Consider the following 52,278-nt stretch of genomic DNA (forward strand, 5'->3'; position numbering starts at 1 on the left):
CTATCACAGAGGTCGCGGGGTAGGTCTGTCCACGGAAAGGGGAGGTCCCACGATCAACCGATTTGTGCAACAGAGCCGCGCGCATTGATCAATGCCTGAATGCGCGCTATGCAAAGCCATCCAAGCAGATGGAGAGGCCGAATGGCAATTGAACTTGACCACCTGTCGCTTAAAGAGCTTAAAGATCTTCAAGCGCAGGTTGCGCGCGCCATTGCGAGCTTTGTCGATCGCAAAAAGAAAGATGCTCTGGCAGAGTTGGAAAACAAGGCCCGCGAACTCGGCTTTTCGCTGGCCGAATTGACCGGCGTTGCGCCCGCACCGCGCAAACGCACCGCCGCCGGGGCGAAATATGCCAACCCGGCCAATTCCGCCGATACCTGGTCGGGCCGCGGCCGCAAGCCGCGCTGGTTTGCCGAGGCGCTGGCTTCGGGCAAGACCCCGGATGATCTGCTGATCTGACCGTCAGATCGCCGATTTCAGCCATTTCATGAAAATGCGCAACTCGGGCCGCACCGGCCCGGGTTTGCGGACCATGTAATAGGCCAGGCTTTCATCCTGAATGCTGGCCAGCACCACCAGATAGCCCTCTTCCACGTCCTGCTCGACTAGGGTTGCCGCCTCGACATGCAGGCCCAATCCTTCGCGCGCAGCGGCAAGGGCCAGCTCTTCATTCGGCATCAGGGTGATTTGCAGCGCGTCGGGCCGCAGCCCGTTGCCTTTCAGCCATTCCAGCGCCTCGGGCCAGTCCTGCTCGATGACCCAAGGCATGGCCGACATTTCCGCTGCCGTCAGATCCTTGCGGCCTTGCACCAGATCGGGCGCCCCCACGATCACATAGCGCGCCGTGGTCAGAAGTTCGGCTTCGACTCCCGGCCATTTGCCCGAGCCAAAGCGGATGCCCAGATCAAGCCCGTCGCGGCGCAGGTCCATCGTGCGCTGTTCAGGATGCAACAGCAGCGGCACATCGGGGTGCTTCGCCCAGAACTCTCCCAGACGCGGCATCAGCCATTGCGTCGCAAAGGCGGGCGTCATGGTGATGCGCAGCGGGCTGCCCTCATCGCCCGACCGCAGCTCGGACAGCGCCTGTTCGATGGTCTGGAACCCGTCGGCCAGTGCCTGCGCCAGACGCACCCCCTTGGCGGTAAGCTTCAACCCCCGCCCCTCGCGGTAGATCAGCTCCAGCCCCAGACGCTCTTCCAGACTGCGGACCTGCTGGGCTACCGCAGCGTGGGTGACATTCAGCGCCCGCGCCGCCTGTGAAAAGCCCTGCAACCGCGCGGCAGCTTCAAACGCGCGCAGCGCGGTCAGCGAGGGGAAGCCCATCCAATCGACAGCCATATGATAGCCTGCCTAACAGTCAGGAAAAATCTCTGACTCGGCTTACAGGTGTGAAAGCGTTATTTGCAAGCCACGAAACGCAAGTCTTAGGAGACAACCATGATAAATCTGATTGCAGATGCCCTGCTGATCGCCGTTGGCGGCTATAACCCGCAGCCCCGCGCCCGCCGCGCCGACAAGGCCGCTAAAGCGTGAGTTCGGCCAGCAACGCCGCATGTCTTGACACATAGTCCGCCCGCACCACTGCGGGCGGTCTCAGTTTGATCTCCAGCCCTTTCATCAGCACATCGCCCGGTCGCCCGAACAGCTTGTTCGCCTCGGCCTCGGAAAATCCCGCGATCTGCACCGCCTCAAGCCAGGCCGAAACCTTGTCCGCCGCCTTGATCGCCTTCTTGATCGGCGCGGGCAGCACGGCAGGCAGGCCAAAGCGGATATGAACCGCTGCCGCAATCCGCGCATCCATCTCGCCATAACCCGGGCCGACCGCCGCCTTGACCGGACTGATCATGTCACCGATCACATATTCCGGGGCGTCATGCAGCAGTGCGGCGAGCTTCCAGCGGGCATCACCCTTGGGATTGGTGCGGCAGAAAATCTCTTCCACCAGCAAGGAATGTTCGGCCACCGAATAGGGCCAGTCGCCCCGGGTCTGGCCGTTCCAGCGCGCCACGAAGGCCAGACCATGCGCGATATCCTCGACCTCGATATCCACCGGGGTCGGGTCCAGCAGGTCAAGCCGCCGCCCCGACAGCATCCTTTGCCATGCCCGCGCCGTCATGCTGCACCTGCCACCAGCTTCACCTCCCATTCGTCGCGGAACCGGCCCAGTTGCGCCATCAGCCGCTTGCGCATCCGGTGTTGGTCCAGCATGTGCCGCGCCATCATGTCAACCGGCATCAGGCGCAGCCCGGCGGGCGGCACCGTCAGCGGCGCTTCGATCCCGGTGCGTTGAAAGAACGCGGCATAGGCGGCGACGAACCGGGCGTCGTGGCGGCCTGTCGGATCGGACCATGGCTTGGTCCCGCCGATGAAATGGCGCAGCCGGGGCGGATAGCTGCGGGTCAACAGCGGAAAACGCTGATTGCACATCCAGTTCCAGACCGGAGAAAGCTCGGCGAACTGCCCCCTCAGAACGCCGTTCAGCAGCGATTGGTCATGCAGCCGCATCACCGCGGGCACCCGGGCCACCAGATCCAGCCCGCGCGCCAGAACGGCCTCGTGCCGCCAGCCGGGAATGTCGATCAGCAGCAGGCCCGCGTTGAAATAGGGCAAGGCGCCAAGGCCCTGCGCGCGAAACTCACTGGCATGAAAGCCGGGTTGCAAGAGCGGGTCCACATCCTGCACCGCGGCCAGTACATGCGGACCAAGGTCCAGCCGCAGCAGCCGGTCCAGACCGCCGTTTTCCAGAAAGAAGTCGCTGTCCAGATAAAGCAGCCGCCGATAGCGTCCGGCCAACACGTCTGGCAGCGCCAGCCGCAGATAGGTCGCGCTGGGCAGGCGGTGGGTGGGCAGCGCGGACAGCGCGGCGTCTTCTGTGACGACAAGATTGCCAATCCCGGCCCGCTCGGCCCAGCCGGGCAGCGCAAGCGGTTGCGCCGAAGCAATGTGAATGTCGAAATCCCGCCCCGGATGGGCCAGAACGACCTGATGCGCCAGATGCAGCGAATAGGGCAGATAGGCAGCGTCGCAGCACAACACCAGCGCGCAATCCGTTTCGCCCGGCGCTGAAAAGTCGAACATTGCTACCTGCAGGATGGGTCGGGGCGCAGACATTGTCCGCAAGGTCCAAGAATGCTATCTGCGCCTGAACTCAGGATCAAGGAGCGCCCGCATGGCTGCGGATTACATCGTCAAGGACATCGCACTGGCCGAATATGGCCGCAAGGAACTGACCATCGCCGAAACCGAAATGCCGGGCCTGATGGCCTGCCGCGAAGAATTCGGCCCGTCGCAGCCGCTGAAGGGCGCGCGGATCGCGGGCAGCCTGCATATGACGATCCAGACCGGCGTTCTGATCGAAACGCTCAAGGCGCTGGGCGCCGATGTGCGCTGGGCCTCGTGCAACATCTTCTCGACGCAAGACCACGCCGCGGCGGCGATTGCCGCCAGCGGCACCCCGGTTTTCGCCATCAAGGGCGAGACGCTGGAAGAATACTGGGAATATACCGACAAGATTTTCCAGTTCGCCGAAGGCACCTGCAACATGATCCTGGATGATGGCGGCGATGCCACGCTGTATATCCTTCTGGGTGCCCGCGTCGAAGCTGGCGAGACGGACCTGATCGCAGTGCCGACCAGCGATGAAGAGGTTTGCCTCTTCAACCAGATCAAAAAGCGTCTGGCAGCGTCGCCCGGTTGGTTCACTCAACAGCGCGCAGCAATCAAGGGCGTGTCGGAAGAAACCACCACCGGCGTGCATCGTCTGTATGAGCTGCACAAGAAGGGCCAGCTTCCCTTCCCGGCGATTAACGTCAATGACTCGGTCACCAAATCGAAGTTCGACAACAAGTATGGCTGCAAGGAATCGCTGGTCGATGGCATCCGCCGCGCCACCGATACGATGATGGCCGGCAAGGTGGCCGTGGTCTGCGGTTATGGCGACGTTGGCAAAGGCTCGGCCGCCTCGCTGCAAGGTGCTGGTGCGCGGGTGAAGGTGACCGAGGTTGACCCGATCTGCGCGCTGCAAGCCGCGATGGACGGGTTCGAGGTTGTCGTGCTTGAGGATGTGGTGGACAGCGCCGACATCTTCATCACCACCACCGGCAACAAGGACGTGATCCGCATCGAGCATATCCGCGAGATGAAGGACATGGCCATCGTCGGCAACATTGGCCATTTCGACAACGAAATTCAGGTCGCCGCCCTGCGCAACCACAAATGGACCAACATCAAGGATCAGGTGGATATGATCGAGATGCCCAATGGGCACCGGATCATCCTGTTGTCCGAAGGGCGTTTGCTGAACCTTGGCAATGCCACGGGCCACCCCAGCTTTGTGATGTCGGCCAGCTTCACCAACCAGACGCTGGCGCAGATCGAGCTTTGGACCAAGGGTGCCGAATACGCCCCCGGCGTCTATATCCTGCCCAAGGCGCTGGATGAAAAGGTTGCCCGCCTGCATCTGAAGAAGATCGGCGTGAAACTGACCGAGCTGCGCAAGGAGCAGGCCGACTACATTGGCGTCAAGGTCGAAGGCCCGTTCAAGAGCGACCATTACCGCTATTGATCCGCGCGGCGCGGCTTTGCCCAAGGGGGAAGCCGCGCCGATATTTCCCTTTGTCTGTTTGCCCACTTCCCCTAGTCTTGCCCGACGCTGATGAATGCGCGACAGAATTTTGGGGAAAGCAATGGGCAAGAGAGACGAACTGATCGCCGGCTATGCCGAAGACCTGAAAACCAAATGCGGGATCACCCCTGATCTGGCGCTGTTGACCAAGGTGACCATCGGCTGCGGCCCTGCCATTTATGACAATGACGCGCAGACCGTTGCCGCCAGCGATGCCGCCGAGATCGAGCGGGTGAAGGCGAATTTCCTGATCAAGAAGCTGGGTCTGTCTGATGGCCCCGCCCTGGCCGAGGGGATCAATGCCGCGATCGAGACCTATGGCCGGTCCGAGCGTAACAAGTATCGCGCGGTGTTCTACTATCTTCTGGTCAAGCATTTCGGCAAGGAAGCCGTCTACAAGTAACGCCTTTTCGGGCGGGCAAGGCCCTGCGACAGACATTGCCATTTCCCGATAGCCGGGCAATGGTGCCCCGGCGCACAGGCCCGAGGTTTCAATGACTGTCCAGTCCCAGCCCGCCCACTCCGTCGAATCGACGGTGGTTCCCGTCATTCTGGCCGTTTCACTGGGCCATCTTCTGAATGACCTGATGCAGTCGCTGATCCCGGCGTCCTATCCCTTGCTCAAGTCGAACCTTGGGCTGAACTTCACGCAGATCGGCCTGATCACCTTCGTCTTTCAGGGCACCGCCTCGATCCTGCAACCGCTGGTCGGGCTTTACACCGATAAACGCCCCATGCCCTATGCGCTGGCCGCCGGCATGGCCTCGACCGGGGTCGGGCTTGTGTTGCTGGCCCATGCTGCCACCTTGGCGATGGTGCTTCTGTCGGTCTCACTGATCGGCCTCGGCTCGTCGATCTTCCACCCCGAGGCGTCGCGGATTGCGCGGCTTGCGGCGGGGATGCGGCCCGGCTTTGCGCAATCGGTGTTTCAGGTGGGCGGCAATGCCGGATCGGCGCTTGGCCCGCTCGCCGCGGCCTGGATCGTGCTGGAGCGGGGCCAGATCTCCATCGAATGGTTCGCCGGGGTTGCCATGATTGGCATGGTGCTGTTGGCCATGGTCGGCCGTTGGTATGTGACTACGGGTGCCGCCCGCGCCCTTGCCCGCAAATCGCGTGCCCGCGCTGCCACCGCGCTGCCCCGCGCAGTCGTGCGCTTTGGCATGTTCATGCTGATCTTGCTGATCTTCTCGAAATTCCTCTATTCGGTCAGCTTTTCAAGCTATTACGCCTTCTATCTGATCGAGCGGTTCCAGTTAACCGACCAGCAGGCGCTGAACTGCCTGTTCATTTTCCTTGCGGCGGTGGCGGCGGGCACCATCATTGGCGGCCCGATTGGCGACCGGATCGGACGGCGCAAGGTGATCCTGTGGTCAATCCTCGGCATCCTGCCGCTGACCGTCGCGCTGCCTTGGCTGCCGCTGATCCCCAATGTCGCGGTTGCGGCGCTGGCCGGGCTGATCCTCGCCTCGGCCTTTCCGGCGATGGTGGTATATGCGCAGGATCTGATGCCGCAGCATACCGGCATGGTGGCGGGTCTGCTTTTCGGTCTGGCCTTTGGCATTGCGGCCTTTGGCGCGGCGGGCTTGGGCATTATGGCCGACGCTTGGGGCATCGTTACGGTCTATCAGATTTGCGCCTTCCTGCCACTGCTGGGGCTTGCCGCGTTCTTCCTGCCCGAGCCGCGGGGCTGACCGGGGGCATTTGCCTCAAATGCCAAAGAAGCCTTGATTGAACCCAAGCCCGATTCGGGGCTAGGTTCACGTCAGGACAGCATGTCCGGGCCCTTATTTCAGAACACGCGTGGTGCCAGGGGAGCGCGTGGGGTGGATGGGGGGCCCGTAGGGGTGCGGGCCCTCCGTTTCCCGGATCAGGGTGCAACGCCGCCCAATCGGCAGATGATCTGCCATTCCTCGGGCGTCACCGGCTGCACAGAAAGGCGGCTGTTGTTGACCAGAACCATCTGTTCCAACCCCGGCTCAACCTTGCAGGTGTCCAGCGTCACCGGGCGGGCAAATGGCCGGACCGCGCGGATATGCACGCAGTCCCAGCGCGGATCGTCTGTGGTGCTGTCGGGCGCGCTTTCGGCGCTGACCTCAACAATCCCCACCACTTCCTTGCCGATGTTCGAGTGGTAAAAGAACCCCAGATCGCCGACCTTCATCGCCCGCATGTTGTTGCGCGCCTGATAGTTGCGCACACCATGCCATTCCTCGCCCGCCGCGCCCTTGGCAACCTGCTGATCCCAGCTCCAGGTGTCCGGCTCGGATTTGAAGAGCCAGTAATTCATCCGATCACCTTCTTCCATTCGCTGATGCTGATGCTTTCGAACAGCCCGGCCTTGGCATAGGGGTCATTCGCAGCCCAGTCCTCGGCCTGCGCCAGCGTTTCAACTTCCAGCACCACAAGGCTGCCGGTCATCTGCCCTTCGGGGCTCAGGAACGGCCCCGCCATCTCGACCACGCCCGAGACGCGGATATGCTCCAGATGCGCCGCGCGATTGTCGAGACGGGTTTGCAGGTGGCCGGGCTTGTCCCGGCAGATCAAGGCAACGCGCATGGCTTACTCCTGTTTGAGGGGGCGCGACAGCAGGGCCTGAATGGCCTGCGGCAGAGAAATTTCCCGGTCGATCAATGCCGCGACCATCGCGGTGATCGGCATGTCGATGTTCAGCTTTCGCGCCATGTTGCTGACGGCTTTGGCCGTCGCGGCACCCTCGACCGTCACCGCAGGGTCAAAACCCTGACCTGATCCAAGCGCCTGCCCATAGCGAAAGTTGCGCGACTGCGCCGAGGTGCAGGTCAGCACAAGGTCACCGAAACCCGAAAGCCCCGCCAGCGTTTCGGCCCGCGCCCCCAGCGCCAGCGCCAGCCGCAGCATTTCGGCATAGCCACGGGTCATCAGCGCGGCCCGGGCGGAATCGCCCAATCCGGCGCCAATCACCACACCGGCGGCAATCGCCACGACATTCTTGAGCGCCCCGCCAAGCTCTGCCCCCGTCACATCGTCGGATCGGTAAAGACGCAGGCTGGGCGTCGAAAGCAGGCGTTGCAGGGCCTCATCGCCGCCCGCCAGCGTCAGGGCCGTGGGCAGGCCGCGGGCGATATCGGCGGCAAAGCTTGGTCCGGTCAGAACGGCCGCCTCCAGATCGGGCCGCGCCCGGCGCAGCAGTTCGGCGGGGCCTTTCAGTGTCCGCAGGTCCACGCCCTTGCAGCAGGCCACCAGCCACCGGCTGCGCAACTCTGTCCCAAAGGCATCCAGAAACCCACCCAGCGCCTGCATCGGCAGCGACAAAAGCACGGCATGGGCGCCAGACAAAGCGGCCCGATCCGCCGTAACAGTGACCGTTTCGGGCAGGGCGATACCCGGAAGTCGTGCCATGTTGCTGCGTCCGCGCTGCATGGCCTCTGCCTGTGCGGCGTCGCGCGCCCACAGCACCACCTCCCGCCCCTCGCGGCCAAGAGCAACCGCAAGCGCGGTTCCGAAAGCGCCCGCACCAATGACCCCGATCATGCCTTTGCCCCCTTCTTGCCCGAACCGATCAGCGCCGGGGCGGTTTGGTCCAGCGGCCAGCGCGGGCGTGCCGACAGGTCCATCCCGTCGTGCAGGCCCAGCCGGAACCGCTCGATCCCGGCCCAGGCGATCATCGCGGCATTGTCGGTGCAAAGCCGCAGCGGCGGGGCAAGGAACTGCACCCCGGCCTCGGCAGAAATCGTCTCTAACCGCGCGCGCAGAGCCTTGTTTGCGGCCACGCCGCCCGCCACGGCAAGGGCGGGATGGCTGGGCGCAAGGTCATGATACATCTGCAGGGCGCGGCGGGTTTTTTCGGCCAGAACATCGGCCACCGCAGCCTGAAATCCCGCGCAAAGGTCGCGGCGATCCTGCACGGTCAGCCCGCCCTTTTCCGCGACCAGCGCATCGCGGGCCCGCAGAAGCGCGGTCTTCAGCCCCGAGAAGGACAGATCACACCCGGGCCGGTCCAGCAGCGGCCGGGGAAAGGCAAAGCGGCGGGCATCGCCAAGGGCCGCCTCGGCCTCAACCGCCGGGCCGCCGGGTTGGGCCAGACCCAGAAGCTTGGCCGTCTTGTCGAAAGCTTCGCCGGGGGCATCGTCGATCGTGCCGCCAAGGCGGGTGAACGACTCTGGCCCCTTGGCGATCAGGAATTGGCAATGCCCACCGGAAACCAGCAGCATCAGATAGGGAAAGGCCAGCCCATCGGTCAGCCGCGGGGTCAGCGCATGACCCGCCAGATGGTTCACCCCCACCAGAGGCAGGCCGGTGGCCGTCGCCAACCCCTTGGCCAGCATCACGCCAGACAACACGCCACCGATCAGCCCCGGCCCCGCCGTCACGGCAATCCCGTCCAGCGCGGCCAGATCAAGCCCGGCATCCGCCAGCGCCCGTTCAACGCAATGGTCCAGCCGTTCGGCATGGGCGCGGGCGGCGATTTCGGGCACCACGCCGCCAAAGGCTGCATGCAGTGCCGTCTGCCCTTCGACCACCGAAGACAGGATTTCGGGCGCCTGTCCCGGCACATGGCGCAGCACGGCGGCGGCGGTATCGTCGCAGCTTGATTCGATGCCAAGAAAGATCAGGGGCGCGGTCATGCTGCCTGCGTGTTGCGAGAGGGGCTTGTCGCAGGTAACACCATGACCATGGTCAGACAATCCCGTGCCAGCGGCCAAAGGCCGACGATCCTTCTGACGCGGCCCCTGCCGCAAAGCCGGCGCTTTGCCCGGGCGCTGGCCGATATCTGCGATCTGCCGGTGGTGATTTCCCCCCTGATGGCGGTTGAGGCTCTGCCGACAACGCTGCCCAATGGGCCGTTTAGTGCCATAATCCTGACCTCGGAAACCGCGGTTTCTATCGCAGCCGGTCTTTCTGGCCTGCCCTTGCGGGCCTATTGCGTGGGCGACCGAACCGCCGAAGCGGCGCGCAAGGCGGGGTTTCAGCCTGCTTCGGCGCAGGGCGATGCCAAGGCTCTGCTGGCGTTGATCCGCAACGCGGGTGAGGCTGGCCCGCTGCTGCATCTGCGGGGCGAAGAAAGCCGGGGAAATCTGGCTGAAATCCTGACAAAGGGCGGAATAGTGACAGAAGAAGTGGTGATCTACGCCCAGCGACCCCAACCTTTGACGGCGCAAGCGCGGGCGCTGCTCGCCGGGGATCAGCCGTTGATCGTGCCTTTGTTCTCCCCCCGCTCGGCCCGGTTGTTTCTGCAGGAGGCGGGGCCTTTGCGCAATCCGCTCTGGCTTGCCGCCCTGAGCCCGGCTGTTGCAGCGGAACTGGCCGGTCTGGCCCCCGATGGGCTGGAAATCGCCGAACGGCCCGATGCCGCGGCAATGTTGGTGGCTGTCCAGAGGCTTATTGCCTCAGCCTGCGGCTTCACCCCCGACCATCCTTGAAGCGGCAGGGGGTCAGGCATTAGCTTGGCAGCACGGAAATCGCGGAGGGCGGGCTATGGCCGAAACGGATACAGTCAAGCCGGATGAGGACGAAGCCCCGGTCAAGCCGGTGATTCTGGCCGAACCGGAAGCGGCCGTGCCGCCGCCTCCGCCCACTCCGGCCAAACGGCGCGGCGGCTTTGCCGGGCCGGTTCTGGGTGGGGTAATCGCGGCGGGTCTGGGTTTCGGGCTGGCGCAATATGTGCCGCAGCTTTGGCCGCAGACCCAGACCGCAGCGCCCGATCCTGCCATCGCCGCCCAAGCGGCAGAGATTACCAACCTCAAGGCCGAACTTGCCCGGCTTTCCGCGCAACCGGCGCCGGATGCCGGTCTGGCCGAGCGTGTCGCGGCGCTTGAGGCGGCTCCGGTCGCAACGACCGATCTTGGCCCGCTGACCGGACGGATTGCCGCGCTGGAAGAGCGTCTTTCGGCGATCGAAGCCATCCCGACTGACGGGGCCGCAGCATCGCCCGCCGCGATGGCCGCACAGGCGCAGGCCCTGAAGGCGCTGCAGGATGAGGTGGCGGCGCTGAAATCCGGCGCCGACACCGGCCTGTCCGGGCTGGCCCAACAGGCCGAGGCACGGCTGAAAGAGGCCACCGCAGAGGCAGAGGCGCTGAAGGCCGAAACCCAGGCGCTGGCCATAGCGACGCGGGCGCAAACCGCGCTGGGGCTGGTGATGGCGGCCATGGAAAGCGGCGCCCCCTTTGCCAGCGTGCTGCCCGATCTGGGCGAGGTGCCCGAGGCGCTGTCCAGTCAGGCCGCCGCCGGCGTGCCCACGCTTCAGATGTTGCGCGACAGCTTCCCCGAGGCGGCGCGGCAGGCGCTTGAGGCTTCGCTGCGGGCCGATATGGGCGCCACCTGGGCCGAGCGGATCGGCAGTTTCCTGAAAAGCCAGACTGGCGCGCGTTCGCTGACGGCGCGCGAGGGCAGCGACCCGGACGCAGTGCTGTCGCGGGCCGAGGCGGCGCTGGGAAAGGGTGATCTGGCGGCGGCGCTGGCCGAGCTGGATGCCCTGCCCGAAGCAGGCAAGGCAGCGCTGACCGATTGGCGCGCGCGGGCTGCGGCGCGTCAGGCCGCACAGGCGGCGCTGGCCGAGCTTGCCGCGCGGATTGCGGGTTGAGGGGGCGGAAATGATCTGGTCGCTGCTCAAGATCGTGGTCTTTGTCGTGCTGGTCGCGGCGCTGACCCTTGGCGCAGGGGTTCTTCTGGACCTGCGCGACGGCATCCGCCTGCAACTTGCCGGGTGGGAGTTTACCCTGTCGCCGCTGACGGCGGTGATCGGCGCGCTGGTGCTGGTGGCACTGGTCTGGCTTTTGATGAAGCTGGTCGGCTTTCTGGTGGCGACCTTGCGTTTTCTCAACGGCGATGAAACCGCCATCTCGCGTTATTTCGACCGCAACCGCGAACGTAAGGGCTATCAGGCGATGTCCGAAGCGTTTCTGGCGCTGGCCTCGGGTGAGGGGCGGCTGGCCCTGATGCGGGCGCAGCGGGCCGAACGGTATCTGGGCCGGCCCGAACTGACCAATCTTCTGGTGGCGCAGGCGGCCGAAGTGGCGGGCGATGGCGCGCGGGCAACGGCGGCCTACAAGGCGCTTCTGGCGAATGACGACACGCGCTTTGTCGGCATTCAGGGCCTGATGAAGCAGAAACTGGCCGAAGGGGATACGGAAACCGCGCTGGCTTTGGCGGAAAAGGCGTTTGCGTTGAAACCCCGTCACGCGGCGACGCAGGATCTGCTGTTACAGTTGCAATCCGAGAAATCCGACTGGAAGGGCGCCCGCGCCACTTTGGGCGCCAAGATGAAATCGGGCGCTCTGCCCAAGGATGTGTTCCGCCGCCGCGATGCCGTTCTGGCGCTGCAAGAGGCGCGCGGAGTGATGGCCGAAGACAGCACCATCGAAGCGCGCGAAGCGGCGATCGAGGCGAACCGCAAATCGCCCGACCTGATCCCCGCCGCCGCGATGGCTGCCCGCTCGCTGGCGCTGAAGGGCGATCACAAGGCGGCAACCCGGGTGATCCGCAAGGCATGGGAGGCGCAGCCGCACCCCGATCTTGCCGCTGCCTTTGCCGAGATTGAGCCGGAGGAAACCCCGGCTGAACGGCTGAAACGCTTTCGCATCCTGACCGCGTTGCACCCTGACCATGACGAAACCCGGCTTCTGCTGGCCGAACTGAACATCGCGGCCGAGGATTTTCCGCAGGCCCGCCGCGCGCTGGGCGATCTGGTCGCGCGGCATCCGACGCAGCGTGCCCTTGCGGTGATGGCCGCGATTGAGCGGGGCGAAGGCTCGGAAGAGGCGGTGGTGCGCGGCTGGCTGGCCAAGGCGCTGACCGCGCCGCGCGGGCCGCAATGGTGCTGCGACAAATGTCAGGCGATCCACTCCGAATGGCAGCCGGTCTGCAGCAACTGCGGCGGGTTCGACACGCTTTCTTGGCGTGAGCCGGTCGAGGTTTCGGGGCGCTCTGCCACCGGGGCAGAGCTTTTGCCGCTGATGGTCAACCCGCCCGCACCGCCGCCGCAACCGGCCGAAACCGCCGAGCCGGTGACAATTGACCTAGCTGCGGTGGCGCGCAACGCGAGCTAGCGGATTTTCCGGGGTGACCGTGGAAGCGTGGTGCCGCTGAAGGGACTCGAACCCCCGACCCCATCATTACGAATGACGTGGGGAAGCCCATACCGAATTGATTTTGTTTGGTTTTCTCTAGGCCGTCTGCTGATTTGCAAGGATGTTGCAAGACTGACGCAGTGGGATGATGGTGCCGCTGAAGAGACTTGAACTCCCGACCCACGCATTACGAATGCGTTGCTCTACCAGCTGAGCTACAGCGGCCAACCGTCAGTGCGTTTAAACGACAGGGCACTGGCGCGCAAGGCAGAATCAGTGTCTCGCGGTCGGTCAGGCAAATCGGCGCAGTGGCCCGAATGCCAGGGTAAGCATGGTCTTGATTTGGGGGATGTCCGCGTCACTGACCTCCCGAGCGGCAATCGCCAAGGCGTGAGCCGGGTTGGCGGGCAAAGCTGCTGTTGCCGTGACTGGATCATCGAACAAACACAGGAGCCGCTCGCCCTGGTCGTCGAAAATAGTCCGAACCTTCTCGGCCTTACACTCTATCACGCCCTCGGCCGTGCGAGGCTTATGGTAGTTTGCGGCAAGGGCATCGGCTTGAGCCCTGAGTGCTTCCGGTGACAGATGCGCGGGCCGGACGAGCGAGACGCCCTTTTTGCGAATGTCTGTTGGCGACCACAGTCCTGACTTGACGGTGCCGTCAGCCTTGATGTGCTGCGGGTTGAAGAGGATGCGCGCAACCACTTCTTCCGGACCGATCAAGCCAAGTTCGCTCAGGGCGACCGACTCGCAGCTACAGCAGAGATGAGGTTGGGCTTCATCCGTCAAAGCTGCCGCAGGCTCTCGATAAGCGGGGCCGGGATCTTGTCGACTAACCTGAAAGCATCCTTCACGCTGCCCGCATCAGTCAGCGCGAAGTAGGCAGCCTTCCTATCTGCGTAGAAGGTAACGGTTGCCGCTTTGTTGCCCTTACGCCAGTACCAATCGACTGTACCGTCATTGGCCGCAGATGCTTCCGGCGGAGCGACGTCCGAAGGCAACAGAGCGAGAAACGCCAGCGCGGCGTTCACGCTGTCATTCGCAATCTGCTTGCTACCTTCCCCATCCCAGCCATCGTTGAACGTCTTGAGGGAGAGCATCTCGCGGTAGGGCTCAGCGAATACCTGCGGCAGTTCTCGTGGATGAGCATGGATGAAGCTGTAGGTCGGTTCGTTCTTAACCGAATCTTTGTTCGGCTGGGCTTGGGCTATCTTTTCGGGCGCAGAAATCCCGCGGACAGCGGAACCGCCTACTGCTAGGAAGACTGTCAAACCTGCGGCAGCCATTGTGGTCGGCGAAGGTGCCGCGCTAGCCAAGCTTACTAAGCCAACGATTTCAAGCATAGATAGGCCCCATTTCCTGAATGGCTTCTGCTGTCAGGCAGGCAAAGAACTTCTGCTTGTTTGCCTGTCGGAGGTGCTGAAGGCCGGGCTCCAGGCTCTTTTCAAATGATGCGAAGTCAACGGGCGCAAGCTCACGGATTGAGTCGATATCCACGATGGTTCCGAATATAACCTGACCGTCGGCGAGGTTGGCCTGCGCCCCGACTACCACCGAAAGAATGTGAATGATCCCATCCTCCTTGTGGTGCACCTGAACATTCGCGTGGTCGTCGCTGACCTTCACGTCGCCCAAACAGATAGACATATTGATCTTCGACACCTGTTCCGCAATGGTCGGCGCCTGGATCAAGTTGACGTACTTGAGCGAATACCGTTCGACGTTGCCGGCCACGCCAAGCTTCGCGATCCTCGCCACAATATCGAGTATCGCTGCCTTGAACTGCTTCCACTTTGGATATGGCAGTTTGCAGTTGATCAGGACGCTGCGGTCCCCCACCGATACCAAATACTTCTCGAGTTCGACGCGAACAACCGGCGCATACCGAAGGCTTGGGTCGCTTGCCCGCATGTCTGGAGGAAGCTCTGCCACCGGGAGACGAGTGATCTTTGTCTTCGGACCATTTTCTTGAAAGAGGACGCCTGGCAGAATGTCCGCAATCGGAGAAGTATCGCGGAAGCGCACCTCAAAGAGGGCGTCAACCAGAGGCTCGCGCTCCAGAATTTCAGGTAGCTTCGCCATCTTCCCTCCACGTCGAATCACAGTGTAACCCGCGCGCGAATCGGGGACAAGCGCGCAGGACTCCAAACCGTCCCAGAGTCAATACCTCAGGCATCTTTCTGAGGCGTTGGACCACCGCGCGGTAACACGCCAGCAACGAGGAGCCAATGATTCTGCTTGTCGCGGGCTGCGGTTACCTGGCAGGCAAGCCCCTGTCAGCGGTTCCCGAAGTGGTTCTGGGCGAAGATGACCCCGACGTCGAACATGGGCGAGACCCACGGGCCACCGTATAGCCGACCCTCGCCCTTGCGCACCCCGTAGGACCGGCAGGTGTGCCGCATCTTCTTCGGCAGCCTGTGCCGCTTGCGAACGCGTTCCCACGCCTCTGGACCCAGCTCCTTCTCATAGAAGTGGAAGCGGTCCTCGATCATTATGGGGCCGACTTCCCGGTAGCCGAACAGGAAGACGCGCCCGTCTTCCTCGGTCACGTTGCCCTTGTGGCGGTCATGGAAGTTGCGGGTCCGGTAGTACTTGGGCATCCTCAGAACGGCTCTTCGCCTTTGAAACGCGCGGGCACTTGAGGGTTCGGCTCAGGCAGCAGTCCGTGGGAGGCTAGAACTCGCCTGTTAACGTCCATGCCCAGGGCGAGCGCTTCCAGGACGACCTTCTTCTCTTTCGCCTTCGTGGCGTCCGTGACCACAGAGCCAGGCCCTAGGAGACTGCCGACGCCGACCCGCCTTCCGGCTTGGAACAGCTTCTTCTCCAGGCGCGCCCGCTTCTTTCGCAGCTCGATCTCTTCCATCCTCGCCTTGTCTAGTTCCGTCAAGGTCTTGTCGGTCATGGGTGCCCCTCCTGTTGGTCCACCATGACATTGCACTTGGCTGCGGCAGGAGTGTGGCGAGGCGGTGTCTCAAACAAACAACAGGAGCACCCTAACGCTGTGGTTGATCGCCGCCAGGAACTCCGTCCAGATGAATGAAGGTCAGAAGCACTGACGCATCAACGGAGTGACACCATGACCGACACCAAGAAGATCACCGCCACCAAGCCCGCCAAGGGCAAGACTGCGAAAGCCCCCAAGGCCGCGCCCAAGACCAGCCGCAGGCCCGGTGCCGATGTGATCCTGTTCTTGCCCGCAGACGCCCAGAAAGAGCCGCGCCCCGGCACGAAGCGCGCTGCCATCATCGACATGCTGCGCAAGCCCGCTGGCACCACGGTTGAAGAAATCGCGGCGGTCACCGGCTGGTCCCGTGCGGTCGCCCAGAGCGGCCTCTATGTCGATGTGAAAGGTAGCGGCTGGGGCGTGGAAAGACGCGAAGGGCGGCTGCACCTGCTGCCCGAAGGGGCGAAGTGATGATGGGGCGGCGGCCTGCGCCGCCCGCCCGACCCTTCCCGCTGGTGCTAAGGCGCGAATGGCGGTGCGACATTCCAAACCCTCGGCTTGGCCGGAAGCGCGCCCTCGCCCTCCTAGCGGTGGCGCAGCCGACGGCCCGACCGAAGCCGTGGAGGGTGCTGAATGATGCCCGTGGATGATGCCGCCGATGGCGTGATCCTCCGGTGGCCCAAGGCGCATCAGGTCGCGGCGCAGCCCAAGGGGCGAACGATACGCCAGCGCCTCGGCTGGCTCGCCTTCCCGATCTGGCTGGTTCGGCTGATCGTCGAGATGATCGGATGGTTGGCGATCCTGGGCATGACGACCATGTGGTTCTGAAACAGACGGGCGGTCCCGCGAGGGGCCGCCCTTTCACCTACTTCTGGGCGCGCGGCGGCTTCTCGTCCTTCAACTCCGGGATCGCCAGGACCGGGTTGTCGCTCGGCTTCGGGAAGACCAGCTTCTCCTGGATCGCGAGCAAACCGCCACGGTCAGGATCGACGGGCTCGTCTGGGTCGGGTTCCTCATCCTCAATCGGTGGCGGAGCGATGCGCAACTCGATGGTCATGCCGCGCTCTACCTTCGCCAGAATGGACTCGAGCGCCCAGGTGAGCTGGGTCGTCAACTCGCCCTTTCGTCTTGCCGGAGCCTGCCCGTCCGCCAGAACTTCCTCTACCTTTCTTGCGACCGCTGTCTCTATCTCGGTCTTGATCTTCGAGTCGAAGAAGTCCTCGACCTCCTTCGGCGTGAACGATTGCAACTGGGCCGTCTGCGCCCGAAGGTTTCGGATCTTCTCGACCGAGTACCAGACGCCCAAGGCCCAGACGACAGCCCCAGCGATATACTTCGCCACAGGCTCGGCCATCGCGAGGAAGATCAGCGGATCGGTGGTCGATATGCTCCCAACTTCGGCGGGGTCATACTGGCCAATGGCGGCTTCCGAGAAGAACTTCGTGATCCGTTCAATCTCGCGCAATTCCTTGATGAAGCCCGGCAGGTTGTTCTCGAACAAGTCGCGCGGGATTTGAAACCCGACTTCCGCCTTGCCGTCTTCGGGCTCGACGTAACCGAAGTCGAAGTATTCCAGAGAGCCGCGCAGCTCTTTCAGCCGGTTGAAAACCTCCTTCCGCTTCGACAGGACTTTCTGAGCCATTTCCGAAACGACGTTCGGGGTCATCGCGTTTTCTAGGACCGCCTGCTCGATCTCGTGCGGAATGGTCGGGGAAAAGGCGTCTTCGGACAGCTCTATCACGCGCAGGTAGTCGCGCGGGGAGAAGGCGTGCTCGAAACTCTGCATGCTCGATGCGAACTTCTTGAGGGCCTGCGACAGGGTCGTCTGGTAATCCGCGTTCTGCGGCTGGCTGACCAGGTTGTTCAGGGCGTTGACGAGGTTGCTCAGGTTTCCCTGCGTGTCGATCTTGCTTTCTGCCTCGTGGATGCGGTCGACCAATTCTCGCAACTTGTCGGTGTTCAATAGCGCCTCCCGTTCAAACCTGCTGACTCGAGCCTAGCTGCTTTGCCCGCATAGCGGTAGTCGTCGTGGTTTTGGCCCGGACCTGATTTGACTGGCGTTTCCGCCTGTGCATCATGGGTCGAATGACACTCAGAGACGTTGGCGAATTGTTCGGAGGCGTGTGGGCATCGGTCGCCGATGGCTTCCACATTGCCACAACTGAGGCTTTCTGGGACTGGCCGCTGTGGCTGTCTATCCCCGTCGGTATCGGCGTGCCATGGTTCTTGATCTGGATGATGACAAACCACGTTCGCGAGATGCGGACCCAAGTGGCCAGTTTCTGGGGCACTTTGGGTTTCGGTGTCGGATCGGCTCTCTGCGCATATGTGACCTATGACGTCTGGTTCCAGATGAGTATCTTCGATGGAGGCGAACGCGCATTGCCGTTCATGCGTTTCGGCTACCCGATTATGACTACCATCTTTGGGTTCGCGTTCATCTTCGGCGTTCTGTCCCGTATCGGCGGGAAGAGACCCAAAGACTCAGATTGACTCACCTGAACATCCCGGCCAGGGCAAAGCGGGCGGCAGCGTCGGGATGGCTGGGCCTGTGCGCTGTCAGCGGTGCGCTGAACCCCGCTACCCCAAGAGCTGACAGGCTCTCTGGGGCTCTCTGACGGTTCGACGCGTCTAGAAGTACCACATGACGACCGCCGCCAAGACGATCCCGGCCAAGATGGCCGTTTCCAGATCGTTCAACGCCAGCCAACGAGTTTCTGCTGCACCGGCATCATGCCCAAGTCCAAGTGGGTGACAGACAGGTAGGCCAGGGCAAGCGCCACGGCCCGGTCGGCATGGTGGCCTTTCCCACCGCCTTGCAGCACTAGGTTCCCAGCGGAGGTGGAAGCCAGTTCAAAGCTGGCTACCTCGTTGAGCAAGTCCTGCTTGCCCGGCAGGTCATGCGCGATGGTCAGGGCATGGGTTTCTAGGCCGACCGCCAGGTTTTCCAGGAGCAGGGTCTTCGCCACGGTGACGTCGCGGCCCTTGCGGGAGAGTGATGCGCCTGCGGTCATCGTGACGGCGAAGTGCTCGATGCCTGCAAGGTCCAGGGTGGACGAGAACGGCCCGCCAAGGCCCGACGCGTCGATTGCCAAGGTCCAGTTCGGAATCTTGCTGAGGCGGCGCGCGACGTGATCGGCGAGGTCAGTGTAGGAGTAGAGCTGGATCGACTCCTGGAACACGACGGTGCAGCGCCGGTCGCCAAGCTGCTGCTCGAACCCCCGGCCCGTGAATTCCGGGTGCGCTTCCAACTCGGTCTGGGTCTGTCGCACGATGGGTGGGCAGCAGGGATCGCTGTTCTTGAATTCCAGGATGCGCCGGAAAAGCTCGGTCGATTGCCGGAGGGAGGGGGCGGTCAAGATGACCGTTTTGCCCTTGGCAAAGTCATCATAGGCGAGGCAGCCGCAGGTCGTGCTCTTGCCAGATTGCCGCCCGCATAACGCGAGGACCATGCGGTCGTCGGGCCTGCCATGCTCCCCGACGTTTAAACGGTGATCCGTTCGCAGCAGGACCTTCTGCCACTCGTCCGGCTCGCCCACGGCCAGCCGGAACCGTTCGATGGGATCCAGGCTGACCGCAAGGCCGCGCATGTAGTCGAGAAGGGCGCGGTCCTCGATCATTCCCACGGGCACCCCTTGGGTGCGGCGTCAGGCCCGACGTGGCGCAGGTCCTCGACGGGGATGAAGTGCCGGGCAAGCTGCGTCTCGTGCCGCTCGGGAACGTGAGTCCACCGGACATAGACCACCGACGGGTTGACGTTGTGGGTCGGGGAATAGACCCCGATCACGGACAGCCCTGCCTCGCGCAACTGCGCGGCGCTTTGCGGGAGATCGCGCCAGGTCATGCGGGCACCCTCGCGTCGATGACTTGCAAGACGCGCATTTGTTCCAGGAAGTCCTCTTTCGCGTCGGGATGGCGACCGAGGACATCCAGGATGATCGACCGGAGTTTCACGAATTGCGGGGATTCAGAAAGGTTCAAGTGGATGTCCATCTTCTTGTTCAACCGGCCATGAAGTTCGGCGAGCGCCATGAGGCTCTGGCGCAGTTCCTTGAGGGTCCCGAGTTTCAACACCTTGTCGTCGTCGCCGCTGGCGCTTTCGAGAAGTGCTTTCAACTCGCGCAGGACCCATTTCAGGTCCCGGTCCGTGTCCTCGCCGAACTCGTCCACGATGGCCGCATTGGTCAGGGCCGAGCGAACCTTCGCGTCGTGGAAATGCTGTGCCACGATGGCGAGCCGTTCATCATCCGGGATGGTGGTGATGAAGCGCGCAACGGACATGCCAGACACGCCCAATTCCCGGCCCGCCTGTTCCATCGACATGCGGCCAAGGATGATCTCGGTCGTGTAGTGCTGGCGCTGTGCGTCGGGCAACAGCGCCATCTTGTGCAACCGGCCCGTGCCGAAACCCTGCCCGGCGATTGAGACGGGCTTGGGCTTCGGGCCGGGTTTCTTGGGCGCGGCGGCCATGGGCTCAATCCTGGACGATTTCCAGGGGGACGCCCTGCTCGGCGGCGAGGGCTTTCGCCTTCTTGTAAAGGGCGACGTCGCGGGCATCGGCGCGCGAGATTTTCAGGGGTTCACCGGCCTTGCGGAAATCGACCAGGCCCTTGTCGTTCTTGGGCACGGCGCGTTCCAGGAGGGCTTTGGTCTGCGCCATCAGGTCGTCACCGGCCTTGATCTGGGCCGCGATCTCGTCGTCTTTCTTGAGGTTGGCGAGCTTGTCCAAGAGTTCGTCGTTCTTGGTCTTGATGCCCTTAACCTGCTCTTCGACCTTGGCGGCAAGCTGGGGGATGATCGCCTCGGCGATCAGGGGCGCGAGAGCCGCAACCAGAGCCTTCGCTTGGGCATCGTTCGAGGTATCGTTGGGGGTCGTCATTGCAGTTCTCCAAATGGTTGAGGCGAGGGCCGCCCAGCGCCTCGCCTCTCCCATCAAACCAGAAGGAAACTGCGCGGGCCTAGCCTTTGCCGTGAGGTGACATTCGCGCCTATGCGGCGGACTGCTCAACCACGGGATCAGGTAGCGACTTCGCTGTTTGAGGTAGCGCTAGACGCCACAGATCGCCGTCGCGCTCGAAGTCGGGATTCTGGTTCAGGTAGGCGGTCACCGACCGCGCCGAGATCGCGTTGCCCATCGCGTCGGACAGTTCGCGCGACGTCGCGGGGCCGTGCTTCAACATCCGTCTGAGGGTATCCAGGATGTCCGCGCGGATGTTGGGTTCCGGCTCGGACGGCTTGACCGGCGCGCGCGGTACGCGGGTCGTTGGGGCGACCAGAGGCTCTTTTGCTGCCCACAGAGCGCGGGCCACCGCGATGGTTTCGGCGTTGTGCTTCCCTCCCTCGAAGAAGTCGGTCGAACGGCGGCCTTCGAGCATCTCGATGGTGTTCTTCCGCAGGGTCGAACCGTCGAGCCCAGCCAGTTCGCAAAGCTCGTCCCGGTACTTCGCGTGGGCACCGCTGGGGGCGGTCAGAAAGGCGAGCGCTTGGCGGCGGATGAGAGTTTTATCCTCCCCGCTTGCAACGAAGGGCGAGCCGAACAGGTCCTGAACGGCCTGCGCGATGATCGCACGGACGAGCCGGAGTTCAGGTGCGAGCGCCCCCAGGCGCTCTTGGGTCGGGACCAGGGACTCATCCATGGGTCAGAGGGTGCCGTTGCCCAGGATGGGGACGATGTTCTGGATGCCCGGTGATTCCGTCTCGATCAGGTCTTGCTCTTCCTCAAGGGAGCGGTTCGGGTCGATCAGTTCGCCGCGCTTGAGGTTCATCAGCAGGGAGTCATGCGACAACGCACCGGACTGCCAGGCCTTGACCAAGGCGGTCAGCAAGGTTGCATCCATCTGGGCCGATACGAAGTCGCGGTGCAGGCGCAGAACCACCTGATCGGCGGTGCCGGGCTGCGTCCATTCGGCAGCGATGCGCAGCAGCTTTGTCAGCGCCGCCTCGACCATCGCGACCGTCGATGCCAGGAGGCTCAACTCGTCACGGGTCCGCAGTTTGGCCGTGTCCGTGGTCTCGTTGCGCCCTTTGCCGGAGTTGACCATGCGCGCGCCAAGGCTTGCCATCTGGGAAACTTTGTCGTCCATGGCCGCCTTGATCGCCGCGATGCCGGTGCCCTGGAATTCCAACATGCCCCAGGTCGAACCTTCGGGAAGCAGCCAGAAAGCGCCGCTGCCGATGGTGGTCGGCTTGTTCTTCTCGTTGATCGCACCGGCCACCACCGGCGTCGGCTGCGCCGTCAGGAACAGACTACGCTCGTAGTCCGCGCTGTTGCGCCAGTGCCCGAGATTGACGTTGCACAGGTCCAGGAAGGGCGGCTTCTCGACCGTGGGTTTCAGGTTGTAGGGGCTGACGATGCAGATGGGGATTTCCCACAGCGGCGCGCCGTTCACCATCGGGACCAGATCGTCTCCGATCTGGACTTCCTGCGTCTCTGTCATTCCAGGGACGCCGACGTTACCCCGCTTCGTTGAAACGTGGTACCGTCGGACGGTGTAGGCCGGTTCAAGCGACAGAACGAGGTGCTGCTCGACGCCTTCTTCCAGATCGTCGGCATCTTCGTTCAGCCGGATCATGGTCAGGGTCTGCCGACCGTTCACGATGCCCTCCTGCCAATCCAGGATGGCTTCCGCCCGGAACGTCGAGATGAAGGGCGCTTGCCCAGGCCGCGCTCCTGCTTGGGGATAGTCCAGGAGCAGACCGAACCGCCCGATGCTGAGGACTTCCGCGACCGTCTCGGCCAGCAGCACGTCGAAAGCGTTACCCTCGAACGTAGCCGTCTCCCGCATCGGTTCGAGCCGGGGAGGCAATTCCAGGATCGGGTCGTTCCGCGTGATCGCGCCGACCATGCCGCGCAAGGTGCGCTCGGCCACGGCATAGAAGGACGCGCCCTTGACGTAGTCGGCATAGGCCTGTGCGGACATGCCTTCGGGGCGGGGCAGGTAGAGTTGCCCTTGTTGCTTGAGCCGGTCCTCGCCTTTGATCACGTCGCGGATCTTGGAATAGGCGGAGGACCACTCGTCATAAGTCGGGTGCTGGATGCGGGCCATCGGGGATCAGCTTTCCAGGACGAGGGGGCAGGCGTCGTGGTAGCGAAGGGCGAACGAGCCGCTGAGAACGTGGACCCGAGGCCCATCGCGCATCCGGTCGATGCGGACCACGCCGGATTCAACAAAGATGCACTCGGCGTCGGCCAGCAGTGAACGCAGTAGGGCGACGAGGTCGGGCTTGCTCAGGGGGATCGGGAAGAGCGCGGAAGTCGAGGGCGTCACCTCGATCAGATTGCAGGTGGAGTCGCCAGTGGCGACGATGCTGACAGTCATGGAAGTCTCCGAATGAAGGGGCGCGACGGGCCGAAAGGACGCAGGCCCGCCGCTGATCTTGAGGGCATGGTCACGATACAACCTCAGGTGGTGGCGGTTCGACCGGAGTTTCGGGTAGCAGTGACGTCGGGCGGCAGTCAGGCGGGGCGACAGGAAGGCGGGGTGCCAGGATCGACGGCGCAGGGGCGGTGGACTGAGGGGCACAGAAGCGCGTCAGAGAGGGGGGTGTCGGCGTTTGCCCCATCGTGGTGGGGGAAACGTGGGGAAGGGGTAGAGACGACGCGGTCTCGCGGTCTCTGATGGGATTTCGCGATGCAAGGGTGGCGGTGGGCTATTTGGCGCGGTTGAATCTTCTATATCTGCCCGGGCCTAGGGTGCTGCGCTCAGAGAAGGGGGTCGATCCCACGCGCGACCCAGGCAGTTTGCAAAACTACCGCCGTTGCAAGGACCCCTGATCCCTAACCGATTGATCGGCAAGTGGATTGCTGCCTAGGCAACGTCATTCGACATGATGCAGAGGCAAGATAACCTCGCAGAAATGCACAGACATCGGATCGCTGCCGGGAGTGTGGTCACATCTCTGCACAGATGCGCAGCATCAACCAGGGCGCGATGCGGGCATCAATACGCCGGCGCACGCATGAACATAAAAAATCATAACACACACCAGAACCAAGTCGGCATCGCTCAAGCCATCTGTTATTTTTTTTTGTGCACATGCGCGCTCGCGCGCCATTACCCTGCGCATCAGCCAGCAGCACGCCATCTGCCTCGCGCCGATCCGGTCCTAGAACACCCTGCCCAATACCTCCCACCCTGGTCGCAGCAGCCCGCCCGCTGCCCGTATGATCGCGATACGCGATCCAACGGAGATACCCGACATGACGTACCATCACCGCACCGGCCCGGACGCCCGCCGCCTCGGCACCCCGAACGCCCCCGGCCCGATGACCTACACGCCGGAACAACTCGACATGCTCCGGCACCACTTCGAGCGCTGCGGCGCACCGACCAATCGCATCGGCCTTGACCACTGGCTCGCAACCCAGGTGCCGGACGCCTTGCGCGAAAGCGTCATGGCCCAGCTGTTCCCCGGCCCGATCACCCATCGCGACTATGCCCAAGACCTGATTAACACGGGCATCCCGCTTCATGCTGTCCGCCAATCGCTCGCCATGGTCATGGCACCTGCCGACCGTGAGAAGCTCCTGGCCGAAGTCGTCGCGGCGAAGAAGCCCTACGACTTTTTGCACCATCGGATCGCCGTCGGGCAGGACGTTAGGGGCGAACGGGAAGCGCGCGCCGAGGCTGCAACCAAGGCGCGCGCAAGGCAGCTTGAGGCCGCCTGATCAATCGAGACTGTGGAGGCGGAGCCTGAACTTCGCCTCCTCGAACCGGCGCTCTGCCGCCAGCAAAGCCTCCTGGGCGCGGTCGAGTGCATCCTCGCTGTCTGCATCGCGAACGGCCTTTTCCAGACCCTCGCGCTCTTTCACGAACTGCCGCCCGAGATCGGCCAGATCACGGGTATAGGCGTTCTCGACCGGATAAACGCCCCTGTTCAGCGACTCGAGGAAGAAGTAGGTGCCCCGGTCCCAACCCTGCTTCTCGCGCTCGGTCGGTGACCGCCAAGTCACGCCGTCTTCCGACGTTTCGATGATCTCCCGATCACCGTCGGCCCGCCGCGTTTTCGGGTCCCAATAGGTGCGAATCCGCTCCCTGTAGAACCGGCCATAGAGCTCCTCGTTCAGGTCCTTCGGCGAGTCTTCGTCACGCCGGTCACCCCACCTCTTTTGCTCGATCACCTCGTAGGGATCGAAAGGCGGTTGGAACTTGGGCACGGCCCGCGGGAAGCCATCTGCAACCATCTGGTCAAACTCGCGGCCGTAGTGGTCCCGCAATTCCTTCGAGCGATCTCCCCAAAGCCACAGCGGGTCCCCAGGGTCGGTCAGGTCGATCAGATTGGCGCTGTAGTTGGCCCCGAGGTCGAGCAGGTCCTGGTAGAGCAGGCGCGCCTCCTCGACTGGCATCCCCATCTCGACGACGAGGTGGTAGAAGTGCGACGAGATGTTGTCCGGGTCAAAGTCGGGAGGCCCATCGTTCAAAGCCCGCACGATCTTGAGGTGGAACTTATTGCCTTGAGACCGAAGCTCTGCGCGTTCGCAAGCGGCCTTCACGCGCGACCACCATTCATCGACCTTTGCCTTGACCTCGGCCACCTTGTCCTTGCCAAGCGCTGCGCCCGAGTACCAATTCTTGAACGAGCCGAGCGGGATCGAGAGCTTCAACACCTCATACCACCAAGGCGCACCCGCGATCTGCTTCATCCAGGGCACAAGCTGGTCTGCGTCGGGCGGATCGTCGGCAGGCACATACTTGCGGGGGTGCGCGATCTGGTCTGCCATCACCGCTTCAAGCCGGTCAACGAGGCCGGCCCAGGACTGCTTTCCATTCAGCGCCCGGTTCCAGGAACTGTAGTCCTTGGCCTCGTCGAACCAGTCTTCTTCGAATTCTTGGTTGGCGAGATCGACGATGCGCTGCTTCGTGACGTTGAACCGCAGGAGCCGTTCCGTGTCAGACGTGCCAAAGGTCGAGAGCTCGCGCTCTTCTTGATGCTTGCCCATCACCGATGCTCCCTGATCCAGTCAATCAGGTCGTCCCGCAGGTAGCGGATGACACGATCATTGACGCGCGAGTACTTGGGACCCGTCGCGTCCTTGCGCCAACGGAACAAGCTCTCGACGGTTACGGAAAGGAACTCGGCTGCTTCTGCCGGGGTCATGACTTCGGGGGCCTGCTGACGCAGGACAAGGGAACGCAGATCAGCGATCTGCTGAGAAAGGTCTGCCATGGGATACTCCAACGATGGCGATTGCAAGGGATGCCTCTGAGGGCGGTTCTCTCTGCGTTGCAGTCGCCTGGCATTCCTTCCCTAGAGGGCGAGTGCAGCCGGGACCAACGCCACCGTTGATGCCGACAAGTTAGGCAGTCGCCTGGCGGATTTCAATGACATTGGCAGGAGACAATCCGATCCGCTTGTTGATGACCGAGGCAATCGCGTTCGCGACCTTGCGCTGCCGCTCCACTGGAACCGTGCCATAAAACCCGAGAGAGCGCGTCTCGCCGCCGCTGAGAACGTGCCCTGTCAGCCACCGCAACACCATCTCGCGCGTGTCCACGTCGTGAGTTGCCTCGTCCCAGAGGTGACGCATATCGCCGGGGTCACTCAGAGGCAGGTCGTCGAGCTGGTCAAGCGGGCCGCGCGCGTCACCGACGATCCGGCGCGACGGGAAGACCCAGTCGCAATCGTCGAACCGAATCTCGCGCAGGCGCTGGAACCACTCTTTCACCTGGTCCGCCATGGCGATCAGGCGCTTCTCCTTGACCTTCTTCTGGCCCGTCGTCGCCATCATCGTGCCCGCGTCGAGGTCGATGTCTGCCCAGGTCAACGCGCGCAACATCGTCTCGCGCTGGCCCGTGAACCAGCGGATCTTCCACAGCAGGCGCTTGTGCTCGTTCTCGACCTGTTCGATCTCGGCCCAGCGGTCGGCCCAGGGGATCGAGAAGTCGATCTTGCGCTTCTGCATCTTGGGCAGGGTGGCGAGCTTCGGGGTCAGGGTCGGCAGACGCTTGTTCAGCATCCGCTCTGCCCGCTTGAACGTGATCCCGAGGACGACGTTGACCTTGTGGGCGGCGAAGGGCTTCTCGTTCACCAGGTCGTCGAGCGCCCGCTGGATCGCCGCCGTGTCGATCTCGTCCATCTTGTCGTCGGCCCAGGTCGCCAGGTACTTGTCGAAGGCGCGAGTGTAGCTGTCATCCGTTCGCGCATGGATCGCGCCGCCGAGCGATGCGGGCCGCGCGCGACGGTAGCCCATCTCCTTGTCGAAGGCCTCGCGCAGTGTCGGGACGCCTGCGCGCTCGACGGCTTTCTCCGCCTTCGTCGCGACCTTGCCCTCCTTCACGTCGAGCATGACCTTGCCGACCTGGTCCTTGGCCCAGGCGCAGTGCATCCCGCGCGGTGCCCACTGGCCGAGTTTGACGCGCCGGGTCTTCTGCGTCGCGGGGTCCCACTTGACGACGTACCAGGTCTTCGTCCCGCCCGGCGTGACCGACAACTGCAACCCCTTGGCACCAGGGTCTGAATACCAGGTCATCGCATCGGCCTTCAGCTTGGCGACGGCGGTGTCTGTGAAGCGGATCTGAGGCATCTCGTAAGTCCTTGCAACTGGTGATTATTTGCAAGGTTCACGATACGTTCCAACACCAGTCTAACCCAACCGATAATTGGTCAAGCACCTGATTTTGTTGGCATTTGTTGGTGTAAGCCTACCGTATGTTGGTGGCTTTTTCGCATTACGAATGACGTGCTCTACCAGCTGAGCTACAGCGGCACGCTTCCTTGGGCTGCCGCAGAGGTGGCAGCCTTACAGCGGCTGCGTTTAAACGGTCGGGCGGGTTCGTGCAAGGGTCAAAACGGCATCTGGCCGGGGCTTTGGCAGGGGAGGCCCGCCGTGCAGTCTGTGTCCAATAATTAGGCGAATGGCCCAAGAAATCGGCGGATGGCGCCCGAACTGGGGCATCCGTTGCCTGAATGGGGCGGCAGGCTTGGGATTCGGCGGCGGGGCGACGCAACCTTGCGCCTGATGCCCGAGGAGGCCCCGTGTTCGATCTGACCGCAGAACCCAGGATGCAGCGCAGCCACGGCCGGGCCCGGGTGGGTTTTGCCATGACGGGTGGTGCGGTGCGGCTGACCGATTTGCAACAGGCCGGTTCGGGCAAGGCGATGCTGCCAAGGGTGGCCGGGCCGGTGCCGGAGGTGGTGTTTCTGAACACCTCGGGTGGACTGACCGGCGGCGACCGGCTGGATTTCACGGTCGCGGTTGGTGCTGATGCCCGGGTTTCCGCCACCACCCAGACGGCAGAGCGCGCCTATGCCAGCACCGGCGGCATGGCCGAGGTGCGGGTGCGGGCGCAGGTGGACGCGGGGGGTCGGCTGGACTGGCTGCCGCAGGAAACCATCCTTTACGAGGCAAGCCGCCTGAGCCGCCACACCGAGATTGATCTGAGTGGCGAGGCGAGTTGTCTGATGGCCGAGGCGGTGGTTCTTGGCCGCCACGCCATGGGAGAAGAGCCCAAGGACGCCACGCTGCACGACCGCCGCGTGATCCGCCGCGACGGGCGCCCGATCTGGGCCGAAAGCCTGATGCTGGACGCGCAGGCGCTGCGCCGTCAGCAAAGCCCGGCCCTGCTGGGCGGGGCACGGGCGATGGCGGTTCTGGCGCTGGTGGCGCGGGGTGCCGAAGACGCGCTGGCCGCCTTGCGGGCCGTGTTGAATGAGCCGGGCTGCACCGCCGCCGCTTCCGGTTGGGACGGGCGGCTGGTGCTGCGGGTGCTGGCGCGCGACGGCTGGCCGCTGCGGCGGCAGATGGCGCGGGCGATCCGCGTGCTGACGGGGCGGCCCTTGCCCCGGGTCTGGCAGATGCAGGGAGAGACCAGATGAACCTGACCCCGCGCGAACGGGAAAAGCTGTTGGTCAGCGTCGCCGCCATGGTGGCGCGTGGCAGGCTGGCCCGGGGCGTCAAGCTGAACCACCCCGAGGCAATTGCCCTGATCACCGATTTCGTGGTCGAGGGTGCCCGCGATGGCCGTTCGGTCGCTGACCTGATGTCGGCGGGGGCGCATGTGATTTCCCGCGACCAATGCATGGAGGGGATCGCCGAAATGATCCACTCGGTTCAGGTCGAGGCCACCTTTCCCGACGGGACCAAGCTGGTCACCGTTCACCACCCGATCCGCTGAGAGGTTTCCGATGCTGCGCAAACTGACGCTTGCTGCCGCCCTGCTGGCCCCCAACGCCGCGCTGGCCCATACCGGGCATGGGGCAGGCAGTTTCATTGCCGGGATGGGGCATCCTGTTTCCGGGCTGGACCATATCCTTGCCATGCTGGCCGTGGGTCTCTGGGCGGCGCAGATCGGCGGGCGGGCACTCTGGGCGGCGCCTGCCGCCTTTGTCGGCGCGATGCTGGCGGGCGGGGCGATGGGTGCCGCGGGCCTGCCCTTTCCGGCGGTTGAGCCGATGATCCTTGCCTCGATTGTCATTCTGGGTGCGCTGATCGCGCTGGCGGTGCGCTTGCCGCTGATGGCGGCCTTGCCGGTGCTGGCGCTGTTCGGCGCTGCCCATGGCTGGGCCCATGGCGCCGAAGGGCCTGCGAGCGGGATGCTGGTCTATGACGCAGGCTTTGCCGTGATGACGGCAGCGCTGCACGGTGCGGGGCTTCTGGCGGGGCTGGGTCTGCACAAGCTCGCCGGAATGCGCGTGACCCGCGCGCTGGGCGGTCTGACGGCGGCGGCGGGCCTTGCGCTGGCCATCGGGGGGTAAGGCAATGATCCCCGGAGAGATTTTCCCGGCAGAGGGCGACATTCTGGTGAACGCGGGCCAGCCCGCGATCACGCTGATGGTGGCCAATACCGGCGACCGTCCGGTGCAGGTCGGCAGCCACTATCACTTTGCCGAGACGAATCCCGGCCTGTCCTTTGACCGTGAGGCGGCGCGGGGGATGCGGCTGGACATCGCGGCGGGAACCGCGGTGCGGTTTGAGCCGGGGCAGAGCCGCGAGGTGCGGCTGGTGCCTTATGGCGGTTACAGAAAGGTGTTTGGCTTCAACAGCAAGGTAATGGGCGCCCTCTAGACACATACAGGAGACCAGCATGTTCCCGATGATGACCCCGATTGATGCCATTGGCCTGTCGTTGCGCGCAGGCATGATGTTCGGCCAGAGCCAGACGCTCCGGATGGCGCGGATGATGGAGATGCAGGGTTTCTGGGCAGGCTATCCAAGGCTTGCCACCTCGGCGCCGGTCGCCGAAGAGGAACTTGTGGTCGATGCCGAAGATGCGCCGCCAGCCGTGCTGGCCCCGCTGACCGAGGCTCATGCCGAAACGGTCGTGGCCGCGGCGGTTGAGGTGATCGAAGACATTCCTGCCGAACCGGAATCTGAACCGCTGCCCGAACCGGAGCCCGTCACGCTTGTGGCCGAACCGCCGCCCGCCGCCGTTCTGGTTGAACCCCCCGCTGTGGCGGAAGTCGAAACGCTCGCCCCTGCGCCTGCCGAACCTGCCGCGCCGGAGCATCCCATTGTCGCCGCCGAACCGCCGCAGCCTGCCCCGGCTGCCGCAGCCAAGCCCAAGCATGCCAAGAAACCCGCCTCCCGCGCGGAGTGACAGGAGCTTCCATTGCCCGCAACCATCTCTCGCCTTGATTATGCTGCGATGTATGGACCGACCACCGGCGACCGCATTCGCCTTGGCGACACCGAGCTGATCATTGAGGTCGAGCGTGATCTGATCGCCGAACGCACCGGCGCCGCCACCCGCGGCGCCAACGGTCCGCTTTATGGCGAAGAGGTCAAGTTCGGCGGCGGCAAGGTGATCCGCGATGGCATGGGCCAAAGCCAGATCACCCGGGCCGGCGGCGCGGTGGATACGGTGATCACCAACGCGCTGATTCTGGATCATTCCGGCATCTACAAGGCCGATGTCGGGTTGCGTGACGGGCTGATCCACAAGATCGGCAAAGCGGGCAACCCCGACACCCAGCCGGGGGTGGATATCATCATCGGCCCGGGAACCGAGATCATCGCGGGCGAGGGGCGGATTCTGACCGCCGGGGGGCTGGACACCCATATCCACTTCATCTGCCCGCAGCAGGTGGAAGATGCGCTGCATTCCGGCATCACCACCATGCTGGGCGGCGGCACCGGCCCGGCGCATGGCACGCTGGCCACCACCTGCACGCCGGGGCCGTGGCATATCCAGCGGATGCTGATGGCCGCCGACAGTCTGCCAATGAACATCGGCTTTGCCGGCAAGGGCAACGCCAGCCTGCCCGAAGGGCTTGAGGAACAGGTCCGCGCCGGGGCCTGCGCCCTGAAACTGCATGAGGATTGGGGCACCACTCCCACCGCCATCGACAATTGCCTGAACGTGGCCGATGCGATGGACGTGCAGGTGATGATCCACACCGACACGCTGAACGAAAGCGGCTTTGTGGAAAACACCCTAGCCGCGATCCGGGGCCGCACGATCCATGCCTATCACACCGAAGGCGCGGGCGGTGGCCATGCGCCCGACATCATCAAGGTGGTGGGCAGCGCCAATGTCCTGCCGTCCTCCACCAACCCGACGCGGCCCTATACGGTGAACACCATCGAAGAGCATCTGGATATGCTGATGGTCTGTCACCACCTTGACCGCTCGATCCCCGAGGATGTGGCCTTTGCCGAAAGCCGCATCCGCAAGGAAACCATCGCGGCCGAAGACATCCTGCACGATCTGGGTGCTTTCAGCGTGATTTCCTCGGACAGTCAGGCGATGGGCCGGATTGGCGAGGTGATCACACGCTGCTGGCAGACCGCCCACAAGATGAAGGTGCAGCGCGGGCGGCTTGAGGGCGAGCAGGGTGAGAATGACAACCTGCGCGCCCGCCGCTATGTTGCCAAATACACCATCAACCCCGCCATCGCCCATGGCCTGTCGCGCCATGTTGGCAGCATCGCCGAAGGCAAGCGCGCCGATCTGGTGCTGTGGTCCCCTGCGTTCTTTGGCGCCAAGCCGGAAATGGTGCTGATGGGCGGCATGATCGTGGTGGCGCAGATGGGCGACCCCAACGGCTCGATCCCGGTGCAGCCGATGTATTCCCGCCCGATGTTCGGCGCGCTGGGCAAAGCTAAACATGCTTCGGCGGTCAGTTTTGTCTCTAATGCGGCCTATAGTGACGATATTGGCGGCAAACTGGGGCTGGGCAAGACGGTGCTGGCGGTGGAGCATACCCGCGACATTGGCAAGGCGGATATGGTGCTGAACCATGCCACGCCGCAGATCGAGGTGAACCCCGAAACCTATGAGGTGCGGGCGGATGGCGTCTTGCTGACTTGCGAACCGGCGCGGGAATTGCCGCTGGCGCAGCGGTATTTCTTGTTCTGACAGGATTTGTCATGGCAGCGGCGATTGCGGCAAAAGGGCGGGGCGCCTATTCTGGGCACCTCAACTTCATCCGAGAAACCCCATGAAAACCAAAGTGATTGCTACTCTGCTGGCCCTGCTTCCGGGTCTGGCCCAAGCCCGCTGCGTGACGGCGGAAGACCTTGCCACCGGCATCACCTTCAAGCGGCAGGATGGGCGCACCGGCCTTGCCCAAAAGACCGATGGCGGCGTGACGGTCGATTACGCGACCAACCCGCAGGGCGCCTGGCAAGACCTCCGCAAGACCGACCGCGGCATCTATGAAAAGACCTGGGCCTGGACGCCGACCGAAGAATATTACGTCGGCGGTGGGCCGGGTGGCGCTTGGCAATATGCCATACAAGGCAAACCGCCGGTGCCCGAGGCAGGGGCGACCTGGAAAACCACGGTGCGCGTGACCGAGTCGCATTATGACGGCACCGAAAGCGGTGGGCCGGTGCTGAAATACCCGCTCAAGGCGGTCTACAGCTTTCAAGCGGTGAAAGAGGCGAAACTGTCGGGTTGCACCTATCGCGTTCAGCCGGTCGAGGCGACCTTTACCGGCAAGAACAATCACTTCACCCGCCGCTGGATCTATTTCCCCGATCTTGGCTTTGGCCTTGAAACCCGGATGACCGACCATGCCGGCGGCGAAGACCGCCAGTTGGGCCTGACCGCTCTGAAGCCGAAAGGATAAACCATGCTGCCCGCCCGTCAGATCGTTCGTCAGGGTGCCGCCGGAGCGGACGAGCGGGTGGTGCTGTCCTATGACGAACGGTTCTTGCGGCGCAAACGGCTGGTCTGCGAAAGCGGCGCCTCGGTGATGGTCGATCTGGCCGAAACCGTCTCGCTGGAAGATGGCGATGCTTTGGTGACCGATACGGGGCAGCGGGTGGCGGTGGTCGCGGCGCAAGAGCCGGTGATCGAGGTGCGCGGGCCAAATTTGGCCCGGCTCGCCTGGCATATCGGCAACCGCCATACGCCTTGTCAGGTGGATGAGGGCCATCTGGTGATCCGCCGTGACCATGTGCTTGAGGCGATGCTGCGCGGCTTGGGCGCCGATCTCACGCCGGTCATCGCGCCCTTCCGGCCCGAAGGCGGCGCCTATGGCCATGGGCGCACCATGGGGCATGACCATTTTCATGGCCATTGAGGCGGACAGGCTCCGGCTGGCGCAGCTTCTGTCGCCCGCCTTTCCGATCGGCGCCTTTGCCCATTCGCAGGGGCTTGAGGCGGCGATTTCAGCCGGGTTGGTGACAGATGAGGCCAGTCTGCGCGACTGGATCGAAGGGGCGATCCTGCACGGTTCCGGTCGGATGGATGCGATCTTTCTGACCTTGGCCCGGGCGCCCGGCGCCGATCTGCCCGCACTGGCCGATCTTGCACGCGCCTATATGCCCAGCCTTGGCCGTGCGCGCGAAGCCGAGGAACTTGGCCGGGCCTTTGGCGCGCAGATGGCGGCCATCACGGGACAAGAGTCGCCGCTTCTCCCCCTGCCACTGGCGATAGGGCTTGCGACGCGGGGGCTGGAGGTTGGCGATGGCGAGGTGCTGGCGCTTTGGTTGCAGGGGCTGGCGGCACAGCTTGTGTCGGTCGCGGTGCGCTTCATGCCGCTGGGGCAAAGCGCGGGGCAGCGGCTGATCTCGGGTCTTGCGCCGCTGATCGTGCAGGCGGCGGCGGATTATGCGCGGCTTGGGCTGGATGATCTGGGAAGTTGCACCATCGGCGCCGATATCGCCTCGATGACACAGGAAACGCTTGAGGTAAGGATCTTCCGCTCATGACCAATCCCCATGGACCCTTGCGCGTCGGTATCGGCGGCCCGGTGGGTGCCGGCAAGACCACCCTGACCGAGCAACTGTGCCGCGCGCTGGCCAGCCGCTGCGACATGGCGGTGATTACCAATGACATCTACACCCGCGAGGATGCCGAATATCTGATGCGGGCGCAGGTTCTGCCGGTGGAACGTATCCGGGGCGTGGAAACCGGCGGCTGTCCCCATACCGCGATCCGTGAAGATGCCAGCATCAACCTTGCCGCCGTGGCCGATCTGCGCGGCGCCTTTCCGGCGCTGGACCTGATCCTGATTGAATCGGGGGGCGACAATCTGGCGGCAACCTACAGCCCAGAACTGGCGGACCTGACGATCTATGTGATCGACACGGCCGCAGGGCAGGACATTCCGCGCAAACGCGGACCGGGTCTGGCGAAATCCGATTTGCTGGTGGTGAACAAGACCGATCTGGCGCCCTATGTCGGCGTGGATATCGGCCTGCTTGAGGCGGATACCCGCGCGGCGCGGGGGGCCCGGCCCTATGTCATGGCCCGGCTGCGGCAGGGCCATGGTGTTGCAGAGGTCGTGGCGTTCCTGTGCGAGGAAGGCGGTCTGACCCTGCGCGATCAGCCGAAGAGTTGAGCGAGCAGGGTGCCCAGCGTGAAGGCCGCAACAACCAGCGTCAGCCGGAAATAGTGGCGGGCCTCAGCCAGATCGGCGGCAGCCTGTTCGCGGAACAGGCGCGTGGCTTCGAACGGAAGCGGTGAATCGGCGACAGACATAAGCAACCCCTTTCCTGCCAGACGAACCAGCGAAGCGCGGCGGCTTGTGGCCGACAACGCGGTCAAGAGGCTCAGTCTTCTGCCCGGACCCTTAACGAGGGTTAACGCATCGCCCTGCATCTTGACGTTTTGCCAGAAAAACCCGCAAAGGCGGCAGAAATTGGGCAATCCCGGAACATTTTCAGCGACAGTCCGGCTCAAACCCGTCAATCGCGGCCAGCGCCTCTTCCGCGGTTTCGACAAACTGGAACAGCGATAGGTCTTCGGGGTTGATCACGCCCTCCTCGGCGAGGAAATTCCAGTCCAGAACCCGCTCCCACCAGTCGCGGCCAAAGAGCAGGAACGGCACCCGCTTCATCCGCTTGGTCTGGATCAGGGTCAGGCTTTCAAACATCTCATCCAGCGTGCCGAAACCGCCGGGGAAAATGCAGATCGCCTTGGCCCGCATCAGGAAATGCATCTTGCGGATGGCGAAATAGTGGAAGTTGAACGACAGGTCCGGCGTGACATAGGCATTCGGCGCCTGTTCATGCGGCAGAACGATGTTGAGCCCGATGGAATCACCCCCGGCCTCTTCGGCGCCGCGGTTGCCCGCCTCCATGATGCCGGGGCCGCCGCCGGTGATCACCACATCCTCGTGGCCATAGCTTTGCAGGCTGCGTTCGGTCACCAGCCGGGCCAGCCGCCGCGCCTCTTCATACCAGCGCGACAGACCCGCCGCCTTGCCGGGTTGCCCCGGAGCCGGAATGCGTGCGCTGCCCATCACCACGATGGTAGACCGGATACCGCGCTCATCCATGATCATCTGCGGCTTCAGCAGCTCAAGCTGCAGCCGCACCGGGCGCAGCTCTTCGCGGGTCATGAAATCGCGGTCGGCGAAGGCCAGCCGATAGGCGGGCGCCCGGGTCTGCGGCGTATCCGGCAGCCGGCGGGTGGCGGCGATATCTTCGTTCGAGTCGCGGAACGGATGGCTGCGGGGTTCGTCTTTCATTGGGCACTCGGCAAATTGCTGATATGCTTACAAGGCATAGCGGCAGATGGGGACCGCTGCCACCTGAACTTGAGCAAGGCAATGACCGCAGCCCGGATGCATGAGGGAGAAACGCCCGTCACGCTGCAGCAGGCCGCAGCCCTTGTCGCGGCGCAGTTTCCGGAATGGGCGGGTTTGCCGCTGGCCTATGCCGGGGCCGGTGGCACCGATAACCGGCTGATACGGCTGGGCGAGGATATGGTTCTGCGCTTCCCGCGCACACCGGGGGCGGCGGCGCAAATGGCCGCTGAAGCGCGCTGGTTGCCGTGGCTCGCGCCGCAACTGCCGCTGGAGGTGCCCGCACCGCTGGCGTTCGGGCAGCCGGGAGAGGGCTATTCCCATCCCTGGCAGGTCCTGCAGTGGATCGCCGGGGCGAATGCGCTCGTGGCGCCGCCTGCCGACGATCTTGCCGCTTCCGGGGCACTGGCAGGCTTCGTGGCGGCTTTGCGGGCCATTCCGGTGCCACCCGACGCGCCCCTGATGCCCGAGGGCGGCCATCTGTGCCCGCGTGACGCCTTCACGCGCCAGATGATCGCCCGCATCACCGACGAGGCTGACCCGGCCGAGGTGATGCGCCTCTGGCACGCGGCGCTGGCCTTGCCGGTCTGGAAGGGGCCGCCGGTGCTTGTTCATGCCGATCTGCATCCGCTGAACCTGCTGACGCAACAAGGCAGGCTTGCCGTCGTGATTGACTGGGGCGCCTTTTGTGCCGGTGATCCGGCGCATGATCTGATCTGCGGCTGGATGGTTCTGGGCCCGGCAGGCCGCGCACATTTCCGCAACCTGCTCGGGGTCGATGAGGCCACATGGGCGCGGGGGCGGGCTCTGGCCTTTTCCAAGGCGGTGATGGCGGCGCCCTATTATCGCAACAGCAACCCGGCCCTGCATGGCGTGATGCGCCGGGCCCTGCAGCACACAATGGACGACTGGCCGAGGTGAGTTGCGCAGATCGCCCTCTCTGGCTATGGAGGGCAGGTATTTCTGGGGAGATCGACATGACTTTTGCCGCGCTGGAAGCCGCCATCGAAGCCGCATGGGAGGCCCGCGACGGCATTTCCCCCGCCACCAAGGGCGAGGCGCGCGACGCCATCGAAGCCACGCTCGAGGCGCTGGACAAAGGCAAGCTGCGGGTGGCCGAGCGTCAGGCGGATGGCAAATGGCATGTCAACCAATGGGCCAAGAAGGCGGTGCTGCTGTCGTTCCGGCTGACCGACATGTATGAGATTTCCGGCAGCAACGGCGGCTCGAACTGGTGGGACAAGGTGCCGTCCAAGTTTCAGGGCTGGACCGAGGCCGACTGGCGCGCGGCGGGGTTCCGCGCGGTTCCCGGCTCGATCGTGCGCCGCTCGGCCTATATTGCTAAGGGCGTGGTGCTGATGCCGTCTTTCGTCAACATCGGGGCTTTTGTCGATGAAGGCTCGATGGTGGATGGCTGGGCCACGGTCGGCTCTTGCGCGCAGATCGGCAAGAATGTCCACCTCTCGGGCGGCGTCGGCATCGGCGGCGTGTTGGAGCCGATGCAGGCGGGCCCGACGATCATCGAGGACAATTGCTTTATCGGTGCGCGGTCCGAAGTGGTCGAAGGCTGCATCATCCGCGAAGGTTCCGTGCTGGGAATGGGCGTGTTCATCGGCCAGTCCACCAAGATCGTGGACCGCGAAACCGGCGCGGTGATGTATGGCGAAGTGCCGGCGGGTTCGGTCGTGGTGGCGGGCTCGATGCCGTCGAAGAACGGCATCAACCTGTATTGCGCGGTGATCGTGAAAAAGGTCGATGCGCAGACCCGCTCGAAAACCTCGATCAACGAGCTGCTGCGCGACTGATCTGCCAAGGCGGCGATTGACAGGCTGTGCCCCCCGGGGCGCAGCCTGTTTTCATTTGTTCGTTCCGGGTCTGGTCGATGACGGCTCTGCATATCTATCATTCGGACAATTCGCTGTTGATGCTTGGTCTGTCCGGCCATGACATTCCCGGCCCCGTGATCCGCATTGGTTGCCGCAACAACGCCAGTTTTGTGGACCTGTTCGCGCGTCTCTTGGCGGGGCGGCAGCGGTTTGACCGCATCATCATTGATTGCCACGGCGCCCCGGGCGAAATCTCTTTCGGCGAGGATCGCAGCTTTCACGATGGCTGGTTCCGCGATCAGCGCGCCTATATGGGCGGGCAAAGCTTTGCAACGCCCGGGGCGCATATCCTGTTTTCCGGCTGCAATGTTGCCGAAGGGCCGGGCGGCTGGTCTTTCCTGACCGAAGCCGCGCGCTGCATGTTGATCGGTGTTGGCGGGCAGGCCAAAGGCTGGACCTCGGTCGGATTCGGCAATCCGCTCACCGGGCGGGTGGTGCATTTGACCGGCCATCCCCGCACGGTGCATGTTGATGGCAGCGGGCAGGTGACCCGCCGTGAAGGGGCCTGAGGTGGCGCGCTACATCCGCGCGCCGGTGCAATCCTCGATCGCCACGAAAACATCGGTCATCGCGGCATTATACAGCGACCAGCTACAAGCCCGGCCCGCGAAATCCACGTCGAATTGCTCGCTCGAATCCCTGAAGGCATCGACAGCGGACTGATCCAGCGTCAGCCAGGCCCGATCGTCATTCGCCCCGGTTGCGAAATAGAATTGCGACGCCCCGCCGTCAAAGCGCAGCGCCATCTCATCCGGGCCGTGCCCCTTCACGCCCGGAACGCTCAGGCTGTAGACGCGCTTGGTCGTTTAGGCCAGCCGCAGCATCCCGGTGCCATTGGTCAGAACGGCGGCACAACGGTCAAACCGGCCCTTCTCGAAGATGGCGATGATCTGGAAATCGCCGACGCGGGTGATCTTTTTCTCCTGCGCCTGCAACGGCAAGGCTGCTGTCAGAAACAGGGCAAGGGCGGCAAGCAGCGGACGGAATTTCATCTGGATTGGCTTTCATGGGATTGGCGGGGGGCGACGCTATCTTATCCGCGGAACTTGACAAGTGGCCGGCTTCGGGCGACCCCGGCAAAAAAGGGGAATGCCATGGAAGACGGCGAAGACAAACCGGCCAAGGTGAAACGCGCGCAGCAGGTTTACACCCTTGTCGTGGAAGTCGGCCGCAAGGCGGGCGATGGCCTGCCCGACAAGGCCACCGGCGCCGCGCTGATGATCTATGCCAGCGGCGTGGACGAGGCCGAGGCGGTGCGCGAAACCGTGGCGATCCTCAAGGATGCCGATCTCGCGCCGCTGGATGTCTCGGGCTATGGCACTTTGGACGACCGGCTGAAGGCGGGCGACGAGATCGACGGCGAAGAGCGGGCGCTGATGCAGCGGGCGCTGGACGAAAACTCGGTCGTTGTGGCGCAGATGACGCCCTTCTTCGACTGATCAGGCGCGGCGGCGCTGCCCGCCCCGACCCAGAAGCGCCATCAGCGTCATCGCCTCATAGGTCTCAAGGCAGCGGCGGGGCGCGACATCGCCCGGCACCGCCGACAACAGCGCGCAGCCATCGGCCAGCACTATGACTGGCTCTTCAAAGATCAGCGCGACCGAAGGGGCAACTGCCCGCCGCTGTTCCGCCATGGCCGACCGGCCATCGACCAGTGCGCTTGCAGGCACCAGAACCTCATCCTCGCCGAAAAGATACTCGACTTCGGGGCCTTCCAGCAGAACCATCTGATCGGAGGACACCAGAATGTCGCTGCGCTGCGGGAAATAGGGCGCCCGCAGCAGCACCGGCGCGAAAGAGCCGCAGGCCGGCAGATGCAGAGGATGCAGCGCCGCCAGCGGCCGAAGCCCGTGATCCACCGTGGCCACCAGATCGCCGGGGCGCAACTGGCCGGCGGCGACCGGGCCGCGGCTTGTTTCAATCGGAGTCCGCAACCCCATCCACGGTGCCCGGGCCGGCAGTTCGGCCCCCCGTGCCAGCCCGAACCACAACAGCGCCGGATGCCGTTGCAGCCGCTGCGGCGTGGCCGAGAGGGCGGCGACATCTTCGGGCCGCATCGGCAGGGGATTGCTGCCCGTCGCGGTCAGCACCGGGACCGACGGATCATCGACCACCTCAAGACGCAGCGACCACAGCCGCGCCGGGGCATCGAACCGCAGGCTTAACCGTCCCACGCCCTGAACCGCCGGCAAAGGTCCGGCGATAGAGTGGCGCTGCACCGCCCGCCCTTGCCGGTGCAGCAAGGACAGCCCGCTGTCGGGGTCGTGAAACAGGGTCAGCCCCCGTTCCCAGCCATCATGCGCCTTGTAATCGAACAAGAGGCAGCGCCCTTCCAGCGGCAGCGCGAATTCGGCCACGAAAAGCCCGCTCTCCGCCAGGGCAGGCAGACCGGCGGTCGGGTCACGGTCCGACAGCACCAGCCAGTCTTCGGCCATGGCAAAGCCGTCCCCCGGCGGCAATGCCACGGTGGGTCGGGTCGGGTGCCGGTCTGGTCGCGGATCGCTCAAATGCCGCCTCATCTCCCCGGATTTAACCCTGGGAGCATTGCCCCAAAGCCGACCGGATGTTGTTATCGGCAGAATCTAGGGCGGCACGGGCGGCATGTCACGGCGAAAGGCCGCCTTGCGGCACACGCTGCGGTGGTGGTGGCGGGATGGCCACAGCATTGCAGCCCGGCGGGTGCCGCGTTAACCCTTGGACATCTCATGTCAAGGAACTGCCGATGTCCTCTCCTGTCGATCCTGTCCGTCTGACCGCCGATCTGATCCGCTGCGCCTCGGTCACCCCGGCCGAGGGGGGGGCGCTGCAATTGCTGGAAAGGGAACTGACGGCAGCGGGCTTTGCCTGCACCCGGGTTGACCGTGGCGGCATCGCCAACCTTTTTGCCCGCTGGGGGGCGAAGGGGGCGAACAAGAGCTTTGGCTTCAACGGCCATACCGATGTGGTGCCGGTGGGCGATCTTGCCGCCTGGACCCATGACCCGTTCGGCGCCGAGGTGGTGGACGGCTGGATGTATGGCCGGGGCGCGACCGACATGAAATCGGGCGTGGCGGCCTTTGCCGCCGCCGCCATCGACTTTGTGCGCGAAACACCCCCGGATGGCGCGGTCATCCTGACCATCACCGGCGATGAAGAGGCCGATGCGGTGGATGGCACCGTCGCTCTGCTGGACTGGATGGCGCAGAACGGCGAGCGGATGACCCATTGCCTTGTGGGCGAGCCGACCTGCCCGAACGAGATGGGCGAGATGATGAAGATCGGGCGGCGCGGCAGCATGACCTGCTGGTTCACCGCAACCGGGGTGCAGGGCCATTCCGCCTATCCGCACCGTGCCAAAAACCCGATGAGCGCCCTTGTCCGCCTGCTCGCCCGGCTGGAGGAAAAACCGCTGGACGAGGGCACCGCGCATTTCGATGCCTCGACCCTTGCCATCACCACCATCGATTGCGGCAATCCGGCGACCAATGTGATCCCGGCGCGCGGGGCGGCCACCGTCAACATCCGTTTCAACGATCTGCATTCCGGCGCCAGCCTGTCGGAATGGCTGTCCGCCCATGCTGCGGCGGTGCAGGCGGAAACCGGCGTGCAGATCGACTGCCGCTTTCAGATTTCCGGCGAAAGCTTCCTGACGCCGCCCGGTGAACTGTCGGAGCTTATCGCCAGTGCAGTTCAGGCTGAGACCGGACGCCGCCCCGAACCCTCCACATCCGGCGGTACTTCGGATGCGCGCTTTGTCAAGGCGCACTGCCCGGTGGTGGAATTCGGGCTGGTCGGCAAAACCATGCATCAGGTGGATGAACGGGTTGAGGTGGCGCAGATCGGCCAGCTCAAGGCGATTTACGCCCGTATCCTGCGCGATTACTTCGCCTGAGCCGCGCCGGCTTCGGCTTTCATCTTGGTTTAAATATCCCCGCCGGAGGCTCCTTTGGCCGATGCAGGACGCTCCGCGGGGGATATTTGGGCCAAGATGAAATGCGGAACGTTTTCTTGGCGGGTCCGGCGTGCTAGGTCTGGGCCATGAACCCATTGCCCACCAAAGAGCAGATCCGTCAGTGGATCGCCGAGAACCCCGGCCTTTCGGCCAAGCGTGACATTGCCAAAGCCTTCGGGATCAAGGGTGACGCGCGGATTGACCTCAAGCGGCTTCTGGCCGAACTGGAGGGGGAAGGCACACTGCAAAAGACGGCCCGCCGTTTCCGTCCGGCCGGGGAATTGCCGCCGGTATCGGTGCTTTTGGTGCTGGCGCCCGATGCCGCGGGTGACCTTTATGCCCGTCCGCTGGAAGAGGGGGTGGAAGAGGGACTGCGTATTCTGATCATCCCCAAGCACGGCGATCCTGCGCTGGGCGGCGGTGACCGGATTCTGGCGCGGCTGTCCAAGGTTGATCTGGATGATTACCAGTATGAGGCGCGGCTGATCCGGCGGATCGGGACCAACCCGCTCAAGGTGTTGGGCGTGTTTCGTGCCGGGGCCGAAGGCGGCCGGATCGTGCCCATCGACAAGGGGCAGGACAAGGAATGGCGCGTTGCGCGTGACCTGACGATGGAGGCCCGCGACGGCGAGCTGGTCGAAGCAGAGGCGGTGGGAAACCGCCGCCAGATGGGTTTGCCGCAGGCGCGGATCACCGCCCGGCTGGGCGACCCCGCCGGGCCGCGCGCCGTCAGCCTGATTGCCATTCATCAGCACGGCATTCCCGACCAGTTTCCCGATGCCGTGATTGCCGAGGCTGACCGCGCCGATCCGGTGGTGGGTTTGTCGGGCCGCACCGATCTGCGCGACCTGCCGCTGGTCACCATTGACCCGATTGACGCCCGCGACCGCGATGACGCCTGCTATGCCGAACCCGACCGCGAGGCGGGCAATGACGGCGGCCATATCGTCTGGGTCGCCATTGCCGATGTGGCGCATTACGTCACCCCCGGCTCGGCGCTTGACCGCGAGGCGCGGCGGCGCGGCAACTCGACCTATTTCCCCGACCGGGTGGTGCCGATGCTGCCCGATATCCTGTCGGGCGATCTGTGTTCGCTGCACGAGCATGTGGACCGTGCCTGTCTGGCGGTGCGGATGCGGCTGGATGCGCAGGGGCAGAAGATTTCTCACCGTTTCGTGCGGGGAATGATGCGCTCGTCCGGGTCGCTGCATTACGCACAGGTGCAGGCGGCGGTGGACGGGGCGCCGGATGAGAAGACGGCCCCCCTGCTCGACCGGGTGCTGACGCCGCTTTACGCCGCCTATGAGGCGGCAAAGCAGGCCCGTGCCGCGCGGCAACCGCTGGACCTTGATCTGCCCGAGCGCAAGATCGTGCTGTCGGATGAGGGCAAGGTTCTGTCGGTCGATTTCAAGGAGCGGCTTGAGGCGCACAAGCTGATCGAGGAATTCATGGTCCTCGCCAATGTCTGTGCCGCCGAAGAGTTGCAGCGGCTCAAGCAGCCGCTTCTCTACCGGGTTCACGAAGAACCCTCGCCGCAAAAGCTGGAAAGCCTGCGTGAGGTGGCCGAGGCTTCGGGTTTCGTGCTGGCCAAGGGGCAGGTGCTGAAGACCGCGCATCTGAACCGGCTTCTGGCGCAGGCCGAGGGCACCGAGTTTGACGAGCTGATGAACATTTCCACCCTGCGCAGCATGACGCAGGCCTATTACAATCCGCAGAACTTCGGCCATTTCGGGCTGGCGCTGAAGAACTACGCCCATTTCACCAGCCCGATCCGGCGATATTCCGATCTGATCGTGCATCGGGCGCTGATCCGGGGGCATGGCTGGGGCGGCGACGGGCTGTCGCAGGGCGATATCGAAGCGCTGGACGAAACCGGCAAGCTGATTTCCGATGCCGAGCGGCGCAGCATGGCGGCGGAACGTGACACCACCGACCGTTACCTTGCGGCCTTTCTGGCCGACCGGGTGGGGGCCGAGTTTGCGGGCCGCATCTCGGGCGTGCAGCGCTTTGGCCTGTTCGTGAAGCTGGATGAGACGGGGGCCGACGGGCTGATCCCGATCCGTGAATTGGGGCGCGAGTTCTTTCATTATGACGAGGCGAGCCAAAGCCTGATCGGTGCCGATACCGGCACGGTGTTCAGTATTGGACAGCGCGTCACCGTGCGGCTGGTCGAAGCGGTGCCGGTGACTGGTGGGCTGGTGCTGCAATTGCTGACGGCCGAGGGCAGCGCGCTGGCCGTGGGCAAGCCGGGCAAGCGGGGCGGGCGTTATCAGCCGCGCAAGCCGGGTGCGCAATCGGCCCGGGATGCCGCGCTGAAGCGCAAGGTTCTGCGCAAGCGGCGGTAGGGCATGGGGCGCTGGGCATTTCTTCTTTTGCTGGCGCTGACCGCCCCCTTGCCCGCGCAGGAACGGAGGATCGAGGTCGTGATCGAGGGCAACCAGCAGGGGCTTGACGCCTGGGTCGAAGGGTTCCGGGGCCGGGCGCTGGCGGTGGGGATTTCCCCCGCGGCCTTTCAGGAGGGGATGGCCGGGGTCACCTTCCTGCCCAAGGTGGTGGAGCGTGACCGGCGGCAGGACGAATTCACCAAGGCGATCTGGGATTACCTTGACAAAGCGGTGTCGGAGGACCGCATCGCGCTGGGCCAGAGGGCGTTGCGCGACGAGGCGGCGGTTCTGGACCGGATCGAGGCGACCTATGGCGTGGACCGTCAGGCGGTGGTGGCGATCTGGGGGCTGGAAAGCAGCTATGGCGCGGTGCGCGGCGATATTCCGACGATCTCGGCGCTGGCCACATTGGCCTATGACGGGCGGCGCGGCGCGTTCTTTGAGGGCGAGCTGATCGAGGCGCTGCGGATATTGCAGGGCGGCCATGTGGCGCCGGGGGCGATGTTGGGTTCCTGGGCCGGGGCGATGGGGCATACGCAATTCATGCCCTCAAGCTGGGCCAAGTTGGCGGTCGATTTCGACGGCGACGGCAAGCGCAACATCTGGAGCGACGATCCTGCCGACGCGCTGGCCTCGACCGCAGCCTATCTGGCCAAGGCCGGCTGGAAGAAGGGCGCGCCGTGGGGCCGCGAGGTGCGGCTGCCCGAGGGGTTCGATTATCTGCTGGCCGGGCCGCGCACGCAGAAGCCCTTGGCCTATTGGGCCGGGCTGGGCGTGACCGATGCCGCAGGCGGTGCCTTGGCGGGCGAGGATTGGGCCTCGCTTCTCTTGCCGGCGGGGGCGGGGGGGCCGGCCTTTCTGATCTTCGACAATTTCGCCGCGATCGAGACCTATAACCTTGCCGATTCCTATGTCATCGCCGTGGGTCATCTGGCGGATCGTCTGGCGGGCGGCGGGCCGTTTCTGGCGCCCTGGCCGCGCGATCTGCGGGTGCTGGACTATTTCGAGCGGATCGAGTTGCAGGAGCGGCTGACGACGGCGGGTTTCGACACGTTGGGGGCCGATGCCAAGATGGGGCCGCGCACCTTGGCCGCGATTCGTGGTTATCAGGTGAAATCGGGGCTTCTGCCCGATGGCTACCCCTCGCTGCCGTTGCTGGAACGGTTGCGTTCAGAACAGCCTGTGCGATAGCGCACAGCGGATGTGCGGCAATGACGGCGGCAATGACAACTGCGTGAGGCGGCCAACTGGCCCGAAAATTTCCTGCAAACAAAGGGCAGGCCATGCCTAAGCTGGTCCGGCAAGTCCATTGCAGGAGGATAAATTGAAGAAGCTTACCCAAGCGCTCGTCTTCGGGATGATCGTGGCCGGCGGCATTGCCTATGCCGAAACCGAAGCCACCGACCCGACCGTGATCGCCAGGCAGGATCTGATGAAATCGTTCGGCGGCGCGGCCAAGGTTCTGGGCGGCATGGCCAGCGGCGAGGTTGCCTTCGACGCCGCGGCGGCCGAAGCGGCCAAGGCCACGCTGGTCAATGGCTCGGCCGAGATTGCGGCCAAGTTCACCGACAATCCCAGCGACCCGGGCAGTGAAGCCAAGCCGGAAATCTGGACCGGCTGGGATGCGTTCCTTGCCAAGGCGCAGGGCCTGAATTCGGCGGCGACGGCGCTGGATGTGGCTTCGGCAGAAGGCATCGGCGCCGGCATGGGCGCCGTTGGCGGCGCCTGCAAAGCCTGCCATACCGATTATCGGATGTGATTCAGGGCAAGGCCCCCGCAACCCGGGGGCCTTGCAACCCTCAGCCGCAGGAGACGCGGGTGATACGTTCGGCCCCGTTGACTTCGATGTTCAGCCGGGCAGGCGAATAATCCATCGTCACCGCCTGACCGGGGCGGATCACCCGGACCTGCTGCGAAAACCGCATGGTTTCTAGCACCGAAGCAGGCTCTCCCACCAGAAATTGCAGATCCAGCGCGCCACAGGCGTTGACCGGCATCGGATCAACCGGGGCGGGCGGCAGGGGTGCCGTCTCGACACAGGCGGCAAGGGCAAGCGGGGCAAGCAGCAGGATACGGCGCAGCATCGGATAACCTTTCTTGAAAAGTGCGGCCTCAGCCGCAGAACAATCTTCGGATGCGGCCCTGCACATCCACTTCGGCATTCAGGCGGTCGGGGCGGATGTCATCCGTCACCTCCTGCCCGGGCCACAGCACCCGCAACCGGTCGCCCAGCGGAAAATCTGCCAGCGCAGCCATGGGTTTGCCCCCCATCGCGGGCATTTGCGCCAGACCGCAACGGTCCGGCTGCGGCGGAATCATCTCGGCCACCGGCCCCATGCGATAACTTGCCTGCCCGATGCAGCCCGCCAGAAACAGCATGGCGAGCAGGGCAGCAGGGGGCAATAGCCGCATGAGATGTCGTTTCCCGCGTTGATTTCTCCTGCTTTCTCGCACAGCTTGCGCGAGATGATAAGGGGAGGAAGACCCATGCGAACCCGTGCTGCCGTCGCCGTTGCCGCAGGCAAACCGCTTGAGATCATGGAAGTGAATCTCGCCGATCCCAAAGAGGGCGAGGTTCTGGTGGAGATCAAGGCCACCGGCATTTGCCACACCGACGAATTCACCCTGTCGGGCGCCGACCCCGAGGGGCTGTTCCCGGCCATTCTGGGCCATGAAGGCGCGGGCGTGGTCATTGCGGTCGGCCCGGGGGTGAAATCGCTGAAAGTGGGCGATCACGTCATCCCGCTTTACACGCCGGAATGCCGCGAATGCCCGTCCTGCCTGTCGCAGAAAACCAACCTCTGCACCTCGATCCGCGCGACGCAGGGGCAGGGCCTGATGCCTGACGGCACCAGCCGGTTTTCGATGCTGGATGGCACGCCGATCCATCATTACATGGGCTGCTCGACCTTCGCCAACCATACGGTGGTGCCGGAAATCGCGCTGGCGAAGGTGCGTGACGACGCGCCCTTTGACAAGATTTGCTATATCGGCTGCGGGGTTACCACCGGCGTTGGCGCGGTTCTGAACACCGCCAAGGTGGAAACCGGCGCCAAGGCGGTGGTCTTTGGTCTGGGCGGGATCGGGCTGAACGTGTTGCAGGGGCTGCGGCTGGCCGGTGCCGACATGATCATCGGGGTGGATATCAACAACGACCGCAAGGCTTGGGGCGAGCGGTTCGGGATGACGCATTTTGTCAACCCGAAGGAAATCGAAGGCTCGGTCGTGCAGCACATCGTCAACCTGACGAAAACCCCGTTCGACCAGATCGGCGGCGCGGATTACTCGTTCGACTGCACCGGCAATGTGAAGGTGATGCGCGACGCGCTGGAATGCACCCACCGCGGCTGGGGTGTGTCGGTGGTGATCGGCGTGGCACCTGCGGGGGCCGAGATTCAGACCCGCCCGTTCCAGCTGGTCACCGGCCGCGTCTGGAAGGGCACGGCATTCGGCGGCGCCCGGGGCCGGACCGATGTGCCGAAGATCGTCGATTGGTATATGGACGGCAAGATCGAGATCGACCCGATGATCACCCACACCCTGCCGCTTGAGCGGATCAACGAAGGGTTTGATCTGATGCATCGCGGCGAAAGCATCCGCACCGTGGTCATCTACTGATGCTGCTGCGGCCCCTTGCCCTGCTGTTCGCGCTGTCCGGCGCGGCGCAGGCCGAGGGGCCGCCGCTGTTGCAGCTTGAGGTGGCCGGAACCCTGCTTGATGTTGGCGCCGACGGCATCGCCCTTGTCGCCATCGAACAGGGCGATGCCGGCTCCGCTGTGCGTGTCCGTCTGGAAAGCAGCTATGACGCCCGGTTGGTCGCCCTGACCGAGGGGCAGATTGGCCAGGAAATCATCCTGCGGGTCTGCGGCGCCGAGGTGATGCGCCCCACCCTGCGCGACGCGCTGACCCGGGCCGAGTTCATGCTGACCGGCAGCGATGCCGAGATGCAGGATATCGCGCGCCGTCTGCACGCCCGCGACTGCGCCGCCGAATTGACGGGTTAGGTCATGGCGGCAACTCCGGGTCTAAAACAGCTTGCCGCCCTTGGGGTCGCGGTCACGCTGCATCCCTATGCCTATGATCCGAACGCCGCCCATATCGGGCTTGCGGCGGCTTCGGCGCTGGGGCTGGACCCGGCGGTCACGCTGAAATGCCTGATGGTCGAGGTGGACGGGCGGCCCGCCTGCTGTGTGATCCCCTCGGGCGCCCAACTGTCGATGAAGCGGGTGGCGGCAGCCTTTGGCGGCAAGGCGGCGGCGATGATGCCCCCGGCAAAGGCCGAGCGGCTGACAGGCTACCACGTCGGCGGCATTTCGCCCTTTGGCCAGAAGAAAGCGGTCCCCACCGCGTTTGAGGCTGCGGCCAGCGCCGCGCCCCGGGTCTGGATCAACGCCGGTGCGCGGGGGCTGTTGCTGGGCATCGCCCCCGCCGATGCGCTGCGCGCCTGCGGCGGGATCGCCGCAGATTTGCTGGCTTAGGCGCTTTTCAGATCGCCGATCAGTGCGTCCAGATCGCCCTTGCGCTTGTCCAGCATGGCACCGATTTCGGCGCGCTCGCTGGCCAGCATGTTCACGCCTTCGATGATGATGTTGAAGAACAGGTTGCGCCCCGACTTGTCCGACACATGCCAGCGCAGATCGAACGGTGCCTCGCCCTTCAGATGCGCGACCGAGATCACCTCGTAATAGCTTTTCACCGGCTGGGCGCCCGTCACCTCGATCGTGCCGCCGATGAATTCACGGAAGCGGCGACCGTATTTGCGGCTGATATAGCCCTGATAAGCCTTGGTGAACGCATTCATCTGGCCCGAAGAGGCGGATTTCGCCGCCGGACCCAGCGCCGAACGGGCAATCACCGCAACATCGGCATATTTCGAGAAAATCCGCTCGAAATCGCCATACATGGCCGTTTCCGACTTGCCCGAGTTGATCACCTTGTTGATGTCACCCACCGCCTTGTCCACCAGGGCGCGGGCTTCATCCACCGTCAGGGCGCGCAGCGGCAGGGGCAGCGCCAGCGCAACTGAGCCAAGCGCAAACCCGGCCGCGAAACGGCGCCGGGAAATCTGGGTGAAGTCATTGTCCATAGGGGTCCTCGTAAGGGTCTTCGAAACTGGCGGACTCGCCGCTGGTCTGGCCCAGTTCATACCGGCGATTCTGCAGGTAAAGCAGTCGCGCCTGAATGTAGCTGTCCGCACTGTCATATAGGATGGAGTCGACCGTAGCGGAATAGCGCCCGCGATCACCAAGTTTTGCAGCAAGTTTCGCCATGGTGCCGACATAGCTTTCCGGCCGGGGCAGCAGATAGTTCATCGGGTCCAGCGCCAGATCGATGACCGAACCCAGTGCATCGCGTTGCGTCGATGGCCCCAGCAGCGGCAGTTCGACATAGGCGCCTTCCTCGACACCCCAGACATGCAGGGTCTCGCCGAAATCGGTCTTCTTCTCGGTCACGCCCATGGCGGTGGCCGGATCGAAGATGCCGCCCAGCCCGATGGTGCTGTTGATGGCAAAGCGCAGCGTATTGTGGGTCGCCCGGCCCAGACGGACCTGCAACAGATTGTTCACCACATCGCCCGGGGTGCCCAGATTGTCGGCAAAATTCCCTATGCCAGTGCTGACCGGGCCGCCGCCCATCCCCGAAGACAGGGGTTTGAGGATGTTGCGGTCCAGCGCCACGTTGAAGGCATGGGTGGCACGATTTTCGGTCTCATACGGGTCGTTGATGCCCTGCGGCGCGGGCGCCGGACCGCAGGCCGCCAGCCCGGCAAGAATCACGAGCGAAAAAGCCCGATAGGGTGCGGAAAGCAATGGAATCGAAAGCTTCATGTTTCTATGGTCCGACTTGCCCGGATCGACGCCGCTTCGCGGGTCGTGAGGCACAGGGATAGGATGCCCCCCGCGCCAAGGCAACGGCCAAGCCGTTGTTGGTCAGGCAAATGGATGATTATTGCCGAGGGCGTTGCCCCGGCGACCAAAGGACGCGGTAAATGCGTGACGAAGCGGAAAAACGGGGCCGGGCCGAGCTTTCCTTGCGGCAGGGCGGGCTTTTGGCGGCGGTTGGCCTTTTCTCGGTGGCCATCAACATCCTGCTGCTGACCGGACCGCTTTACATGCTGCAGGTCTATGACCGGGTGCTGGCCAGCCGGTCCGAGGCGACGCTGGTGGCGCTGTCGCTGTTGGTGGCCTTCCTTTTCATCACCATGGGCGTTCTGGAATATTCCCGGGGCCGGATTCTGGCCCGGATCGGGGCCCAGTTGCAGGACCGGCTGGACTACCAGGTGTTTTCCGCCGCCCATCGCCGTCTGGTGCAGGCCCCGGGCGACCCTGCCGCGCTGGCCGCCCAACGCGATCTTGAGGCGTTGCAGCGTTTCTGGGCCTCGCCCGTGGTGTCGGCCCTGTTTGATGCGCCGTGGACGCCGCTGTTTCTGGCGGCGATCTTTGTGTTTCATCCGATGCTGGGCTGGCTTTCGCTGGGCGGTGGCGCGCTTCTGGTTGCGTTGACCTGGCTGAACCAGCGGGTGACCGGCCCCGCGATGCGCCGCGTCAACGCCTATTCGCTTGAGGCGGAGCGGCGGGCAGAAGACCTCAAATCCAGCTCTGCAACGCTTCTGGCGCTGGGCATGACCGGCAGCGCCTTTGCCCGCTGGAGCGCCATGCGGCGCGATGCCCTGGCCGAGGCGATGTCGGCGGCCGACCGCGGTGGCACCTTTGGCGCGCTGACGCGCACCCTGCGCATGGGGCTGCAATCGGCGGTGCTGGGTCTGGGTGCCTGGCTGGTGCTGCGGAATGAACTCAGCGCCGGGGCGATGATTGCCGGTTCGATCCTGATGGGCCGTTGCCTGCAACCGATCGAGCAGATGATCGGCCAATGGGGCGTGGTGACCCGGGCGCTTGAAGGGCATCAGCGGCTTGCCGGCCTGTTGGGCCGCTGCCCGCCCGAAGCGCCGCGCATCGACTTGCCGCGCCCCGCGGCGCGGATCGAGGCGCTGAACCTGACGGTTTTTCCCCCCGGAGAGCAGACCGCCGTGCTGCGTGGCGTCAGCTTCAGGATGGAGCCGGGGCAGGCGATTGGCGTGATCGGGCCTTCGGGGGCGGGCAAATCCTCGCTCGCGCGGGCGCTGACCGGCATCTGGCCCGCGGCGGGGGGCACGGTGCGGCTGGATGGTGCCACGCCAGATCAGTTCGGACCGGACCGTCTGGGGCGGCTGATCGGCTATCTGCCGCAAAGCGTGGCGCTGTTCGATGGAACCATCGCGGAAAACATCGCCCGGCTGGACCCCAACCCCGACAGTGCCGCCGTGGTCGCCGCCGCGCAGCGCGCCGCCGCGCATGAGATGATCAAGCGCCTGCCGCAGGGCTATGAAACCCGGGTTTCGGCGCTGGCGGGCCGCCTGTCCGGCGGGCAGTTGCAGCGCATCGGTCTGGCGCGGGCGCTTTATGGCAATCCGGTGTTTCTGGTGCTGGATGAACCGAACTCGAACCTCGATAATGACGGCACCGTCGCGCTGAACACCGCCATCCGCGAACAGAAGGCGGCGGGCGGTGGTGTGCTGATCATGGCGCATCGGCCGGCCGCCATTCAGGAATGCGACATGCTGCTGGTGCTGGAAGAAGGGGTCCGCCGCGCCTTTGGTCCGCGCGATCAGGTGCTGCGCGACATGGTGCGCAACCATACCGAACTGGTCCGCAACCCCGGCCCCGGAGGTGTGGCATGAACGGGGCACCCGTGAACCCCGCGCTGTCGGCGCGCCGCCCGGTGGTGCTGGGCCTTGTCGCGCTGGTCGTCGTGCTGGTGGTGATGCTGGGATGGGGGGCGTTGACCACGATCTCGGGGGCGATCATCGCCCATGGCCGGGTCGAGGTGGCGCAGAACCGGCAGATCGTGCAGCATCCCGATGGCGGCGTCGTCGCCGAAATCGCCGTGACCGAGGCGCAATCGGTGCAGGCGGGGGATGTGCTGATCCGGCTGGACGGCACGCTTGTCGCTTCGGACCTTGCCATTGTCGAGGCGCGGCTGTTCGAGACCATGGCCCACCGCGCCCGGCTTGAGGCGGAGCGGGATGGCCGCGACAGCCTGACCTTCGCGCCCGAACTTGTGACGCTGGCCGAAACCCGCCCCGAGGTGGCCGCGCTGATCAAGGGGCAGAGCGCGCTGTTCGATGCCCGCCGCGACACGGTGCAGAAACAGACCGAGCAGCTTCAGCGCCGGATGGAGCAGATCGCCTCGCAGGTCAGCGGCATCCGCGCACAGGAACATGCGCTTGGCCAGCAACTGGACATCGTCGCGCGGGAGCTGGCCGACCAGAAGGGGCTTCTGGAAAAGGGGCTGGCTCAGGCCAGCCGCGTTCTGGCACTTGAACGCGAGCAGGCCGGGCTGGATGGCAGTCTGGGCGAGGCTGTGGCCAGCCGCGCACAGGCCGAGGGCCGCGCAACCGAGGTGGAGCTTGAAATCCTGCGCCTTGCTGATCTACGCCGGGAAGAGGCCGCGACCGGCCTGCGCGATCTGGCGCCGCAAGAGGCCGAACTGGCCGAACGCCGCC

The 52,278-nt window shown here is 64.3% G+C and carries 66 protein-coding genes and 1 tRNA gene (1 of these 67 only partly in view); 34 read left to right on the plus strand and 33 right to left on the minus strand.

Going from position 1 to position 52,278, the window contains the following annotated elements; translation table 11 throughout:
• Nucleotides 1-141 precede the first annotated feature (141 nt).
• Entirely contained in the window at nucleotides 142-459 is a 318-nt protein-coding gene (locus tag HS053_RS17665) for an H-NS histone family protein (RefSeq protein ID WP_174212569.1), read from the plus strand.
• A gap of 3 nt (nucleotides 460-462) precedes the next feature.
• On the opposite strand, the gene HS053_RS22540 is transcribed toward HS053_RS17665, so the two are convergent.
• From HS053_RS22540 to HS053_RS17680, 3 genes are all read right to left on the minus strand, one after another.
• Complete coding sequence (locus tag HS053_RS22540) at nucleotides 463-1,338, minus strand: LysR family transcriptional regulator (RefSeq protein WP_174212570.1); 876 nt, start codon at nucleotides 1,336-1,338, stop codon at nucleotides 463-465.
• Nucleotides 1,339-1,522: 184 nt separating this feature from the next.
• Complete coding sequence (locus HS053_RS17675) at nucleotides 1,523-2,116, minus strand: HD domain-containing protein (protein ID WP_174212571.1); 594 nt, start codon at nucleotides 2,114-2,116, stop codon at nucleotides 1,523-1,525.
• Nucleotides 2,113-3,078, minus strand: coding sequence for a glycosyltransferase family 8 protein (locus HS053_RS17680; protein WP_174212572.1), 966 nt, complete (start codon nucleotides 3,076-3,078; stop codon nucleotides 2,113-2,115). The genes HS053_RS17675 and HS053_RS17680 overlap by 4 nt, the downstream gene beginning before the upstream one ends.
• 91 nt (nucleotides 3,079-3,169) lie before the next feature.
• Here HS053_RS17680 and ahcY point away from each other — a divergent pair, with 91 nt between their 5' ends.
• From ahcY to HS053_RS17695, 3 genes are all read left to right on the plus strand, one after another.
• On the plus strand, nucleotides 3,170-4,564 hold the full coding sequence (gene ahcY / locus HS053_RS17685) for an adenosylhomocysteinase (protein WP_174212573.1): 1,395 nt from the start codon (nucleotides 3,170-3,172) through the stop codon (nucleotides 4,562-4,564).
• Nucleotides 4,565-4,685: 121 nt separating this feature from the next.
• Nucleotides 4,686-5,027 (plus strand): DUF2853 family protein, encoded by a 342-nt coding sequence (locus tag HS053_RS17690; protein WP_174212574.1) that lies wholly within the window; start codon nucleotides 4,686-4,688, stop codon nucleotides 5,025-5,027.
• A gap of 91 nt (nucleotides 5,028-5,118) precedes the next feature.
• The gene (locus HS053_RS17695) at nucleotides 5,119-6,315 is read left to right on the plus strand and encodes an MFS transporter (protein ID WP_174212575.1); all 1,197 of its coding nucleotides are present in this window, start codon (nucleotides 5,119-5,121) and stop codon (nucleotides 6,313-6,315) included.
• Between the two features lie 176 nt (nucleotides 6,316-6,491).
• Here the strand turns inward: HS053_RS17695 and HS053_RS17700 are convergent, their stop codons facing one another.
• The 4 genes from HS053_RS17700 to tsaD are packed head-to-tail and all read right to left on the minus strand — an operon-like array spanning nucleotide 6,492 to nucleotide 9,228.
• The gene (locus HS053_RS17700; protein ID WP_174212660.1) at nucleotides 6,492-6,911 is read right to left on the minus strand and encodes an EVE domain-containing protein; all 420 of its coding nucleotides are present in this window, start codon (nucleotides 6,909-6,911) and stop codon (nucleotides 6,492-6,494) included.
• Entirely contained in the window at nucleotides 6,908-7,180 is a 273-nt protein-coding gene (locus HS053_RS17705; RefSeq protein WP_174212576.1) for a YciI family protein, read from the minus strand. The genes HS053_RS17700 and HS053_RS17705 overlap by 4 nt, the downstream gene beginning before the upstream one ends.
• 3 nt (nucleotides 7,181-7,183) lie before the next feature.
• A complete protein-coding gene (locus HS053_RS17710) occupies nucleotides 7,184-8,134 on the minus strand; it encodes an NAD(P)H-dependent glycerol-3-phosphate dehydrogenase (RefSeq protein WP_174212577.1) in 951 nt (316 codons plus the stop codon).
• On the minus strand, nucleotides 8,131-9,228 hold the full coding sequence (gene tsaD / locus HS053_RS17715) for a tRNA (adenosine(37)-N6)-threonylcarbamoyltransferase complex transferase subunit TsaD (RefSeq protein WP_174212578.1): 1,098 nt from the start codon (nucleotides 9,226-9,228) through the stop codon (nucleotides 8,131-8,133). Before tsaD ends, HS053_RS17710 begins: the two co-directional genes overlap by 4 nt.
• A gap of 42 nt (nucleotides 9,229-9,270) precedes the next feature.
• Between tsaD and HS053_RS17720 the strand changes: the two genes are divergently transcribed.
• From HS053_RS17720 to HS053_RS17730, 3 genes are read left to right on the plus strand one after another with little or no spacing between them, the layout of a single operon-like run.
• Nucleotides 9,271-10,023, plus strand: coding sequence for a uroporphyrinogen-III synthase (locus HS053_RS17720; RefSeq protein ID WP_241699921.1), 753 nt, complete (start codon nucleotides 9,271-9,273; stop codon nucleotides 10,021-10,023).
• A 55-nt stretch (nucleotides 10,024-10,078) separates the two neighbouring features.
• Entirely contained in the window at nucleotides 10,079-11,185 is a 1,107-nt protein-coding gene (locus HS053_RS17725) for a COG4223 family protein (RefSeq protein ID WP_174212579.1), read from the plus strand.
• A gap of 10 nt (nucleotides 11,186-11,195) precedes the next feature.
• Nucleotides 11,196-12,650: a heme biosynthesis protein HemY gene (locus HS053_RS17730; protein ID WP_174212580.1), complete on the plus strand. Its 1,455-nt coding sequence runs from the start codon at nucleotides 11,196-11,198 to the stop codon at nucleotides 12,648-12,650.
• Between the two features lie 170 nt (nucleotides 12,651-12,820).
• On the opposite strand, the gene HS053_RS17735 is transcribed toward HS053_RS17730, so the two are convergent.
• From HS053_RS17735 to HS053_RS17760, 6 genes are all read right to left on the minus strand, one after another.
• Nucleotides 12,821-12,896 (minus strand) — tRNA-Thr (locus HS053_RS17735).
• Nucleotides 12,897-12,962: 66 nt separating this feature from the next.
• Nucleotides 12,963-13,460, minus strand: a complete 498-nt coding sequence (locus HS053_RS17740; RefSeq protein WP_174212581.1) for a hypothetical protein — start codon at nucleotides 13,458-13,460, stop codon at nucleotides 12,963-12,965.
• Complete coding sequence (locus HS053_RS17745; protein WP_174212582.1) at nucleotides 13,457-14,014, minus strand: hypothetical protein; 558 nt, start codon at nucleotides 14,012-14,014, stop codon at nucleotides 13,457-13,459. The genes HS053_RS17740 and HS053_RS17745 overlap by 4 nt, the downstream gene beginning before the upstream one ends.
• A complete protein-coding gene (locus HS053_RS17750; RefSeq protein WP_174212583.1) occupies nucleotides 14,007-14,753 on the minus strand; it encodes a TIGR04255 family protein in 747 nt (248 codons plus the stop codon). Before HS053_RS17750 ends, HS053_RS17745 begins: the two co-directional genes overlap by 8 nt.
• Before the next feature lie 194 nt (nucleotides 14,754-14,947).
• Nucleotides 14,948-15,271 (minus strand): hypothetical protein, encoded by a 324-nt coding sequence (locus HS053_RS17755; RefSeq protein ID WP_174212584.1) that lies wholly within the window; start codon nucleotides 15,269-15,271, stop codon nucleotides 14,948-14,950.
• Nucleotides 15,272-15,273: 2 nt separating this feature from the next.
• Nucleotides 15,274-15,573: a hypothetical protein gene (locus tag HS053_RS17760; RefSeq protein ID WP_174212585.1), complete on the minus strand. Its 300-nt coding sequence runs from the start codon at nucleotides 15,571-15,573 to the stop codon at nucleotides 15,274-15,276.
• A 174-nt stretch (nucleotides 15,574-15,747) separates the two neighbouring features.
• On the opposite strand from HS053_RS17760, the gene HS053_RS17765 reads away from it, so the two are divergent.
• Nucleotides 15,748-16,086 (plus strand): DUF3489 domain-containing protein, encoded by a 339-nt coding sequence (locus HS053_RS17765; RefSeq protein ID WP_174212586.1) that lies wholly within the window; start codon nucleotides 15,748-15,750, stop codon nucleotides 16,084-16,086.
• A gap of 162 nt (nucleotides 16,087-16,248) precedes the next feature.
• A complete protein-coding gene (locus HS053_RS17770; protein WP_174212587.1) occupies nucleotides 16,249-16,443 on the plus strand; it encodes a hypothetical protein in 195 nt (64 codons plus the stop codon).
• A 37-nt stretch (nucleotides 16,444-16,480) separates the two neighbouring features.
• On the opposite strand, the gene HS053_RS17775 is transcribed toward HS053_RS17770, so the two are convergent.
• Nucleotides 16,481-17,578 carry a hypothetical protein gene (locus HS053_RS17775; RefSeq protein WP_174212588.1) on the minus strand — a complete coding sequence of 366 codons (1,098 nt, stop codon included), beginning with the start codon at nucleotides 17,576-17,578 and terminating at the stop codon, nucleotides 16,481-16,483.
• 122 nt (nucleotides 17,579-17,700) lie between these two features.
• On the opposite strand from HS053_RS17775, the gene HS053_RS17780 reads away from it, so the two are divergent.
• Entirely contained in the window at nucleotides 17,701-18,108 is a 408-nt protein-coding gene (locus HS053_RS17780; RefSeq protein WP_174212589.1) for a hypothetical protein, read from the plus strand.
• Between the two features lie 203 nt (nucleotides 18,109-18,311).
• Here the strand turns inward: HS053_RS17780 and HS053_RS17785 are convergent, their stop codons facing one another.
• From HS053_RS17785 to HS053_RS17815, 7 genes are all read right to left on the minus strand, one after another.
• Entirely contained in the window at nucleotides 18,312-19,235 is a 924-nt protein-coding gene (locus HS053_RS17785; RefSeq protein ID WP_174212590.1) for a hypothetical protein, read from the minus strand.
• A complete protein-coding gene (locus tag HS053_RS17790) occupies nucleotides 19,232-19,459 on the minus strand; it encodes a hypothetical protein (protein ID WP_174212591.1) in 228 nt (75 codons plus the stop codon). Before HS053_RS17790 ends, HS053_RS17785 begins: the two co-directional genes overlap by 4 nt.
• The gene (locus tag HS053_RS17795; protein WP_174212592.1) at nucleotides 19,456-20,085 is read right to left on the minus strand and encodes a hypothetical protein; all 630 of its coding nucleotides are present in this window, start codon (nucleotides 20,083-20,085) and stop codon (nucleotides 19,456-19,458) included. Before HS053_RS17795 ends, HS053_RS17790 begins: the two co-directional genes overlap by 4 nt.
• A 4-nt stretch (nucleotides 20,086-20,089) precedes the next feature.
• A complete protein-coding gene (locus HS053_RS17800) occupies nucleotides 20,090-20,494 on the minus strand; it encodes a hypothetical protein (protein WP_174212593.1) in 405 nt (134 codons plus the stop codon).
• Nucleotides 20,495-20,603: 109 nt separating this feature from the next.
• Entirely contained in the window at nucleotides 20,604-21,251 is a 648-nt protein-coding gene (locus tag HS053_RS17805) for a hypothetical protein (protein ID WP_174212594.1), read from the minus strand.
• Between the two features lie 3 nt (nucleotides 21,252-21,254).
• Nucleotides 21,255-22,661: a DUF4055 domain-containing protein gene (locus HS053_RS17810; protein ID WP_174212595.1), complete on the minus strand. Its 1,407-nt coding sequence runs from the start codon at nucleotides 22,659-22,661 to the stop codon at nucleotides 21,255-21,257.
• A 6-nt stretch (nucleotides 22,662-22,667) separates the two neighbouring features.
• Nucleotides 22,668-22,934 (minus strand): hypothetical protein, encoded by a 267-nt coding sequence (locus HS053_RS17815; RefSeq protein ID WP_174212596.1) that lies wholly within the window; start codon nucleotides 22,932-22,934, stop codon nucleotides 22,668-22,670.
• Between the two features lie 881 nt (nucleotides 22,935-23,815).
• Here HS053_RS17815 and HS053_RS17820 point away from each other — a divergent pair.
• Entirely contained in the window at nucleotides 23,816-24,283 is a 468-nt protein-coding gene (locus HS053_RS17820) for a hypothetical protein (RefSeq protein WP_174212597.1), read from the plus strand.
• On the opposite strand, the gene HS053_RS17825 is transcribed toward HS053_RS17820, so the two are convergent.
• From HS053_RS17825 to HS053_RS17835, 3 genes are all read right to left on the minus strand, one after another.
• On the minus strand, nucleotides 24,284-25,555 hold the full coding sequence (locus tag HS053_RS17825) for a hypothetical protein (RefSeq protein WP_174212598.1): 1,272 nt from the start codon (nucleotides 25,553-25,555) through the stop codon (nucleotides 24,284-24,286). It abuts the gene before it with no gap.
• Nucleotides 25,555-25,782: a helix-turn-helix transcriptional regulator gene (locus HS053_RS17830; RefSeq protein ID WP_206677626.1), complete on the minus strand. Its 228-nt coding sequence runs from the start codon at nucleotides 25,780-25,782 to the stop codon at nucleotides 25,555-25,557. Before HS053_RS17830 ends, HS053_RS17825 begins: the two co-directional genes overlap by 1 nt.
• 130 nt (nucleotides 25,783-25,912) lie before the next feature.
• On the minus strand, nucleotides 25,913-27,139 hold the full coding sequence (locus HS053_RS17835; protein ID WP_174212599.1) for a tyrosine-type recombinase/integrase: 1,227 nt from the start codon (nucleotides 27,137-27,139) through the stop codon (nucleotides 25,913-25,915).
• Between the two features lie 479 nt (nucleotides 27,140-27,618).
• On the opposite strand from HS053_RS17835, the gene HS053_RS17840 reads away from it, so the two are divergent.
• The 10 genes from HS053_RS17840 to ureG all read left to right on the plus strand — a co-directional run bounded on the left by HS053_RS17840 (nucleotide 27,619) and on the right by ureG (nucleotide 34,347).
• Nucleotides 27,619-28,431, plus strand: a complete 813-nt coding sequence (locus HS053_RS17840; RefSeq protein ID WP_241699924.1) for an urease accessory protein UreD — start codon at nucleotides 27,619-27,621, stop codon at nucleotides 28,429-28,431.
• Nucleotides 28,428-28,730: an urease subunit gamma gene (locus HS053_RS17845; RefSeq protein WP_174212601.1), complete on the plus strand. Its 303-nt coding sequence runs from the start codon at nucleotides 28,428-28,430 to the stop codon at nucleotides 28,728-28,730. Before HS053_RS17840 ends, HS053_RS17845 begins: the two co-directional genes overlap by 4 nt.
• A gap of 10 nt (nucleotides 28,731-28,740) precedes the next feature.
• Nucleotides 28,741-29,310: a HupE/UreJ family protein gene (locus tag HS053_RS17850; RefSeq protein WP_174212602.1), complete on the plus strand. Its 570-nt coding sequence runs from the start codon at nucleotides 28,741-28,743 to the stop codon at nucleotides 29,308-29,310.
• A gap of 4 nt (nucleotides 29,311-29,314) precedes the next feature.
• Nucleotides 29,315-29,620, plus strand: coding sequence for an urease subunit beta (locus HS053_RS17855; RefSeq protein ID WP_174212603.1), 306 nt, complete (start codon nucleotides 29,315-29,317; stop codon nucleotides 29,618-29,620).
• Between the two features lie 19 nt (nucleotides 29,621-29,639).
• Nucleotides 29,640-30,152, plus strand: a complete 513-nt coding sequence (locus HS053_RS17860) for a hypothetical protein (protein WP_174212604.1) — start codon at nucleotides 29,640-29,642, stop codon at nucleotides 30,150-30,152.
• A gap of 12 nt (nucleotides 30,153-30,164) precedes the next feature.
• Nucleotides 30,165-31,913, plus strand: a complete 1,749-nt coding sequence (gene ureC / locus HS053_RS17865; RefSeq protein WP_174212605.1) for an urease subunit alpha — start codon at nucleotides 30,165-30,167, stop codon at nucleotides 31,911-31,913.
• An 82-nt stretch (nucleotides 31,914-31,995) separates the two neighbouring features.
• Nucleotides 31,996-32,628: a hypothetical protein gene (locus HS053_RS17870; protein WP_174212606.1), complete on the plus strand. Its 633-nt coding sequence runs from the start codon at nucleotides 31,996-31,998 to the stop codon at nucleotides 32,626-32,628.
• 3 nt (nucleotides 32,629-32,631) lie between these two features.
• Complete coding sequence (locus HS053_RS17875) at nucleotides 32,632-33,084, plus strand: urease accessory protein UreE (protein WP_174212607.1); 453 nt, start codon at nucleotides 32,632-32,634, stop codon at nucleotides 33,082-33,084.
• The gene (locus tag HS053_RS17880; protein ID WP_241699922.1) at nucleotides 33,062-33,715 is read left to right on the plus strand and encodes an urease accessory protein UreF; all 654 of its coding nucleotides are present in this window, start codon (nucleotides 33,062-33,064) and stop codon (nucleotides 33,713-33,715) included. The genes HS053_RS17875 and HS053_RS17880 overlap by 23 nt, the downstream gene beginning before the upstream one ends.
• Nucleotides 33,712-34,347 (plus strand): urease accessory protein UreG, encoded by a 636-nt coding sequence (gene ureG / locus HS053_RS17885; RefSeq protein ID WP_174212608.1) that lies wholly within the window; start codon nucleotides 33,712-33,714, stop codon nucleotides 34,345-34,347. The genes HS053_RS17880 and ureG overlap by 4 nt, the downstream gene beginning before the upstream one ends.
• On the opposite strand, the gene HS053_RS17890 is transcribed toward ureG, so the two are convergent.
• Both HS053_RS17890 and HS053_RS17895 read right to left on the minus strand, forming a co-directional pair.
• The gene (locus tag HS053_RS17890; RefSeq protein ID WP_174212609.1) at nucleotides 34,332-34,688 is read right to left on the minus strand and encodes a hypothetical protein; all 357 of its coding nucleotides are present in this window, start codon (nucleotides 34,686-34,688) and stop codon (nucleotides 34,332-34,334) included. The genes ureG and HS053_RS17890 overlap by 16 nt on opposite strands.
• Entirely contained in the window at nucleotides 34,669-35,478 is an 810-nt protein-coding gene (locus HS053_RS17895; protein ID WP_174212610.1) for an LOG family protein, read from the minus strand. Before HS053_RS17895 ends, HS053_RS17890 begins: the two co-directional genes overlap by 20 nt.
• A gap of 96 nt (nucleotides 35,479-35,574) precedes the next feature.
• Here HS053_RS17895 and HS053_RS17900 point away from each other — a divergent pair, with 96 nt between their 5' ends.
• From HS053_RS17900 to HS053_RS17910, 3 genes are all read left to right on the plus strand, one after another.
• On the plus strand, nucleotides 35,575-36,456 hold the full coding sequence (locus HS053_RS17900; protein WP_174212611.1) for an aminoglycoside phosphotransferase family protein: 882 nt from the start codon (nucleotides 35,575-35,577) through the stop codon (nucleotides 36,454-36,456).
• Nucleotides 36,457-36,512: 56 nt separating this feature from the next.
• Nucleotides 36,513-37,340, plus strand: coding sequence for a 2,3,4,5-tetrahydropyridine-2,6-dicarboxylate N-succinyltransferase (gene dapD, locus HS053_RS17905; RefSeq protein ID WP_174212612.1), 828 nt, complete (start codon nucleotides 36,513-36,515; stop codon nucleotides 37,338-37,340).
• Nucleotides 37,341-37,417: 77 nt separating this feature from the next.
• Nucleotides 37,418-37,930 (plus strand): DUF4347 domain-containing protein, encoded by a 513-nt coding sequence (locus tag HS053_RS17910; RefSeq protein ID WP_174212613.1) that lies wholly within the window; start codon nucleotides 37,418-37,420, stop codon nucleotides 37,928-37,930.
• Nucleotides 37,931-37,939: 9 nt separating this feature from the next.
• Here HS053_RS17910 and HS053_RS17915 read toward each other — a convergent pair whose 3' ends face one another.
• The gene (locus HS053_RS17915; RefSeq protein ID WP_174212614.1) at nucleotides 37,940-38,191 is read right to left on the minus strand and encodes a hypothetical protein; all 252 of its coding nucleotides are present in this window, start codon (nucleotides 38,189-38,191) and stop codon (nucleotides 37,940-37,942) included.
• Between the two features lie 36 nt (nucleotides 38,192-38,227).
• Entirely contained in the window at nucleotides 38,228-38,413 is a 186-nt protein-coding gene (locus HS053_RS17920) for a hypothetical protein (RefSeq protein ID WP_174212615.1), read from the minus strand.
• Nucleotides 38,414-38,515: 102 nt separating this feature from the next.
• Here HS053_RS17920 and HS053_RS17925 point away from each other — a divergent pair, with 102 nt between their 5' ends.
• The gene (locus tag HS053_RS17925; protein WP_174212616.1) at nucleotides 38,516-38,860 is read left to right on the plus strand and encodes a hypothetical protein; all 345 of its coding nucleotides are present in this window, start codon (nucleotides 38,516-38,518) and stop codon (nucleotides 38,858-38,860) included.
• Here HS053_RS17925 and HS053_RS17930 read toward each other — a convergent pair whose 3' ends face one another.
• A complete protein-coding gene (locus HS053_RS17930; protein ID WP_174212617.1) occupies nucleotides 38,861-39,928 on the minus strand; it encodes a Hint domain-containing protein in 1,068 nt (355 codons plus the stop codon). It abuts the gene before it with no gap.
• 215 nt (nucleotides 39,929-40,143) lie between these two features.
• Here HS053_RS17930 and dapE point away from each other — a divergent pair, with 215 nt between their 5' ends.
• The 4 genes from dapE (at nucleotide 40,144) to HS053_RS17950 (ending at nucleotide 45,495) form a co-directional block, all read left to right on the plus strand.
• Complete coding sequence (dapE, locus tag HS053_RS17935; RefSeq protein ID WP_174212618.1) at nucleotides 40,144-41,292, plus strand: succinyl-diaminopimelate desuccinylase; 1,149 nt, start codon at nucleotides 40,144-40,146, stop codon at nucleotides 41,290-41,292.
• Between the two features lie 146 nt (nucleotides 41,293-41,438).
• Nucleotides 41,439-43,697 (plus strand): ribonuclease R, encoded by a 2,259-nt coding sequence (gene rnr, locus HS053_RS17940; RefSeq protein WP_174212619.1) that lies wholly within the window; start codon nucleotides 41,439-41,441, stop codon nucleotides 43,695-43,697.
• Between the two features lie 3 nt (nucleotides 43,698-43,700).
• Nucleotides 43,701-44,927 carry a lytic murein transglycosylase gene (locus tag HS053_RS17945; RefSeq protein WP_174212620.1) on the plus strand — a complete coding sequence of 409 codons (1,227 nt, stop codon included), beginning with the start codon at nucleotides 43,701-43,703 and terminating at the stop codon, nucleotides 44,925-44,927.
• Between the two features lie 133 nt (nucleotides 44,928-45,060).
• On the plus strand, nucleotides 45,061-45,495 hold the full coding sequence (locus tag HS053_RS17950; RefSeq protein WP_174212621.1) for a c-type cytochrome: 435 nt from the start codon (nucleotides 45,061-45,063) through the stop codon (nucleotides 45,493-45,495).
• Between the two features lie 40 nt (nucleotides 45,496-45,535).
• On the opposite strand, the gene HS053_RS17955 is transcribed toward HS053_RS17950, so the two are convergent.
• Together HS053_RS17955 and HS053_RS17960 are read right to left on the minus strand one after the other, a co-directional pair.
• Nucleotides 45,536-45,820 (minus strand): I78 family peptidase inhibitor, encoded by a 285-nt coding sequence (locus HS053_RS17955; RefSeq protein ID WP_174212622.1) that lies wholly within the window; start codon nucleotides 45,818-45,820, stop codon nucleotides 45,536-45,538.
• Between the two features lie 28 nt (nucleotides 45,821-45,848).
• A complete protein-coding gene (locus HS053_RS17960) occupies nucleotides 45,849-46,148 on the minus strand; it encodes an I78 family peptidase inhibitor (RefSeq protein WP_174212623.1) in 300 nt (99 codons plus the stop codon).
• A 75-nt stretch (nucleotides 46,149-46,223) separates the two neighbouring features.
• Here HS053_RS17960 and HS053_RS17965 point away from each other — a divergent pair, with 75 nt between their 5' ends.
• Genes HS053_RS17965 through HS053_RS17975 form a run of 3 tightly spaced genes read left to right on the plus strand, consistent with a single transcriptional unit; the run spans nucleotide 46,224 to nucleotide 48,214 of the window.
• Nucleotides 46,224-47,354, plus strand: coding sequence for an S-(hydroxymethyl)glutathione dehydrogenase/class III alcohol dehydrogenase (locus tag HS053_RS17965; RefSeq protein WP_174212624.1), 1,131 nt, complete (start codon nucleotides 46,224-46,226; stop codon nucleotides 47,352-47,354).
• On the plus strand, nucleotides 47,354-47,740 hold the full coding sequence (locus HS053_RS17970) for a hypothetical protein (protein ID WP_174212625.1): 387 nt from the start codon (nucleotides 47,354-47,356) through the stop codon (nucleotides 47,738-47,740). Before HS053_RS17965 ends, HS053_RS17970 begins: the two co-directional genes overlap by 1 nt.
• Nucleotides 47,741-47,743: 3 nt before the next feature.
• On the plus strand, nucleotides 47,744-48,214 hold the full coding sequence (locus tag HS053_RS17975; RefSeq protein ID WP_174212626.1) for a YbaK/EbsC family protein: 471 nt from the start codon (nucleotides 47,744-47,746) through the stop codon (nucleotides 48,212-48,214).
• Here HS053_RS17975 and HS053_RS17980 read toward each other — a convergent pair.
• Together HS053_RS17980 and HS053_RS17985 are read right to left on the minus strand one after the other, a co-directional pair.
• Nucleotides 48,211-48,822, minus strand: a complete 612-nt coding sequence (locus tag HS053_RS17980) for an MlaC/ttg2D family ABC transporter substrate-binding protein (protein ID WP_174212627.1) — start codon at nucleotides 48,820-48,822, stop codon at nucleotides 48,211-48,213. The genes HS053_RS17975 and HS053_RS17980 overlap by 4 nt on opposite strands.
• Nucleotides 48,812-49,564: an MlaA family lipoprotein gene (locus tag HS053_RS17985; protein WP_174212628.1), complete on the minus strand. Its 753-nt coding sequence runs from the start codon at nucleotides 49,562-49,564 to the stop codon at nucleotides 48,812-48,814. The genes HS053_RS17980 and HS053_RS17985 overlap by 11 nt, the downstream gene beginning before the upstream one ends.
• Nucleotides 49,565-49,725: 161 nt before the next feature.
• On the opposite strand from HS053_RS17985, the gene HS053_RS17990 reads away from it, so the two are divergent.
• The gene (locus HS053_RS17990) at nucleotides 49,726-51,453 is read left to right on the plus strand and encodes a type I secretion system permease/ATPase (RefSeq protein ID WP_174212629.1); all 1,728 of its coding nucleotides are present in this window, start codon (nucleotides 49,726-49,728) and stop codon (nucleotides 51,451-51,453) included.
• Nucleotides 51,450-52,278, plus strand: partial view of an HlyD family type I secretion periplasmic adaptor subunit gene (locus HS053_RS17995; RefSeq protein WP_174212630.1) — the 5' portion only. 482 nt of this gene lie beyond the right edge of the window; 829 of the gene's 1,311 nt are visible here — the first part of the coding sequence; its start codon is at nucleotides 51,450-51,452; its stop codon lies off the right edge, out of view. Before HS053_RS17990 ends, HS053_RS17995 begins: the two co-directional genes overlap by 4 nt.

This window comes from Tabrizicola fusiformis (assembly GCF_013328815.1).
Lineage (GTDB): Bacteria > Pseudomonadota > Alphaproteobacteria > Rhodobacterales > Rhodobacteraceae > Fuscibacter.

Bases quoted from the DNA above. Each gene is read 5' to 3' on its own strand.
- HS053_RS17675 (WP_174212571.1), bottom strand. From the start codon at position 2,116: ATGACGGCGCGGGCATGGCAAAGGATGCTGTCGGGGCGGCGGCTTGAC.
- HS053_RS17755 (WP_174212584.1), bottom strand. From the start codon at position 15,271: ATGCCCAAGTACTACCGGACCCGCAACTTCCATGACCGCCACAAGGGC.
- HS053_RS17955 (WP_174212622.1), bottom strand. From the start codon at position 45,820: ATGCTGCGCCGTATCCTGCTGCTTGCCCCGCTTGCCCTTGCCGCCTGT.
- rnr (WP_174212619.1), top strand. From the start codon at position 41,439: ATGAACCCATTGCCCACCAAAGAGCAGATCCGTCAGTGGATCGCCGAG.
- HS053_RS17835 (WP_174212599.1), bottom strand. From the start codon at position 27,139: ATGCCTCAGATCCGCTTCACAGACACCGCCGTCGCCAAGCTGAAGGCC.
- HS053_RS17945 (WP_174212620.1), top strand. From the start codon at position 43,701: ATGGGGCGCTGGGCATTTCTTCTTTTGCTGGCGCTGACCGCCCCCTTG.
- HS053_RS17910 (WP_174212613.1), top strand. From the start codon at position 37,418: ATGACGGCTCTGCATATCTATCATTCGGACAATTCGCTGTTGATGCTT.
- HS053_RS17830 (WP_206677626.1), bottom strand. From the start codon at position 25,782: ATGGCAGACCTTTCTCAGCAGATCGCTGATCTGCGTTCCCTTGTCCTG.
- HS053_RS17895 (WP_174212610.1), bottom strand. From the start codon at position 35,478: ATGAAAGACGAACCCCGCAGCCATCCGTTCCGCGACTCGAACGAAGAT.
- HS053_RS17770 (WP_174212587.1), top strand. From the start codon at position 16,249: ATGATGCCCGTGGATGATGCCGCCGATGGCGTGATCCTCCGGTGGCCC.
- HS053_RS17990 (WP_174212629.1), top strand. From the start codon at position 49,726: ATGCGTGACGAAGCGGAAAAACGGGGCCGGGCCGAGCTTTCCTTGCGG.
- HS053_RS17960 (WP_174212623.1), bottom strand. From the start codon at position 46,148: ATGCGGCTATTGCCCCCTGCTGCCCTGCTCGCCATGCTGTTTCTGGCG.
- HS053_RS17875 (WP_174212607.1), top strand. From the start codon at position 32,632: ATGCTGCCCGCCCGTCAGATCGTTCGTCAGGGTGCCGCCGGAGCGGAC.
- HS053_RS17810 (WP_174212595.1), bottom strand. From the start codon at position 22,661: ATGGCCCGCATCCAGCACCCGACTTATGACGAGTGGTCCTCCGCCTAT.
- HS053_RS22540 (WP_174212570.1), bottom strand. From the start codon at position 1,338: ATGGCTGTCGATTGGATGGGCTTCCCCTCGCTGACCGCGCTGCGCGCG.
- HS053_RS17855 (WP_174212603.1), top strand. From the start codon at position 29,315: ATGATCCCCGGAGAGATTTTCCCGGCAGAGGGCGACATTCTGGTGAAC.
- HS053_RS17690 (WP_174212574.1), top strand. From the start codon at position 4,686: ATGGGCAAGAGAGACGAACTGATCGCCGGCTATGCCGAAGACCTGAAA.
- HS053_RS17920 (WP_174212615.1), bottom strand. From the start codon at position 38,413: ATGAAATTCCGTCCGCTGCTTGCCGCCCTTGCCCTGTTTCTGACAGCA.
- HS053_RS17880 (WP_241699922.1), top strand. From the start codon at position 33,062: ATGACCATTTTCATGGCCATTGAGGCGGACAGGCTCCGGCTGGCGCAG.
- HS053_RS17705 (WP_174212576.1), bottom strand. From the start codon at position 7,180: ATGCGCGTTGCCTTGATCTGCCGGGACAAGCCCGGCCACCTGCAAACC.
- dapD (WP_174212612.1), top strand. From the start codon at position 36,513: ATGACTTTTGCCGCGCTGGAAGCCGCCATCGAAGCCGCATGGGAGGCC.
- HS053_RS17750 (WP_174212583.1), bottom strand. From the start codon at position 14,753: ATGGCGAAGCTACCTGAAATTCTGGAGCGCGAGCCTCTGGTTGACGCC.
- HS053_RS17695 (WP_174212575.1), top strand. From the start codon at position 5,119: ATGACTGTCCAGTCCCAGCCCGCCCACTCCGTCGAATCGACGGTGGTT.
- HS053_RS17805 (WP_174212594.1), bottom strand. From the start codon at position 21,251: ATGGATGAGTCCCTGGTCCCGACCCAAGAGCGCCTGGGGGCGCTCGCA.
- HS053_RS17970 (WP_174212625.1), top strand. From the start codon at position 47,354: ATGCTGCTGCGGCCCCTTGCCCTGCTGTTCGCGCTGTCCGGCGCGGCG.
- HS053_RS17975 (WP_174212626.1), top strand. From the start codon at position 47,744: ATGGCGGCAACTCCGGGTCTAAAACAGCTTGCCGCCCTTGGGGTCGCG.
- HS053_RS17820 (WP_174212597.1), top strand. From the start codon at position 23,816: ATGACGTACCATCACCGCACCGGCCCGGACGCCCGCCGCCTCGGCACC.
- HS053_RS17840 (WP_241699924.1), top strand. From the start codon at position 27,619: ATGCAGCGCAGCCACGGCCGGGCCCGGGTGGGTTTTGCCATGACGGGT.
- HS053_RS17745 (WP_174212582.1), bottom strand. From the start codon at position 14,014: ATGCTTGAAATCGTTGGCTTAGTAAGCTTGGCTAGCGCGGCACCTTCG.
- HS053_RS17720 (WP_241699921.1), top strand. From the start codon at position 9,271: ATGACCATGGTCAGACAATCCCGTGCCAGCGGCCAAAGGCCGACGATC.
- tsaD (WP_174212578.1), bottom strand. From the start codon at position 9,228: ATGACCGCGCCCCTGATCTTTCTTGGCATCGAATCAAGCTGCGACGAT.
- HS053_RS17725 (WP_174212579.1), top strand. From the start codon at position 10,079: ATGGCCGAAACGGATACAGTCAAGCCGGATGAGGACGAAGCCCCGGTC.
- HS053_RS17845 (WP_174212601.1), top strand. From the start codon at position 28,428: ATGAACCTGACCCCGCGCGAACGGGAAAAGCTGTTGGTCAGCGTCGCC.
- HS053_RS17700 (WP_174212660.1), bottom strand. From the start codon at position 6,911: ATGAATTACTGGCTCTTCAAATCCGAGCCGGACACCTGGAGCTGGGAT.
- HS053_RS17785 (WP_174212590.1), bottom strand. From the start codon at position 19,235: ATGATCGAGGACCGCGCCCTTCTCGACTACATGCGCGGCCTTGCGGTC.
- HS053_RS17925 (WP_174212616.1), top strand. From the start codon at position 38,516: ATGGAAGACGGCGAAGACAAACCGGCCAAGGTGAAACGCGCGCAGCAG.
- HS053_RS17825 (WP_174212598.1), bottom strand. From the start codon at position 25,555: ATGGGCAAGCATCAAGAAGAGCGCGAGCTCTCGACCTTTGGCACGTCT.
- HS053_RS17780 (WP_174212589.1), top strand. From the start codon at position 17,701: ATGACACTCAGAGACGTTGGCGAATTGTTCGGAGGCGTGTGGGCATCG.
- ahcY (WP_174212573.1), top strand. From the start codon at position 3,170: ATGGCTGCGGATTACATCGTCAAGGACATCGCACTGGCCGAATATGGC.
- HS053_RS17965 (WP_174212624.1), top strand. From the start codon at position 46,224: ATGCGAACCCGTGCTGCCGTCGCCGTTGCCGCAGGCAAACCGCTTGAG.
- HS053_RS17850 (WP_174212602.1), top strand. From the start codon at position 28,741: ATGCTGCGCAAACTGACGCTTGCTGCCGCCCTGCTGGCCCCCAACGCC.
- HS053_RS17710 (WP_174212577.1), bottom strand. From the start codon at position 8,134: ATGATCGGGGTCATTGGTGCGGGCGCTTTCGGAACCGCGCTTGCGGTT.
- HS053_RS17680 (WP_174212572.1), bottom strand. From the start codon at position 3,078: ATGTTCGACTTTTCAGCGCCGGGCGAAACGGATTGCGCGCTGGTGTTG.
- HS053_RS17860 (WP_174212604.1), top strand. From the start codon at position 29,640: ATGTTCCCGATGATGACCCCGATTGATGCCATTGGCCTGTCGTTGCGC.
- HS053_RS17665 (WP_174212569.1), top strand. From the start codon at position 142: ATGGCAATTGAACTTGACCACCTGTCGCTTAAAGAGCTTAAAGATCTT.
- HS053_RS17800 (WP_174212593.1), bottom strand. From the start codon at position 20,494: ATGACGACCCCCAACGATACCTCGAACGATGCCCAAGCGAAGGCTCTG.
- HS053_RS17760 (WP_174212585.1), bottom strand. From the start codon at position 15,573: ATGACCGACAAGACCTTGACGGAACTAGACAAGGCGAGGATGGAAGAG.
- HS053_RS17795 (WP_174212592.1), bottom strand. From the start codon at position 20,085: ATGGCCGCCGCGCCCAAGAAACCCGGCCCGAAGCCCAAGCCCGTCTCA.
- dapE (WP_174212618.1), top strand. From the start codon at position 40,144: ATGTCCTCTCCTGTCGATCCTGTCCGTCTGACCGCCGATCTGATCCGC.
- HS053_RS17980 (WP_174212627.1), bottom strand. From the start codon at position 48,822: ATGGACAATGACTTCACCCAGATTTCCCGGCGCCGTTTCGCGGCCGGG.
- HS053_RS17900 (WP_174212611.1), top strand. From the start codon at position 35,575: ATGCATGAGGGAGAAACGCCCGTCACGCTGCAGCAGGCCGCAGCCCTT.
- HS053_RS17815 (WP_174212596.1), bottom strand. From the start codon at position 22,934: ATGACTGTCAGCATCGTCGCCACTGGCGACTCCACCTGCAATCTGATC.
- HS053_RS17870 (WP_174212606.1), top strand. From the start codon at position 31,996: ATGAAAACCAAAGTGATTGCTACTCTGCTGGCCCTGCTTCCGGGTCTG.
- HS053_RS17985 (WP_174212628.1), bottom strand. From the start codon at position 49,564: ATGAAGCTTTCGATTCCATTGCTTTCCGCACCCTATCGGGCTTTTTCG.
- ureG (WP_174212608.1), top strand. From the start codon at position 33,712: ATGACCAATCCCCATGGACCCTTGCGCGTCGGTATCGGCGGCCCGGTG.
- HS053_RS17790 (WP_174212591.1), bottom strand. From the start codon at position 19,459: ATGACCTGGCGCGATCTCCCGCAAAGCGCCGCGCAGTTGCGCGAGGCA.
- HS053_RS17765 (WP_174212586.1), top strand. From the start codon at position 15,748: ATGACCGACACCAAGAAGATCACCGCCACCAAGCCCGCCAAGGGCAAG.
- HS053_RS17730 (WP_174212580.1), top strand. From the start codon at position 11,196: ATGATCTGGTCGCTGCTCAAGATCGTGGTCTTTGTCGTGCTGGTCGCG.